The 56,977-nt window shown below is 47.6% G+C and carries 57 protein-coding genes, 3 tRNA genes, 1 other RNA gene and 1 pseudogene (2 of these 62 only partly in view); 24 read left to right on the forward strand and 38 right to left on the reverse strand.

Annotated features, from left to right (window positions below):
* Together EJL04_RS01415 and EJL04_RS01420 are read right to left on the reverse strand one after the other, a co-directional pair.
* On the reverse strand, positions 1-109 hold the start of the coding sequence (locus EJL04_RS01415; RefSeq protein ID WP_021854700.1) for a THUMP domain-containing class I SAM-dependent RNA methyltransferase. 1,388 nt of this gene lie to the left of the window's left edge; the window shows 109 of its 1,497 coding nt (coding positions 1-109); the start codon lies at positions 107-109; its stop codon lies off the left edge, out of view.
* A gap of 99 nt (positions 110-208) precedes the next feature.
* Positions 209-487 (reverse strand): annotated as a pseudogene (locus EJL04_RS01420) (serine acetyltransferase); the annotation flags it as partial.
* A gap of 362 nt (positions 488-849) precedes the next feature.
* Here EJL04_RS01420 and EJL04_RS01425 point away from each other — a divergent pair.
* Entirely contained in the window at positions 850-1,548 is a 699-nt protein-coding gene (locus tag EJL04_RS01425) for an aromatic aminobenezylarsenical efflux permease ArsG family transporter (RefSeq protein WP_125103898.1), read from the forward strand.
* Between the two features lie 28 nt (positions 1,549-1,576).
* Here the strand turns inward: EJL04_RS01425 and EJL04_RS01430 are convergent, their stop codons facing one another.
* On the reverse strand, positions 1,577-2,233 hold the full coding sequence (locus EJL04_RS01430; protein WP_021854705.1) for a DUF4230 domain-containing protein: 657 nt from the start codon (positions 2,231-2,233) through the stop codon (positions 1,577-1,579).
* Positions 2,217-2,897 carry a DUF4230 domain-containing protein gene (locus EJL04_RS01435; protein WP_021854706.1) on the reverse strand — a complete coding sequence of 227 codons (681 nt, stop codon included), beginning with the start codon at positions 2,895-2,897 and terminating at the stop codon, positions 2,217-2,219. Before EJL04_RS01435 ends, EJL04_RS01430 begins: the two co-directional genes overlap by 17 nt.
* 211 nt (positions 2,898-3,108) lie before the next feature.
* Here EJL04_RS01435 and EJL04_RS01440 point away from each other — a divergent pair, with 211 nt between their 5' ends.
* The gene (locus tag EJL04_RS01440; RefSeq protein WP_125103899.1) at positions 3,109-3,678 is read left to right on the forward strand and encodes a DUF4738 domain-containing protein; all 570 of its coding nucleotides are present in this window, start codon (positions 3,109-3,111) and stop codon (positions 3,676-3,678) included.
* Between the two features lie 149 nt (positions 3,679-3,827).
* Here EJL04_RS01440 and EJL04_RS01445 read toward each other — a convergent pair whose 3' ends face one another.
* Positions 3,828-4,739, reverse strand: coding sequence for an AraC family transcriptional regulator (locus tag EJL04_RS01445; protein ID WP_125103900.1), 912 nt, complete (start codon positions 4,737-4,739; stop codon positions 3,828-3,830).
* Positions 4,740-4,989: 250 nt separating this feature from the next.
* Here EJL04_RS01445 and EJL04_RS01450 point away from each other — a divergent pair, with 250 nt between their 5' ends.
* Genes EJL04_RS01450 through EJL04_RS01475 form a run of 6 tightly spaced genes read left to right on the forward strand, consistent with a single transcriptional unit; the run spans position 4,990 to position 11,073 of the window.
* A complete protein-coding gene (locus EJL04_RS01450; RefSeq protein ID WP_125103901.1) occupies positions 4,990-6,243 on the forward strand; it encodes a TolC family protein in 1,254 nt (417 codons plus the stop codon).
* 4 nt (positions 6,244-6,247) lie between these two features.
* On the forward strand, positions 6,248-7,138 hold the full coding sequence (locus EJL04_RS01455) for an HlyD family secretion protein (protein ID WP_125103902.1): 891 nt from the start codon (positions 6,248-6,250) through the stop codon (positions 7,136-7,138).
* Positions 7,119-8,060 (forward strand): ABC transporter ATP-binding protein, encoded by a 942-nt coding sequence (locus EJL04_RS01460; RefSeq protein WP_125103903.1) that lies wholly within the window; start codon positions 7,119-7,121, stop codon positions 8,058-8,060. The genes EJL04_RS01455 and EJL04_RS01460 overlap by 20 nt, the downstream gene beginning before the upstream one ends.
* The gene (locus EJL04_RS01465; RefSeq protein ID WP_125103904.1) at positions 8,057-8,797 is read left to right on the forward strand and encodes an ABC transporter ATP-binding protein; all 741 of its coding nucleotides are present in this window, start codon (positions 8,057-8,059) and stop codon (positions 8,795-8,797) included. The genes EJL04_RS01460 and EJL04_RS01465 overlap by 4 nt, the downstream gene beginning before the upstream one ends.
* Positions 8,798-8,846: 49 nt before the next feature.
* Positions 8,847-9,950 carry an ABC transporter permease gene (locus EJL04_RS01470; protein WP_125103905.1) on the forward strand — a complete coding sequence of 368 codons (1,104 nt, stop codon included), beginning with the start codon at positions 8,847-8,849 and terminating at the stop codon, positions 9,948-9,950.
* A gap of 10 nt (positions 9,951-9,960) precedes the next feature.
* Entirely contained in the window at positions 9,961-11,073 is a 1,113-nt protein-coding gene (locus EJL04_RS01475; RefSeq protein ID WP_125105277.1) for an ABC transporter permease, read from the forward strand.
* Between the two features lie 423 nt (positions 11,074-11,496).
* On the opposite strand, the gene EJL04_RS01480 is transcribed toward EJL04_RS01475, so the two are convergent.
* From EJL04_RS01480 to EJL04_RS01495, 5 genes are all read right to left on the reverse strand, one after another.
* Positions 11,497-12,471 (reverse strand): IS3 family transposase, encoded by a 975-nt coding sequence (locus EJL04_RS01480; RefSeq protein WP_241209926.1) that lies wholly within the window; start codon positions 12,469-12,471, stop codon positions 11,497-11,499.
* Between the two features lie 35 nt (positions 12,472-12,506).
* Positions 12,507-12,656: a hypothetical protein gene (locus tag EJL04_RS16275; protein WP_164511708.1), complete on the reverse strand. Its 150-nt coding sequence runs from the start codon at positions 12,654-12,656 to the stop codon at positions 12,507-12,509.
* 408 nt (positions 12,657-13,064) lie between these two features.
* Positions 13,065-13,817, reverse strand: a complete 753-nt coding sequence (locus EJL04_RS01485; RefSeq protein WP_193391575.1) for an exodeoxyribonuclease III — start codon at positions 13,815-13,817, stop codon at positions 13,065-13,067.
* 89 nt (positions 13,818-13,906) lie between these two features.
* Positions 13,907-14,383, reverse strand: a complete 477-nt coding sequence (ribH, locus tag EJL04_RS01490; protein ID WP_021854716.1) for a 6,7-dimethyl-8-ribityllumazine synthase — start codon at positions 14,381-14,383, stop codon at positions 13,907-13,909.
* Positions 14,383-15,078, reverse strand: a complete 696-nt coding sequence (locus tag EJL04_RS01495; protein WP_021854717.1) for a tetratricopeptide repeat protein — start codon at positions 15,076-15,078, stop codon at positions 14,383-14,385. The genes ribH and EJL04_RS01495 overlap by 1 nt, the downstream gene beginning before the upstream one ends.
* 211 nt (positions 15,079-15,289) lie before the next feature.
* On the opposite strand from EJL04_RS01495, the gene recF reads away from it, so the two are divergent.
* Together recF and EJL04_RS01505 are read left to right on the forward strand one after the other, a co-directional pair.
* Positions 15,290-16,405: a DNA replication/repair protein RecF gene (gene recF / locus EJL04_RS01500; RefSeq protein WP_125103906.1), complete on the forward strand. Its 1,116-nt coding sequence runs from the start codon at positions 15,290-15,292 to the stop codon at positions 16,403-16,405.
* A complete protein-coding gene (locus EJL04_RS01505) occupies positions 16,398-16,688 on the forward strand; it encodes a DciA family protein (RefSeq protein WP_125103907.1) in 291 nt (96 codons plus the stop codon). Before recF ends, EJL04_RS01505 begins: the two co-directional genes overlap by 8 nt.
* Positions 16,689-16,788: 100 nt before the next feature.
* On the opposite strand, the gene EJL04_RS01510 is transcribed toward EJL04_RS01505, so the two are convergent.
* From EJL04_RS01510 to EJL04_RS01540, 7 genes are all read right to left on the reverse strand, one after another.
* Entirely contained in the window at positions 16,789-17,805 is a 1,017-nt protein-coding gene (locus EJL04_RS01510) for a LacI family DNA-binding transcriptional regulator (protein ID WP_021854720.1), read from the reverse strand.
* Between the two features lie 427 nt (positions 17,806-18,232).
* Complete coding sequence (locus EJL04_RS01515; RefSeq protein ID WP_053398302.1) at positions 18,233-18,718, reverse strand: PaaI family thioesterase; 486 nt, start codon at positions 18,716-18,718, stop codon at positions 18,233-18,235.
* 49 nt (positions 18,719-18,767) lie between these two features.
* Positions 18,768-21,326: a DUF5686 family protein gene (locus tag EJL04_RS01520; RefSeq protein ID WP_125103908.1), complete on the reverse strand. Its 2,559-nt coding sequence runs from the start codon at positions 21,324-21,326 to the stop codon at positions 18,768-18,770.
* A 68-nt stretch (positions 21,327-21,394) separates the two neighbouring features.
* Positions 21,395-22,093: an HAD family hydrolase gene (locus EJL04_RS01525; RefSeq protein ID WP_021854724.1), complete on the reverse strand. Its 699-nt coding sequence runs from the start codon at positions 22,091-22,093 to the stop codon at positions 21,395-21,397.
* Entirely contained in the window at positions 22,090-23,025 is a 936-nt protein-coding gene (locus EJL04_RS01530) for a CDP-alcohol phosphatidyltransferase family protein (protein WP_125103909.1), read from the reverse strand. Before EJL04_RS01530 ends, EJL04_RS01525 begins: the two co-directional genes overlap by 4 nt.
* A gap of 25 nt (positions 23,026-23,050) precedes the next feature.
* A complete protein-coding gene (locus EJL04_RS01535; RefSeq protein ID WP_125103910.1) occupies positions 23,051-23,848 on the reverse strand; it encodes an ATP-grasp domain-containing protein in 798 nt (265 codons plus the stop codon).
* Positions 23,845-24,573: a sugar phosphate nucleotidyltransferase gene (locus tag EJL04_RS01540; RefSeq protein ID WP_125103911.1), complete on the reverse strand. Its 729-nt coding sequence runs from the start codon at positions 24,571-24,573 to the stop codon at positions 23,845-23,847. The genes EJL04_RS01535 and EJL04_RS01540 overlap by 4 nt, the downstream gene beginning before the upstream one ends.
* 1,110 nt (positions 24,574-25,683) lie before the next feature.
* Between EJL04_RS01540 and uraH the strand changes: the two genes are divergently transcribed.
* The gene (gene uraH, locus EJL04_RS01545) at positions 25,684-26,100 is read left to right on the forward strand and encodes a hydroxyisourate hydrolase (protein WP_053398307.1); all 417 of its coding nucleotides are present in this window, start codon (positions 25,684-25,686) and stop codon (positions 26,098-26,100) included.
* A 231-nt stretch (positions 26,101-26,331) separates the two neighbouring features.
* Here uraH and EJL04_RS01550 read toward each other — a convergent pair whose 3' ends face one another.
* The 4 genes from EJL04_RS01550 to EJL04_RS01565 all read right to left on the reverse strand — a co-directional run bounded on the left by EJL04_RS01550 (position 26,332) and on the right by EJL04_RS01565 (position 32,327).
* Complete coding sequence (locus EJL04_RS01550; RefSeq protein ID WP_164511709.1) at positions 26,332-27,075, reverse strand: head GIN domain-containing protein; 744 nt, start codon at positions 27,073-27,075, stop codon at positions 26,332-26,334.
* A 392-nt stretch (positions 27,076-27,467) separates the two neighbouring features.
* Entirely contained in the window at positions 27,468-29,714 is a 2,247-nt protein-coding gene (locus EJL04_RS01555; RefSeq protein WP_021854731.1) for an inorganic phosphate transporter, read from the reverse strand.
* Positions 29,715-30,046: 332 nt separating this feature from the next.
* Entirely contained in the window at positions 30,047-30,973 is a 927-nt protein-coding gene (locus EJL04_RS01560; RefSeq protein WP_125105278.1) for a hydrogen peroxide-inducible genes activator, read from the reverse strand.
* Positions 30,974-31,286: 313 nt separating this feature from the next.
* Positions 31,287-32,327 carry an IS630 family transposase gene (locus EJL04_RS01565; RefSeq protein WP_125103825.1) on the reverse strand — a complete coding sequence of 347 codons (1,041 nt, stop codon included), beginning with the start codon at positions 32,325-32,327 and terminating at the stop codon, positions 31,287-31,289.
* An 87-nt stretch (positions 32,328-32,414) separates the two neighbouring features.
* Between EJL04_RS01565 and ahpC the strand changes: the two genes are divergently transcribed.
* The 4 genes from ahpC (at position 32,415) to EJL04_RS01585 (ending at position 36,228) form a co-directional block, all read left to right on the forward strand.
* Entirely contained in the window at positions 32,415-32,981 is a 567-nt protein-coding gene (ahpC, locus tag EJL04_RS01570; protein ID WP_125103913.1) for an alkyl hydroperoxide reductase subunit C, read from the forward strand.
* 105 nt (positions 32,982-33,086) lie between these two features.
* On the forward strand, positions 33,087-34,649 hold the full coding sequence (gene ahpF / locus EJL04_RS01575) for an alkyl hydroperoxide reductase subunit F (protein WP_125103914.1): 1,563 nt from the start codon (positions 33,087-33,089) through the stop codon (positions 34,647-34,649).
* A gap of 194 nt (positions 34,650-34,843) precedes the next feature.
* Positions 34,844-35,218, forward strand: coding sequence for a transposase (locus tag EJL04_RS01580; RefSeq protein ID WP_125103787.1), 375 nt, complete (start codon positions 34,844-34,846; stop codon positions 35,216-35,218).
* Positions 35,219-35,253: 35 nt separating this feature from the next.
* Complete coding sequence (locus EJL04_RS01585; protein ID WP_241209919.1) at positions 35,254-36,228, forward strand: IS3 family transposase; 975 nt, start codon at positions 35,254-35,256, stop codon at positions 36,226-36,228.
* Positions 36,229-36,586: 358 nt separating this feature from the next.
* Here EJL04_RS01585 and EJL04_RS01590 read toward each other — a convergent pair whose 3' ends face one another.
* The 10 genes from EJL04_RS01590 to EJL04_RS01635 form a co-directional block, all read right to left on the reverse strand.
* Positions 36,587-37,117, reverse strand: coding sequence for a 5-formyltetrahydrofolate cyclo-ligase (locus EJL04_RS01590; protein ID WP_125103915.1), 531 nt, complete (start codon positions 37,115-37,117; stop codon positions 36,587-36,589).
* Positions 37,118-37,119: 2 nt separating this feature from the next.
* Positions 37,120-38,829: a S41 family peptidase gene (locus EJL04_RS01595; protein WP_053398674.1), complete on the reverse strand. Its 1,710-nt coding sequence runs from the start codon at positions 38,827-38,829 to the stop codon at positions 37,120-37,122.
* Positions 38,816-39,259, reverse strand: a complete 444-nt coding sequence (locus EJL04_RS01600; protein WP_021854738.1) for a dCMP deaminase family protein — start codon at positions 39,257-39,259, stop codon at positions 38,816-38,818. The genes EJL04_RS01595 and EJL04_RS01600 overlap by 14 nt, the downstream gene beginning before the upstream one ends.
* Positions 39,260-39,291: 32 nt before the next feature.
* A complete protein-coding gene (locus EJL04_RS01605; protein ID WP_053398673.1) occupies positions 39,292-41,382 on the reverse strand; it encodes a M3 family metallopeptidase in 2,091 nt (696 codons plus the stop codon).
* 141 nt (positions 41,383-41,523) lie between these two features.
* Positions 41,524-42,192 carry a Crp/Fnr family transcriptional regulator gene (locus EJL04_RS01610; protein WP_053398672.1) on the reverse strand — a complete coding sequence of 223 codons (669 nt, stop codon included), beginning with the start codon at positions 42,190-42,192 and terminating at the stop codon, positions 41,524-41,526.
* A 15-nt stretch (positions 42,193-42,207) separates the two neighbouring features.
* Positions 42,208-43,236 (reverse strand): FAD:protein FMN transferase, encoded by a 1,029-nt coding sequence (locus EJL04_RS01615; protein WP_125103916.1) that lies wholly within the window; start codon positions 43,234-43,236, stop codon positions 42,208-42,210.
* Positions 43,237-43,272: 36 nt separating this feature from the next.
* Complete coding sequence (locus EJL04_RS01620) at positions 43,273-43,902, reverse strand: DUF6048 family protein (RefSeq protein WP_239684907.1); 630 nt, start codon at positions 43,900-43,902, stop codon at positions 43,273-43,275.
* A gap of 4 nt (positions 43,903-43,906) precedes the next feature.
* Complete coding sequence (locus tag EJL04_RS01625) at positions 43,907-44,479, reverse strand: DUF6452 family protein (RefSeq protein ID WP_241209927.1); 573 nt, start codon at positions 44,477-44,479, stop codon at positions 43,907-43,909.
* Between the two features lie 51 nt (positions 44,480-44,530).
* The gene (locus tag EJL04_RS01630) at positions 44,531-45,502 is read right to left on the reverse strand and encodes a glycosyltransferase family 2 protein (RefSeq protein WP_021854744.1); all 972 of its coding nucleotides are present in this window, start codon (positions 45,500-45,502) and stop codon (positions 44,531-44,533) included.
* 12 nt (positions 45,503-45,514) lie between these two features.
* A complete protein-coding gene (locus EJL04_RS01635; protein WP_125103917.1) occupies positions 45,515-46,060 on the reverse strand; it encodes a DUF4199 domain-containing protein in 546 nt (181 codons plus the stop codon).
* 374 nt (positions 46,061-46,434) lie between these two features.
* Here EJL04_RS01635 and ffs point away from each other — a divergent pair.
* Positions 46,435-46,533: signal recognition particle sRNA small type (ffs, locus tag EJL04_RS01640), an RNA gene on the forward strand.
* A gap of 1 nt (position 46,534) precedes the next feature.
* Positions 46,535-46,608 (forward strand) — tRNA-Thr (locus EJL04_RS01645).
* A 235-nt stretch (positions 46,609-46,843) separates the two neighbouring features.
* Here the strand turns inward: EJL04_RS01645 and EJL04_RS16785 are convergent.
* Together EJL04_RS16785 and EJL04_RS01655 are read right to left on the reverse strand one after the other, a co-directional pair.
* Entirely contained in the window at positions 46,844-47,284 is a 441-nt protein-coding gene (locus EJL04_RS16785) for a DUF1648 domain-containing protein (RefSeq protein WP_021854747.1), read from the reverse strand.
* Positions 47,265-47,486 (reverse strand): hypothetical protein, encoded by a 222-nt coding sequence (locus EJL04_RS01655; RefSeq protein WP_125103918.1) that lies wholly within the window; start codon positions 47,484-47,486, stop codon positions 47,265-47,267. The genes EJL04_RS16785 and EJL04_RS01655 overlap by 20 nt, the downstream gene beginning before the upstream one ends.
* 578 nt (positions 47,487-48,064) lie before the next feature.
* Between EJL04_RS01655 and EJL04_RS16280 the strand changes: the two genes are divergently transcribed.
* The 6 genes from EJL04_RS16280 (at position 48,065) to EJL04_RS01680 (ending at position 52,146) form a co-directional block, all read left to right on the forward strand.
* A complete protein-coding gene (locus EJL04_RS16280) occupies positions 48,065-48,235 on the forward strand; it encodes a hypothetical protein (RefSeq protein ID WP_164511710.1) in 171 nt (56 codons plus the stop codon).
* 269 nt (positions 48,236-48,504) lie between these two features.
* Complete coding sequence (locus tag EJL04_RS01660; protein WP_125103919.1) at positions 48,505-49,143, forward strand: AlbA family DNA-binding domain-containing protein; 639 nt, start codon at positions 48,505-48,507, stop codon at positions 49,141-49,143.
* 5 nt (positions 49,144-49,148) lie between these two features.
* A complete protein-coding gene (locus EJL04_RS01665; RefSeq protein WP_125103920.1) occupies positions 49,149-50,549 on the forward strand; it encodes an alanine/glycine:cation symporter family protein in 1,401 nt (466 codons plus the stop codon).
* A gap of 156 nt (positions 50,550-50,705) precedes the next feature.
* A tRNA-Trp gene (locus EJL04_RS01670) sits at positions 50,706-50,778 on the forward strand.
* Positions 50,779-50,911: 133 nt separating this feature from the next.
* Entirely contained in the window at positions 50,912-51,280 is a 369-nt protein-coding gene (locus EJL04_RS01675) for an MmcQ/YjbR family DNA-binding protein (RefSeq protein WP_125103921.1), read from the forward strand.
* Positions 51,281-51,384: 104 nt separating this feature from the next.
* Positions 51,385-52,146 (forward strand): YaaA family protein, encoded by a 762-nt coding sequence (locus EJL04_RS01680; protein ID WP_125103922.1) that lies wholly within the window; start codon positions 51,385-51,387, stop codon positions 52,144-52,146.
* A 223-nt stretch (positions 52,147-52,369) separates the two neighbouring features.
* On the opposite strand, the gene EJL04_RS01685 is transcribed toward EJL04_RS01680, so the two are convergent.
* Positions 52,370-54,904 carry an endonuclease MutS2 gene (locus tag EJL04_RS01685; protein ID WP_125103923.1) on the reverse strand — a complete coding sequence of 845 codons (2,535 nt, stop codon included), beginning with the start codon at positions 54,902-54,904 and terminating at the stop codon, positions 52,370-52,372.
* 949 nt (positions 54,905-55,853) lie between these two features.
* Between EJL04_RS01685 and EJL04_RS01690 the strand changes: the two genes are divergently transcribed.
* A tRNA-Ser gene (locus EJL04_RS01690) sits at positions 55,854-55,938 on the forward strand.
* Positions 55,939-56,076: 138 nt separating this feature from the next.
* Here the strand turns inward: EJL04_RS01690 and EJL04_RS16285 are convergent.
* The 4 genes in view from EJL04_RS16285 to EJL04_RS01705 are tightly spaced (at most 29 nt apart) and all read right to left on the reverse strand, a layout consistent with a single transcriptional unit that may run on beyond the window.
* A complete protein-coding gene (locus EJL04_RS16285; RefSeq protein ID WP_164511711.1) occupies positions 56,077-56,223 on the reverse strand; it encodes a hypothetical protein in 147 nt (48 codons plus the stop codon).
* Between the two features lie 18 nt (positions 56,224-56,241).
* Positions 56,242-56,442, reverse strand: coding sequence for a 4-oxalocrotonate tautomerase DmpI (gene dmpI / locus EJL04_RS01695; protein ID WP_009124289.1), 201 nt, complete (start codon positions 56,440-56,442; stop codon positions 56,242-56,244).
* 29 nt (positions 56,443-56,471) lie between these two features.
* A complete protein-coding gene (locus tag EJL04_RS01700) occupies positions 56,472-56,825 on the reverse strand; it encodes a nuclear transport factor 2 family protein (RefSeq protein WP_009124288.1) in 354 nt (117 codons plus the stop codon).
* A gap of 14 nt (positions 56,826-56,839) precedes the next feature.
* Positions 56,840-56,977: the end of a GNAT family N-acetyltransferase gene (locus EJL04_RS01705; RefSeq protein WP_009124287.1), read on the reverse strand. The gene runs 720 nt beyond the window's last position; only the last 138 of its 858 coding nucleotides appear in the window; its start codon lies beyond the right edge, outside the window; its stop codon occupies positions 56,840-56,842.

Consider the following 56,977-nt stretch of genomic DNA (forward strand, 5'->3'; position numbering starts at 1 on the left):
TGCGTCGTCCTGTCTGCACATTGTTAGCTCCAAGCTCTGTCAGCTCCTGTGCCAAAACGGGCTCCAGACCCATGAACGTTTTGGCGATGAGTTCAAATTCTTGTTCCATTATAAAGGTTTTTCTTTGTTATTTTGCGAGTGGTTGTTTTATTGGGTTAATTTGATTTTTTATATTTCCTTTTTTGCAGTTCTATGTCTTTTGGGCTACAAAGCACAGGCCTGCTGCAATCTGGTCTGACAGCAACTTGTGCAGCCGCTCTATGTTTACTCCGATATGATATGTGATTGTTCTGATATTTACCGTCGGCTTCCCATAATATCCGGGACACAAGATAGAACGCGAAAGCTCTATGATTTCTTTAAGCGTCTTGCCTGAAGGAAGCCGATCCCCGTCACGATGCCGGTGAAATAATTCCTTATGAGATTCCGGCTTTGACAGTCGTTCTGTTGTCGTGGTGAGAATCTTCGTTAAATTATCAGTGCTCATGCAATTTTTATATCTATAATTTCTGCAAAATTAATTCATTTATAATTAAAAGCCAAATTTTTTTTACTTTTATTCCGTTTGACTTTTTCATATCCGTTATATGATGTTGCATGTGGCTTGTCCGTGCGGTTTCGCGGCATGTGGCGTCATGCTGTTTAGCTTTGGTTTTTATATGTTTTGACATTGGCAGGCATACAACTTGTCGGGCCGGCTTTGTCAAAAAACAGCCAAATTTGTTTTGTTCTGCTCTCAACTTGCATTATCTTTGCATGCCGAAAAGCGATGCCTATGCTTAATGTGGCATACTGCTGCATGGTTTTCAGGCTTGTTTTTGTTTTTTATTCTTATTATTTTCAGATGATATGGATTGGATACACGGCATAATAGAGCATACTCAGTTTCCTTTGTTGACGGCGTTTTTGCTTGGTCTTATAGTGGCACTTCACCCCTGTCCGCTTGCCACCAACATTGCAGCCATGGGATATATTGCGCGCGATGTGGCTAACCGTCGCCGAGTGTTTCTTAACGGACTTTTCTACACCTTCGGCCGGATGATTGCCTATTCGGTGCTTGGCATGGTGCTTATCGTTGTTTTGCGCAACGGTGCCGACATGCTGTCGCTGGGCCACTGGTTCAGCGAGTGGGGCGAGCGCCTGCTGGCTCCGGTGCTTATAGTCATCGGATTATATTTCATGCTCGGCCATCTGATCCACCGTCATGAGCATTGTCCCGATGTGCATTCACGCGGACATCGCTTCCATGGGGCCGGAGGCAGCATGGCTCTGGGGCTTCTTCTTGCCCTGTCGTTCTGTCCAGAGAGTGCCGTGGTTTATTTCGGCATGCTCATGCCTCTTTCTGTCGAGTCGCACGGCGGATTCATGCTGCCCGTAGTATTTTCTGTTGCCACAGCCATACCTACGGTGCTTATGGCCTGGGCTGTGGCTTACGGCCTTGCCGGCTTGTCGGCCATGAAGGAGCGCATGCATGTTCTTCAGCGCTGGGTCAGTGTCGGCGTGGGCGTCCTGTTTATCGGGGCAGGAGTGTTCTGCCTGTTCTTCTGATGCCTTCCGGCTGTCGGTCTTTCCGGTGTCAGCGTGCCTGATTTCCTTCAAAGCTTATGTTTACATGCTCAAAGCCCATTGCCTTCAGCATCTGCGTAAACTGCCTTTTGGCGTTGTCCTGTGCGTTTTCTATATTTTCTTTTGTAAGGCATCTTGCCTTCATTTTTGCATAGGCGCGCTTATACATGTCGGCCCTGTCCTTGTCGCTCCATGAGCCTGACTCGAAGAACGATTTTGTGCGGGCTTCGTCTATGAAGTTCTCGTCGAGCAACTTTATCTTCGGCAAGGTTATCACGAGCGTGTCTTTGTCGGCTTTTATCCAGTCGGCCTTGGCTTCGCTCATGTCGAATCCGAGGCGCAGTGTGCCGTAGTATATTCGTATCAGCTCGTCGTCTTTAAAGAAGCCTTTCCTCACGGTGTCTATCATTTCCTCGTTTTCAATAGACAGAAACTCCCATTCGCCTATCTCTTTCATCGCCAGCACCTGTGTCGGCGTTATGTCGATCTTGTCGTCTACGTATACCGTGGCCTCGTTGCCCCTGCACGACCTGACAAGATATGCCGACGCAATGATGGCTACAAGGATGACGATGAATATTATAGATAGCTTCAGGCGTCCTATCATCAGCCACATGCTGGCCCATTTGCTCCTTTTGCGGCGGTAGTTATTATTGAATTCTTCCATTTTCGATAGTGTTATTTTCAAGAATCATCGGCAGGTCGCTGTCGGTGAATTTCTTTCTGAACGTTATGGTTATGTTCTCCTCCTTGTATCCCATTTTGGTTATCATTGGTATCAGGGCATGCGCTGCGCTCTCCTTGGCCATGTCGAGTATGCCCAGCCGCGGTATGCTGCTGATTATCGCCGCCCGTCCCTGTTTCTCGTAGTTGGCCATTTCGGCGTCGCTGAAGTTCGACCTTATCAGCGACACGTGTTTCTTTATCTCGTTGTGGTCAATGCGGCTTCCGGTCAGCTCAACCTTCGGGTCGGGCAGTATTATCTCTATCTTGTCGCCGTTGCGCCTTACGTTCTTTTCAGAGAAGTTGCCGAAGTCGATATATGCCTTCAGCGTGGCGTCTATCGGTATGGCTATCTTTCTCGTCGTGAGCGGCACGGAGAAGTCGAACTTCTGCTGCAGGAACGAGCCTTTCAGCTTCACCTGGTCGTCGTGCGTTACAATCTTGTGCACCTGATATTCAGCCGTGTACAGCTTGGCGCATTTCTTTATCTGCATCACCATGACAGGTATGGTGTCTATCTTTTCGGCTTCTCTTTTCACGGGCTTTCTGTCTGTGCATGCCGTAAGCATCATTGCCGCGAGTGCCAGATATAATATTATTGTTTTCATACTTGATTACAAAGTTAATCAAAAAAGTTATAATTACGGCGTCATTCAACCGTTATTTTTTTGCGTCTTTTATATTATTTTGATGTTAAAGCCCGTTTGTTTTTCTCATTGTGTAACCGTCAAATCAAATTTAAGGCTCGTTTAATTATTTTTATTTTGTTCTTCGTGCTATTTGCATTATCTTTGCACGAGTAATTCTTAAAATACTGAAATGAAATTAACGCACACATTGATTTTTATGGCGCTGATGTCGGTCGCCGCCGTGTCTTGCAGCGAGAAGAAACAGCCGAGCAACATCATTGCCCATAAACCTGTAAAGAAGGCGCCCTCAGCTCCTGTGAAGATGCAGAATTCTGATTATGAGGATGCCGTGAGTTGGATAGGAAGTTCTTATAATGTCAAGATAAGCCGCAGGTCAGACACAGGTCTGCCGCTGATTGTAGACGACAGCGGCAACAAGTATTACGACAACGTGATAACGCTGAACGTCGTACGCCCCGACGGGTCAGAGTTTTTCAACCGCAAGTTCACCAAGTCTGATTTCTCGTCATATATCGGTGAAGAGTATGCAAAGAAGAGCGCCTTGCTCGGCATCGTGCTTGAAAAGGCAGACGGCGACAACCTGAAATTTGCGGCCAGTGTGGGCGCCCCCGACGTGCTCAGCGACGACTATGTGCCGCTCATCATCACTATTTCGCGTACAGGAGGAGTTAGCATTCAGAAAGACTCGCGCATCGACTCTAACAGCGATCAGCCCGACTATGAGGATGAAGGTGTATAGGCTATTGTAACATATTGATAATCAATAGATTGTAAAAGGCCGTCTTTTAGAAGCTAAAAGACGGCCTTTTACATGCCGAAAGCATACCTTTTGCAGTGTGAAAGGTATGCTTTTGTATTTTTGCAGAATATGTATGCCGGTCTGATTGGCTATTTCCGCTGTCTGAACTCATGCGGAGTTATGTCGGTTATGCGCTTGAAGAACTTACAGAAGAAGCTCGGGTTGGGGAAGTTTAGCTCCTCGGCTATCTGCGCTATCGGTGTGTTGCCGTATCTCAGCATTATCTTTGCGTTGGTTATCAGCGCGCGGTCTATCCATTCTTTTGCCGTTATTCCGCTGGTCTCCTTAATCACAACGCCGAGATAGCGCGGCGTTACGCACATCTTGTCGGCATAGAACGACAGCGCGTGCTCCTTCTTGTTGTAGGTGCTCACCAGCTGTATAAACCTGTCGAACATCTCCCTGTTGTGTGGCTTGTTGTGCTCGTCGGTGTCGTTGTGCTTGTTTTTCAGAAACTTATAGTAGTGGATCAGCGAATATATTATCCCGTCTATAGTTTCGTCAGGACAGTCTTTTTGGCGTGCCATTTCCCATGCCGACAGAAACATCCTGTCGGCAATGTTTATGTCGCTCTGTCCTGGTGTGGCCACAAAGTTATAGGCGTTGCGGTTGTATTCGCCCGGAATTTTTCCGCTGAACACCATGTTCATCTTCTCGTTGCTTATCATCATGCCGCACATCTCGAAGTCATCCGAAAAGTGGTTCACCTGTATTATGCTCCCTCTTCCTATGAATGCTATCGAGTTTTTTTCCAGTTTATAGTCTCTCAGGTTTATCGTTATGCTGGCTTCTCCCGCCTTGATAAATGCCAGGCGGCAGTCTTCTATAATATAAGGTGTGCCTGTCTGAAGCAGGCTACTGAACAGCTTGTGTCCTGTGCGCAGCATGCCGACGTCGCGGCCTATAATCTGTAGTGCGTTTTTCTGCTCGTCGATATTTCCTAGCATGGATTTTATCTCGGAGAATGAAAAACGTTCAGGATACATGTTGTTTGTCTTCATAAAACGTGTTTTTTGAGTGCAAAAATAATGAAAATGTGGAATAAAGGCAATAAAATACTCATATCTACACCTTTTTTACGATATTTTAAGTACAAAAGGGACATTTTATAGCTTTATAGGATAATACTTGTAGTGTTATTATTTGCTACCTTTGCACTGTGTTCTTTTAGTTGCCTGTATTGCATTAGTTGCTACATCTTGCAGCGGGCTTATTGGTGTGAAATATTAATTATATGTGAATAACAGTGATATGAAACGTTTAATTGTTTTTATTGCGTTGGCCTTGTCGTTCGTGTCGGCCTTCTCTCAGATAACGCTCGACGAGTGCAGGGAGCTCGCCCGGGCTAATTATCCGCTCATAAAGCGTTTTCGCCTGGTTGAGCAGAGTCGCTCTTTGTCGGTGAGCAATGCCTCCAAGGCATGGCTTCCGCAGGTTTCTCTCAATGCCCGCGCCTCTTATCAGAGCGAGGTTACGCGGCTTCCGGTAGACATACCGGGCGTAGAAATCAGCCCGCTTCCTAAAGACCAGTATGATGTCAGCGTTAATGTCAGTCAGCAGATTTACGACGGCGGCAGCGTCAGCTCATCGAAGAGACTTGAAGATGCGCGCAGCGACGTGGAGCGTGAGCAGGTCAACGTGGCCATTTATGATGTCTACGAGCGCATAGATCAGCTTTATTTCGGCATATTGCTGCTTGACGAACAGATAAGGCAGGTAAGGCTTCTGCAAGACGACCTGTCGCTGAGCTATCAGGCTATAAGCGGAATGGTGCGCGGGGGAGTGGCCAACCAGACCGACCTTGACGCAGTCAAGGTGGAGCAGGTGAAGGCCGCTCAGACAGAAACGGGTCTTGTTACGTCACGTGCCACTTATCTGAAGATGCTCTCAACATTCATCGGCAAGCCGCTATCCGGCAGCGTGAGCCTTGTCCGTCCGGCTGAGTCGGATGTTTCGGGTATGGTCAACAATCGTCCTGAACTCGCCCTTTACAGTGCGCAGAACCGTCTGCTCGACCAGCAGCTCAAGAGTCTCGACACGTATCTGCGCCCGCGTTTAGGTCTGTTCCTGCAGGGCGGCTATGGCAATCCGGCACTTAACATGCTTAAAAATGGCTTTGAGGCTTATTATAAAGTTGGCGCGACGCTTACGTGGAACTTTGGTAGTCTGTATACACGTGCCAACGATAAGCGCAAGATTGAGACCGAAAGACTCAACATACAGGCCGAGCGTGAGGCTTTTCTCTTCAATACCGGCCTGCGGAGCGAGCTGCAGCGCGGCAATATAGAGAGTCTGCGCCGCCAGATCAGTCAGGACGACGAGATAATAGCCCTGCGTGAAAACATACGCTCCAAGGCTGATGTCAAGGTGGCAAACGGCACCGAGACCGTCAACGAGATGCTGCGCGACATCAATGCCGTGAGCGAGGCAAGGCTCACAAAGGCCTTTCATGAGATACAGCTTTTACAGGAAATATATAAACTTAAAAACATAAACAACTTTTAGCCGTATGAAAAAGTTTGCATTTATATCCTTGTCCGTGGCCCTTGCCGCATGTTCTTCGGGCAGTTCCGACTATGACGCCACGGGCATGTTTGAGGCCACAGAGGTGATAGTTTCTGCTGAGCAGAACGGCCGCCTGCTCTCGTTCACCGTAGAAGAGGGCGACCGCCTTCAGGCCGGCAGTCAGGTCGGACTAATCGACACCGTTCAGCTCCAGTTGCGCGCCTTGCAGCTCGGTGCCACAAAGGATGTGTATGCCACGCAGCGTCCTGACATAGAGACACAGATAGCAGCCACGCGTCAGGAACTGGCCAAGGCCGAGGCTGAGCAGCGCCGCTATGAGGCTCTGGTGAAGGACAATGCCGCCAACTGCAAGATGCTAGACGATGCAGTGAGCAACGTGCGTGTGCTGCGCCGCCGTCTTGCCGCTCAACAGTCGTCGCTCGGCAAGAGCACAAGCAGTCTTAACAGTCAGATGACTGCCACAGAGATACAGCGCCGCGAGGTTATCGACCAGTTGCGCAAGTGTCATGTCGTGTCGCCCATCAGCGGCACGGTGCTCGAGAAGTACGCTGAGCAGGGCGAGTATGCCACAATGGGCAAGCCTCTGTTTAAGATAGCCGATGTTGTTGACATGAAACTCAGGGCTTATGTAACAGCCAGTCAGCTCAATTCGATACAGACAGGGCAGAAAGTCAGGGTGTATGCCGACGAGGGCGAGGACAAGCGCCGCGAGTATCAGGGCGTGATAACGTGGATATCAGACAAGGCGGAGTTTACTCCCAAGACTATACAGACCCGCGACGAACGTTCAAACCTCGTCTACGCGGTGAAGATTTCTGTAAGAAACACCGACGGTCTAATTAAAATAGGAATGTATGGCGACGTCAGGTTCTGATGCCGGGGGCATAGTATGGGCCGACGGTCTCTGCAAGAAATATGGCAAGACCGAGGCTCTCAGTCAGCTCTCATTCAGCGTTGACGAGGGTGAGATATATGGCATAATCGGTCCCGACGGCGCCGGCAAGACCACTCTTTTCCGCATACTAACCACGTTGCTGTTGCCTGATGAGGGCAAGGCAGGCGTAGACGGACTTGATGTCGTGGCCGACTATCGCGACATACGCCGCCGCATAGGCTACATGCCGGGGCGCTTCTCGCTTTATCAGGATCTTTCGGTCGAGGAAAATCTAAAGTTCTTTGCATCTGTGTTCAATACTACCGTTGAGGAAAATTATGCCCTTGTGGCTGGTATCTACCGTCAGATAGAGCCTTTCAAGGACCGCAGGGCGGGCAAGCTGTCGGGCGGAATGAAACAGAAACTTGCGCTCTGCTGCGCCCTTATCCATGCTCCGCGCGTGCTGTTCCTCGACGAACCTACAACGGGTGTCGACCCTGTGTCGCGCCGGGAGTTCTGGACCATGCTGAAAAAACTGCGAGATGAACACGGACTAACCGTGCTTGTGTCAACGCCATACATGGACGAGGCGTCGTGGTGCGACCGCATATCGCTGATGCAAGGCGGCCGCTTTATGCAGACCGACACACCTGTCGGCATTGTTGAGGCTTATGCCGACAGGCTGTTTGCTGTCATGGCTACCGACATGCACGGACTTATGACCGGACTGAAGGCATGTCCGCTCGTTGCCACTTCGTTCTCGTTCGGTGCAGCCTATCATGTTACGCTCGCGCCCGGTGCAACCCCTGACGCCCTGCGCTCGTGGCTCACAGCAAAGGGCTACGCCGAAGTGGGCATAACGGAGATAAGTCCTTCGGTTGAAGACTGCTTCATGGCATTAATGAAAACATCAGAAAAATGACAGACGAAAAAGTTATAATAGCAGAAAACCTTACAAAGCGCTTCGGCAGTTTTGTTGCCACCGACCATATATCTTTCAGCGTAAGACGCGGCGAGATATTCGGATTTCTCGGTGCCAACGGTGCCGGCAAGACCACGGCCATGCGCATGCTCTGCGGTCTGAGCCGCCCGTCGGAGGGCAGGGCAGTGGTGGCAGGCTTCGACGTTGCTTCGCAGGCAGAGCAGGTGAAGCGTCACATTGGCTATATGAGTCAGAAGTTTTCGCTCTACGACGACCTGACCGTGGCTGAGAACATGCGACTCTTCGGCGGCATATATGGCATGGGGCGCAGACAGATAGCCGAGCGTACAGCCGGCATGCTTGCCGACTTGGGGCTTGAGGGCGAGCGCAACTCTCTCGTAAAGTCATTGCCGCTCGGCTGGAAACAAAAGCTGGCTTTTGCGCTTGCCATATTCCATGAGCCGGAGATAGTGTTTCTTGATGAGCCTACGGGAGGCGTCGACCCTGTTACCCGGCGCCGCTTTTGGGAGCAGATATATCAGGCTTCCGACCGCGGAATAACTGTGTTTGTCACCACTCACTATATGGACGAGGCCGAATATTGCGACCGAATGTCGATAATGGTAGACGGCAAGATTGAGGCTCTCGACACTCCCGCTGCGCTCAAAAAGAGCTTCGGGGCCGACAGTCTGTATGATGTGTTTTTCAGTCTTGCCCGCAGGGCCAGGCGCACTTAGGGCTGGGCGGTGTCAGTATTGTTTTTCGTGTTAATGATAATTATATGATATGAGACGGTTTATTTCTTTTGTCCACAAGGAGTTTTGCCATATCCTGCGCGACTGGCGCACCATGCTTATCCTGCTGGTTTATCCCGTAGTGCTGATAGTGCTGTTCGGGTATGCCGTCACCACAGAGGTTAAGAATGTTCGCGTGGCAGTGCTCGACTTGTCTCACGACGCTGTTACGTCTAAGATTTGCGGGCATATTGCCGCCAGCCGTTATCTCGTCATGGCAGCCGCGCCTCACAGCCGTCCGGAGGTTGAAACCATGTTCAGGCGCGGCGACATAGATGTGGCGGTGATTTTCGAGAGCGGCTTTGCCGACAATCTTCGCCATGGCGGCGATGCCAGTGTGCAGATACTTGCCGACGGCAGTGAGCCTAACCAGGCTGCCGTGCGTGTTCAGTATGTCGAGCAGGTGCTTGCGGCTGCCAAGAGCGATGTCGTGGAAGATGCCGCAGGCCGTGACTTCACGATAGTTCCCGTTACGCGCATGCTCTACAATCCGCAGCAGAAGAGCGAATACAACTTTGTGCCGGGCGTTATAGGCATGATTCTGTTGCTTATCTGCGCCATGATGAGCAGCATAGCCATCGTGCGCGAGAAGGAGAGCGGCACCATGGAGGTGCTTCTGGCGTCGCCCCTGCCGCCGGCTTGCATCATCCTTGCCAAGCTCGTTCCTTACTTCGTGATATCCTGCATAAACCTTGCGGCAATACTGCTGCTGGCTTTCTATATGCTGCATGTGCCCATGGCGGGCAGCCTGATATGCTTTCTCGGCGTAACGCTGCTCTACATACTCGTGTCGCTCACGCTCGGACTGCTAATTTCTACGCTTGTCAGCACGCAGATTGCGGCCATGATACTGTCGCTGCTGCTCATCGTGCCCACCATCTACCTGTCAGGACTCGTGTTTCCGCTCGAGAGCATGCCGGCAGTTCTGCGCGACATCTCGGCCATTGTTCCGGCGCGGTGGTATATCGATGCGGCGCGCAAGCTGATGATTCAGGGGGCAGATGCCGTTTATGTGGCTGCCGACGCTGCCGTAATGGCTGTCATGGAGGCGGTTTTGCTTGGCGTATCTCTTAAATTGTTTAAAGTAAGATTATAACTGCGTTATGGTGATAAGATATTTGATAGAGAAGGAATTTTTGCAGATCAGGCGCAACGCCATTCTGCCCAGATTGTTCGTTATGCTGCCTCTTGTCCTGCTCATCGTGGTTCCGTTTGCCGCCAATCAAGAGATAAAGAACCTTAAGTTCTGTGTCGTCGACAACGACCACAGCTCTTTTTCGCAGCGCCTTGTGCAGAAGATAGACGCATCGGCATATTTCTCGCTGGCAGACTATTGCGGCAGTCATTCGGCAGCCATGCGCAGCATAGACGGCGGCAGTGCCGACGTGGCTGTTGAGATAGGGCACGACTTTGAGCAGAATCTTGTAAAGACGGGCGTGGCTGACATTAATGTAGAGGCTAACGCTGTCAACGGCATGAAGGGCATGCTGGCTCAGGCATACATGCTTCAGATAATAGCCGACTATGCAGCGCAGCTTGGCGAGGAACACGGCATTGATGCTTCGGGTGTGAGCCTTGCCGGGGCAGACGTCAGGCCGAGGTTTCTTTATAACGGACAGCTCGACTACAAGATGTTCATGATTCCGGCTGTTATGGCCATGCTGCTCACGCTGCTCATAGGCTTTCTGCCTGCGCTGAACATCGTCGGCGAGAAGGAGAGCGGCACGATAGAGCAGATAAACGTAACGCCGGTGGGACGGTTCAGTTTTATCTTTTCCAAGCTCATTCCTTACTGGCTCATAGGTCTGTTCATGCTTGCGTGGTCGGTATTTCTTGCGTGGCTCATCTACGGAATGCTCCCGGCAGGCAGCATCCTGTTGCTGTTTCTCCATGCCACCTTGTTTCTGCTCATCGTGTCGAGTCTTGGTCTGATAGTGTCCAACTATTCTTCCACCATGCAGCAGGCGGCCCTGCTTATGTTCTTTTTCCTCGTGATATTCATCCTTATGAGCGGCATGCTCACGCCGGTGTCTGCCATGCCCGAGTGGGCACAGCTCATCACCTATGTCAATCCGCTGCGTTATTTTATCGAGGTGTTGCGGGCGCTCTATCTTAAAGGCAGCGGCTTTGCCGACCTTCAGATGCAGTTTTTCGCCATGCTGGCTTATGCCGCTGTATCGTGGACATGGGCTATATGCAGCTATAAGAAGAGTGCGTAGCCTTTTCAGCGTGGCATGCGGTACCTGGCTTTATCTTTCAGCCGCCGTTCCGCCCTGCCGCTATCGTGTTTGCTGCATCCTTTTATTTAGGCCTTTGGATGTCTCGGCTCGATAGAACAATGGTTGATAAAATCTGTAGAGCAATAAGTATAATACTTTTTCCTAAAAACTCGTCACTCGTCACATTTGCTTTTAACATGTTGATTGTCAATATGTTGCAGTGTGACGAGTTGGCGTTTCAACTCGTCACACTGCAGTGAAAATCCCGGTCTGCCAAAGTCACTGTCCTTTCCTAAAATTGGTTGACTTCTAACAAGCCATTCCCTGATTAAAGTTGACTCTGGTTAAACTTATAACTGTTATTGGTTGACTCTACTTTTAATTACTGATTAAAGTTGACTTTTACCGGGACAGAATCCCTGTTCATGGTGTCCTTGGAGGGCGTAGCCCGGAAAGGACACCATGAACAGAAGGCAAAGATAGTCCATCTTCTCCAATATCGGAGCATTCCTGTCTGTTTTTTATGGCCTTTGTCCTAAAACTGCTCCAACGCTTAGATATCTCACCCTGACATGAAGCAGCCTGTGCCGGTGTCATCATGTTGATGCTCATGTGCGGCCTTTCGTTGTTGTAGAAGTCCACGGCCGTTGCCACGGCTTCCCTGACCTGGCCGATGTCGGTGAACCTCATACCCTTAAGGAGTTCGTTCTTTATGGTACCATTAATACGCTCTGCCTGTGCATTGTCCTTCGGATCCCCGGTCTCCGTCATACTGATACTTATACCATTTTTATTAAGCAGCCTGACATATTCGGAACTTGCGTATTGTACGCCGCGGTCTGAATGATGTATAAGGCTGATGCCGTCCATGCCCTTCAGCCTTCCCAAAGCCATGCACAGTGCTTCAATGGGATAAGACGTCTCAAGCGTCGGACCGACACAGTATCCTACAATCTCTTCTGTATATGCATCAAGTACAATTGAAAGGTAGCAGAAACGGTAGTGTATGTCGTCTGTCCAAATAATTATGTACGTTATGTCACTGACCCATAGCTGGTTAGGTCTGAGGGGCAACATTTCCTTTATAAGATTGGGATATGTCGGAAGACCGTGCCTTGAGTCAGTGGTACGTGGACGGCGCAACCTTTTACGGAGAATCATGCCGTTACATGACATTATTTCTATAAAACGGTCACGGCCGACAGGACTGTTGCCGCTGAAATCACGCCGGTACATGTGCCAGAGCTTCAATGCGCCTATTCCGGGGTCTATACGGCGCACCTTGCGGACATACTCAATCACAAAGGCATCACGGGCGGCCCTCATCATTGACTTTGACTCATCATACTTGTAATAGGCCTGCTTGCTTACGCCAAACAGCGCACAAAGATGTCTCACCCTGTATCGGACAGGGTTCTTCGTGTGCAGGAATGTTACTGTTTGGCGCCAGATTTTTTTCTTATGCTGATGCCTAACTCGGATTCGGCCACATTTATCATCTCGTCATAAGCCTCGGCCTTTATCTCGGCCTTGGTCAGTTCGGACTTAAGACGGTGTCCTTTCCTGATTTCGGTTGACTTCAAACCGTTTTTCCCTGATTAGGTTGATTCCTGTTAAACTTATAACTGTTATTGGTTGACAATATCATTGAAAATTTTGGTTTAATACCGTGTTGTGAATATCAGATTTTTATACCATTATCATCATTTACCCCACGTTCTTGTCATATTGTTATTTATCCAAACAACGCTCCTCATTTTTCCAATATGCCCCTTTTGCATCCTGATATGCCATGTTTCACATCGCAATATGCCGTCTTTCGCACGGCAAAAGGTGGCATATCGCATTACAATATTATTGTTTATGCGAGTAGTTTTATCAGCTTTATTTGTCGTTAATGCAGTTTTGGTTTCAGTGTTCTTTATAGAAAATAAAAAAACAGGCTAAATCTAAAGACAGATTTAGCCTGCTTTTCAATAACAATGAGTATTTTACAGCACAAGTTCAACCGGACAATGGTCGGAGCCGTATATCTCGGTGTGGATGCTTGCAGATTTTATTTTTTCTGTCAGGCGGTTTGACACGACGAAGTAGTCGATACGCCAGCCTGCATTCTTTTCACGCGACTTGAAGCGGTAAGACCACCATGAGTAAATGCCTTCCTTGTCGGGATAGAAGTAGCGGAAGGTGTCTGTAAAGCCGCTTGCAAGCAGTTGGCTGAACTTGTCGCGCTCCTCGTCGGTAAATCCGGCGTTCTTTCTGTTTGTCTTCGGATTCTTCAGGTCGATTTCCTTATGAGCCACGTTCATGTCGCCGCATACTATTACGGGCTTCACCTTGTCGAGGCGCATGAGATATTCGCGGAAGTCATCTTCCCATTTCATTCTGTAGTCAAGCCTCTTCAGTCCGTCCTGAGAGTTTGGCGTATATACGGTTATCATGTAGAAATCTTCCATCTCGAGAGTTATTACGCGTCCTTCGTGGTCGTGCTCCTCTATTCCGAGTCCGTAGCTTACGCTCAGCGGCTTATGTTTAGTGAATATGGCTGTGCCGGAGTAGCCTTTTTTCTCGGCATAGTTCCAGTAAGACTCATAGCCGTCAAACTTCAGGTCGAGCTGTCCTTCCTGCATCTTTGTTTCCTGAAGGCAGAAGAAGTCGGCGTCGAGCTGTTTGAATATGTCGCTGAAGCCTTTTCCCTCACAGGCCCGCAGTCCGTTTACATTCCATGAAATTAGCTTCATAATGGTGAATGGTTTTATATGGGTTAAAAAATAAAGGGCAGACTTTGTTAAATCTGCCCTCATTTATACTTTTAATCGGTTTCTATGTAGAATTAGAATTTTGCCATCTTTATGGCATCAATTGCACACTCGTCACCCTTGTTGCCCAACTTTCCTCCGCTGCGGTCTTTAGCCTGCTGCAGGTCGTTGGTGGTGAGCAGTCCGTAGATTACAGGAATCTCACTCTTGGCGTTAAGACGTGCAATGCCGTAGGTTACGCCCTGACAGATGTAGTCGAAGTGAGGAGTCTCGCCTCTGATAACGCTTCCGAGGATGATTATTGCGTCATATCCGCCGTTGAGCGTCATCTGGTGTGCGCCGTAGATAAGTTCGAAGCTTCCGGGAACTGTCTTTACGTGTATGTTTTCAGGCAGTGCTCCGTGTTTCTCGAGTGTCCTTACGGCACCTTCGAGCAGTGCTCCTGTTATTTCAGGATTCCATTCGGCAACGACGATGCCGAAACACATGTTGCTTGCGTCGGGTACTTTACCGTAGTCGTAGTCAGAAAGATTGTGCAGTGCGGTAGCCATTATTTTACAGAAACTCTTTCAATATATTTGTCAATATCCTGCGAAACGGCAGAGTTAAGATACTTTGTCTTTATATCCTGATAAATCTGCAGAGCTTCGCTCTTCTTGCCCTGGCTCTCGAGAATCTCGCCGGCCTGGAGCAGGAATATAGGCGAAATGCTGTTGTTTGTGTTGTCGGCAGCTTCGCTGTCGGCCATGCTTGCAGCCTTCTTGAGATATTCAACGGCCTTGTCGAGCTGCTTAACGTGTGCGTAAGCATTGCCAAGTGCAGCTACAGCAGAGGGGCTTATCATCTGATCATCGGCAGGAGAGAACTTGTCGAGATATGTTACTGCGTCGTTCCATTTGTCGAGGTTTGCATAGCAGAGTCCTGCATAGAGGTTTGCCAGGTTGCCTGCATCTGTGCTGCTGTAGTCAGATGCGATGTTTACGAATCCGACATATCCGGCTCCGTCTCCCTTCAGCGCCTTGTCGTATTGCTGATTAGAGAAATACTCCTGACCTTTAGCCAGTGCTGTGCTTGCTTCCTGCTCTTTTGGGCCTGAAACATAGGTCTCATAGCAGATGATACCTGCTACAACAAGGATAATCGCCACGATGGCGATTGAGATTGTTTTCTTATGTCTCAAGAAAACAGCCTCTTTCTGGTTGAGGGCGTCGTTCATTGTGCCCTTCTGTTCATTAAGATTTGCCATTTATATTTATTTTTATAATTAGCGGTTTATAAAGCGTGGCAAAATTACGTAAATTATCTGGTATTGTGAAATTTATTACATACTTTTTTTGTTTTTCATTGATAAATCAAGTAACTTTGCATGACAAAAGCAGCATTGGGCAATCGTAAATGTGTTATTGCCGGTATATGATTTTTATTGCTGTCCTCAAGTTGATAATTTGTCGGTAAATATGTTTTTAAAGAAGATATCCATAGTCAATTATAAGAACATCAGGGAGGCCACTCTCGACTTGTCGCCCAAGATGAACTGTTTCATAGGGCATAACGGCGAGGGAAAGACCAACATGCTTGATGCTGTATATTATATGTCGTTCTGCCGCAGCGCTTACACAACTAGCGACGCCAACGTGATACGCCACGGTGAGGATTTCTTCGTGTTAGATGCTGTTTATGTAAACGATTATGGCGATGAGGATTCTGTGTTTTGCGGCATGAAGCGCGGCTCAAAAAAGCATTTTAAGCGTAATAAGAAAGAATATAAGAAACTGTCGATGCATTTAGGCATGATACCTCTGATATTTGTCTCGCCGTCGGACACGGTGATGATTGAGGGTGGGAGCGAAGAGAGACGCCGGCTTATGGATGTGGTTATTTCGCAGTATGACAATTCTTATATTGATGCCCTTAACCGTTACAATAAGGCTCTGCAGCAGAGAAATACGCTGCTTAAGACAGAGGAAGGGCCGGACATTGAATTGTTGTCGCTGCTTGAGGAACAGATGGCTTTTTACGGAGAGACAATTTATAACAAGAGAAACGACTTTATAGCCGAGCTGACTCCTTTGTTTCAGACGTTTTACAGCCGGATCTCTCAGGATAAGGAAGAGGTTTCGTTGGGCTATGTGTCTCATTGTCAGCGAGGTCCGTTGCTTGATGTTATCCGTCGCGACCGCATGAAAGACCTTGCCGTGGGCTATTCTCTCCATGGTGTTCACCGCGATGACCTTGAAATGCTTATTGGCGGATATCCGATAAAGCGTGAGGGCAGCCAGGGACAGAACAAGACTTTTGTCATAGCCCTGAAGCTGGCTCAGTTTTACTTTCTTAAGCGCACTGGCTCAAAGACCACTCCGATACTGCTTCTTGACGATGTGTTCGACAAACTGGATGCGCAGAGAGTGGAGCAGATTGTGAAGATTGTTGCGGGAGACGAGTTCGGGCAGATTTTCCTGACAGACACCAACCGCGACCATCTCGACCGTATATTGAGCAGTTCGTCGCTTGATTACAGGCTCTTTTATGTTGATAACGGCGACATTATGCCAAAGGAGGTTGCCGATGTTTAAGCGTGATGTTCAGACTCTGGCGGATATCCTGCAGAAATGTTTGAGGCAGGACGGACTAGAAACGCCACTGCAGCAGAAGCGTCTCATCGACTCGTGGGATAAGGTTGTAGGTAAGATTATTGCCGGATATACGGCAGAAAAGTTTATCAAGAACCAGACGTTGTTCGTCAAGATTCTTAATCCAGCGCTGCGTGCCGATCTTACGATGATGAGAGACAGACTTGTGAAAAATCTGAACATGGAGGTGGGCGCCAATATCATTGTCGACATAAAGTTCTTCTGATGTTTTTTCGCATGCCGCATTTCGACATGTGTAGCGATGTGCTGATTGCTTTAAAAAAAACATAGCAGCAATCAGATTGCGTCATCATTTTGCAGCAAGCCTATTCTTGCTTGTTAGAACTTTCGCGTATTTTTAGAATCATCGGTACGATTTCTTTGTAAATCTTTTTGTCGCCGCGGATGTTTCTCAGAAGCAGGTCGCATGCTTTTTCGCCTGTAAGATGCGCCTGGTCCATTATAGCCGAAAGCTTTGGCGTTACAAAGGCAGACGACTCTGCTTCAGTAAAGCCGATGATGGCTACGTCCTTAGGTATGTGCAGTCCGAGGGTCTTTATTGCGTCAAAGGCAGCATAGGTTATGATGTCGTTGAAGGCAAGGATTGCGTCGGGCCTGTCTTCGCGTTTGAGCAATTTCAGAGTTTCGTTTCGCGCACTTTCGTAGTCGATATTGCCGTTGATGACAATAGAGCGGTCAATGGTGATGTTTCTTTCGCGCAGAGCCTCCAGGTAGCCGTGTTTGCGGCGCTTGACCATGTCGAGATGTGTTGGTCCGCCGATAAATGCGATGCGCTTGCTGCCGGTGTCGATAAGGTGGCGTGTAGCCTGAAGTGCGGCTTCATCTCCGTTTGACACGACAGATGAGAATATGTCAGGAAGGCAAGTGCGGGCAAAGAATACCAGCGGTATACCCATCTTGTTGATTTCTGTGAAGTGAGAATAGTCTACAGTATCCTGCGCCAGACATGCTATAATGCCTTCAACGTACATGCTGACAAAGTTGTCAATGGCTTTTTCTTCTCTAATATGGTCTTCATGGCTGTTGGCTGCCACAACGGCATATCCGGCTTTCGTGGCAAAATCTTCTATTCCGTCGAGTACGGCCGCATAATAATGTGTTACCAGATTCGGCACAACTACGCCTATTACTTTGGGCTTCTGTTGCCTCAGGCTTTGTGCGAATGGGTTAGGGCGGTAGTTGAGCTTCTTGGCAAGCTCTTGTACGCGAGTTCTCATTTCCTCACCTACTTCGTGGCTGTTTCTTAATGCGCGCGACACTGTCGCAATGCTGACTCCCAACTGTTCAGCCATTTCTTTTAAAGACGTTCTGCGTGCTGCCATTGCTACCTGTGTTTGTCGAATTGTTGAAGGAATAGTTAAATGATTATTGCAAATGTAATCAAAAAAAATAAAATACGCAAACGTTTACGTAACTTTAATAAAAATCGCTCAAATAGCAATGGTTCATTGCCGGATTTATGGCATACTGAAGGTTATGCGTAGATGTAATGATGTTGCTGACAGCGGTGAAATATTGTTTTCAGGAGCACTATTGAAGCGTGTAGACTGATACCGGGATTTGCGCCTGCGGCACCGGTTGTGGGTATGACAGTTTCCTGATGTCCGGTCAGATGGTGAGTATATTGTTTCTCCCATTTGGGGCAGAATGTGTGAAAAAGCACAAACCCTTAAGCCGTTCTGTAGTTAGCTTAAGGGTTCGTGCTATGTCGAGACAATTTAATTTATACTTTTGTTGCAGATAAGGAGATTACATGGGCAGAAGCTCTTCGCCCTCAAGTTCACATGAAGTGAATCCCATTTCTTTTGCTTTTTCTTTGTTGAATGCAAAGTATGTGGCTTTACCTTCCGTGCATATCTCGCCTTTTGAGTTTTCGAGCGTAACCTCAATAGTTACCAGGTTGCGTCTTTGTTCGGCTATGTGCGCCCTCAGCGTGATCTGCGGTTCTGTTGTCATTACCGGCTTCTTGTATCTTATTTCGAGATGAGTGGTCATTCCGCTTGTCTGCAGTTTTCTGAAAATCACCCATCCGGCTATTTCGTCAATGAGCGTGCACAATATGCCTCCGTGCATGGTGTCTATCCATCCCTGATAGTGGGTCTGCGGTTTCCAGAAGCTTATTATGTCGTCGCCGTCTTCAAAAAACTCCATATGTACACCTATCGGATTGTCGGGGCTGCATCCAAAACAGTTGTATCCTTCCTTATCCATCCATGGATTTTTAATCTTTCTCATAGGCAATAAATTATTTATGGTTGTTATCTGATTTCAGTGTCACCATGTCTTAGAACGTAAGTCGCATCATAAGCCTTACGCCGTTCTTGGTTGCCGTAGGCAGATGGTTGTAGTTCAGACGGTGTACATACTGAATATGTATAATCTTGAATATATTGTGGATTCCGGCAATTAGCTCAATATACGGACGCTTGCTGTCCATTATGTATGAACCTTCCGGGAATTCCATTAACATACCGTCGCCTGCGTTTGCTGCCAGGGTAGGGTTGTTCTTGTCGGTAAGTGTGCCCCAAAGGCATTTTATGCCAAGCCACTCGCGCCACTTTAGTTTCTTGAGGAGCGGTATGCGGTTGAATATCTTTCCGTTCAAGTCCCACGATATGTCAAGGCTTGCGTATCTGTCGTTAAGGAACTCCATGTTGTTTATCAGGTTGAAAGTTTCGTCACTGATGATATACGACAGGTTGGCGGCCGGCATTATGAGCAGCGGGAACGGCACCTTGTTCCATTGTATGCCGCCCTTTGCCAGGATGTCTATCTTTCCCCAGCTGTTCAGCCACAGGCGCTTGTATATGCTTGCTTCGGTGAAGTTGTAGTCGTAGTCGCCTCCGAGGAAACCTTTTATACCTGTGGTGTGCGACAGTGTGAATACTGGTGCGTCGAGGTTTACGGGCAGACGGCGCTGCTTCGTATTTATGAATGTCTCACCCGGAGCATATCTCAGTTCAATGCGTGCTTCGGTTGTCCTGAATTTTCCCTGTCCGATCATGGCGTCTTCCATGCCGACCATAGACAAAGGCTTGAAGAAAAGGTCGCCGCAGGCTTCGTTCTCTTCTGTCTTCAGGCTTATGGTCGTTCTGAATCCCCATTCCTCTTCACGTTCGAACGAGAGCTGCTGGCGGTTGTAGAACATCATTTTTTCAACCTTAGTCCATTTCAGAGCCGTGAACACGTTATCCTTGTCGGTGTGCATGAATTTGTCTGAAGGTGAACATACGTCATAAGTAGAAGTGAATGTCAGCGTGCGTTTCGGGAACTCTCGCGGAAGATATTCCTTCTTGTTAAACGAGTATGTCAGCTCGCCCTTGTAATAGTTCTTGCGGCTGTCCCATCCGCGTGCATAATATCCAGACAGGAACCAGTGCGGGTTAAGGTTAGCCGTTGTCTGTGCGCTGATACGAGTGCGCACTCCGTCGATGAAGTTAGAACTTATCATCGTGTTGATAGGTCCTATGTCAACCTTACTCGGATGATTCTGACTTCCTGTCTCAACAAAGTTCTCTATGAATGCCCTTACACCAAAGATGATATACTTGAAGGCTTTCTGCTGACTCAGGTTGTTGATGAATGCATCCATCGAACTTTCACTTTTTGTCAGCTCCACGCTTCGGTATTTGTCCCAGAAAGCTTCGTCGCGCATCATGGCATTAGACTCATGCAGTACTTTCGTCTTGCCTTTAAACAGTTTGTCGGGCAGTTCGTCAAAGGCATAGTCGCTCATTCGTGTTGTTCGTATGACTATGGCTTTGGTTAGGAACTTGGCTATCGACATTTCAACGAACATGTCGTCGGTTGTCAAAGCCCAGTCACCTTCGGGCAGGCGGGTGTATTCCTGTATAATCTGAAGATTGTCGACAAAGTTGACGTCGCTTTTCTTTGGAAGCGTCAGGTTGCATCGTTTTACGTGCAGCGTTGAGTCGGCCAGAATCCATATTTCGCCCCTGAATCCGAAGTCCTGCTGGTTGTTGGGCAGGAACTGCAGATGGAAACACTTGTCTCTGTCAACGTATACGGTGTCGACAATGTAGAAACGGTAAAATGATATGGCGTCCTTGCCGATAGGGCTTGTAAACGGATATTGCAGCAGACGGATCTGGTCGTCATACAGGTCTACGTCTGTGAATACGTCTTTTAGCACGTTGTTCAGGATGTCTCCTGTTTCAATCAGGTCGTTGACACCCGATGAACTTTGTCCCATTATTATCGACTTCTCGGTCTTAGGGTCTTTCCTGTATATGTTTCTTGTAACAGTCTCGTCGACAGACAACGGCAGAATGAGCTTGTTGTTGTACGGACAAGTCTCAATCTGGTTAATCAGCCATTTTTTCTTTTTCAGTTTTTCGTTCTCAAGCTCGGTAGGCTTAATGTCGTTTATGGCGAACGTTATTTTCTGATATTTGTTAAACTGATAATAGTCGTGGTTGGCAAGGTCGGTGCGTTTCTTAGCCGCAATGACACGCTTCATCAGCTCTACGGCCGGATTATTCTTGCGGCTGTATTTGCTTCGCTTCGTCTTCACCGTTACGCCTTTCAGCTGCTTGGTGTCAGTCTTGAGCGTGATTTTCATTTCTGAAGGCGTGTTCGGGCCTATCAGAATGGTGAGTTCCTGATATCCAACGGCGCTGAACGTAAGCTTCTCACCGTTAAGACGCTTTATAGAGAAGCGTCCGTAGGCATTTCCCGACGTTGCAATCTTCTCTTTTTTATATTGCACGCTGGGAAACGGAATGGTGTCGCCGGTGGATTCTTCAACAACAACACCTGTTATTGTCTGTGCGCCTGCTGCCTGTACCAGTATTAAAAGAAGTAATATCAGAATATTTTTCATTATATGATTTTCTGTTTATTTTGAACCGTTGTTGTTTTTAGCGTATGAAGGGTCCGGTGTCCTTTGCATTAAAGAATCTGACTCAGGTCGGTTATGATCTTGTCAGGTATGGTCTCATCATATTTTTCGTCGGTCCAGCCTTCGCCTTTGAACCATATAGTCTTGCATCCGGCTTTCTTGGCAGGTGTGATGTCCTTGTAGAAGCTGTCGCCTACTACGGTTGTGTCGGCGGGATTTAGTTTCAATGCCTCTACGCCGAGAGTGAATATGCGCGGGTCTGGTTTGCGTATGCCAACGACGGCCGACTCTATAATATTAAGAAACAGATTGTCGAGTCCGAACTCCTTAAGCACCACGCTGATGTTGCCGTAGAAGTTGCTCACGAGCACCATCGGATGATTCTCGTTTATGCGGGTCAGCACCTCGCGGCTGTGACTCGTCTCTCTCTTCACCTCTTCATAAAGGTCTTCGAGTATGGTCTTATGGCTTTTTACATATTCATCCTCTGACACGTTCCAGTAGCCTTCTGCCATGAGATATTCCATCTCTATGCGCAGTTTTGTGTCGAGCGTTTTGTGGAAAGTGTATTCAGGCTGAATTATGGGGTGTGAGCCTAACGTGCGTTCAGCATGAACGTATGCCTCGCGAAACTGTTCTTCAGTTACAGGTATGTTGTGGCGGCTGTAGGCATGCCATAGCACCTTGCCCCAGTGGCGGCCGGCTGTGTCGAGCGTGCCGCCGTAGTCGAAGATATATCCTTTTGTCATTGAATCTTTTTTGTTATTTTCTTGCACAGTGATTCATGCTTCTTGTGCATATAGATATATAGAATGTTCATCAGCGTTATCTCTATGAGCATGTACACCCACGGGCAGCCGAGCAGGCATGTAACGTAGATGCATATCGCACGTGTATTGAAAGTCAGGATGTTGGTGTACTTCATCAGCGGACGGCTTCCCTCAAGAAACTCCTCTCTGATGTCGGCCGGCACCTGCGATGCGCTGCCGTATTTTTCTTTCATCACCTTTATCATCTTCTGAAAAGCAGGCGAACGTTTCTCCTGACTCTTGCAGTAGTTGGCGTAGTTGTAGTAGAACAGATGCTCGAACAAGGCTCCGCGCCTGGGCAGCGACTTGTATATCTTTATCTGACTTTCGTAAGTGTCGAGTTCGCTGCCTTCCTTGCCTTTAAGGAAGAACAGGTGTATCTGACGGTAATAGTCGGAAAGCGAGCTTTGAGGCGAATGGCACATCACTCCGGCTATGAAGGCAATGACCCATATCCACAGGCCCCATTGTATGTCAAGTCCGGGGATGGCCTGTCCCATCATGCGGTATGAAAGGGCTGCATATATCGCAAAGAACCACACGTCTCCAGAGAAGCCGTCGAGCACTCGGCCAAGAAGCGTCTTCTGTCCTGTAAGGCGTGCAAGCTGTCCGTCGGTTGAGTCGCAGAAGTTGGCAAACATAAGCAGCACGATGCCTGCAATGTTGTGCATTATGTCGGTGTATGAGAACATCCATCCTGCGCCGACGCCCAAGAATATTGACAGTATTGTTATCGTGTTAGGGTGGACGCCTAGCTTCTTCCACATCAGGGCGAACATCAGTCCGATGGGGCGCGTGAAGTGAACGTCGAGCCACTCTTCCGTATCTTGTGATTTCAGTGATGCGTTAAGCATCTCTTTAAAATTACTCATAAGTTTCTTTCTGTTTTTTATAACGTTACATCTTTTTGCAGATTATCTCTGCCATGGCCTCAGCAGCCTCTTCGCGGCATCTTGAAAAGCTGGGCCAGTCGTTAAAGTCTATTATTGCATACGAGCCGTCCTCGCGCACAATGCAGTCGCCTCCGTATATGTCGATGTTTATCAGCGATGCAGCCTTCTCGGCGTCGGCCTTAAGGTGTGTGGTGTCAAACTCATAGTGGGCAGGCTTGCCGTTGACACGCTCGTCGCCGAATTTCGACACGCCGTCGTCGCCGGGATAATATGTCCTGAAAAAGTCGGTGCCTCTGACGCCGTAGAACTTCACAAGGTCGCCCATGACGTGTGCGGTTACCACAATCTGCGTTATGCCTCTTGCCGCAAAAACGGCTATTTTGTTGTCTCTTTCAGTCTCGTCTGCTGCGAACACCACGTCGTCTTTGCTCTGTGCTGCTTCGTCGCCGCGCTTAATCCAGTAGCCACTGTTGCCGGTGAGCGGTGCCACGGGTATGCCGTTGCTGCGCATCACGCTGTCTATGTTGGCCCTTGCGCATGCCCTTACGCCTTCGGGCGAGTTAATCACCGTTGTGCCTAGACGCAGCTGTTCCTCCAGAAAGTTTAGCGTTGAGCTGAGGCGTCCCATGGTAAGAATCATGTCAGCGTGTCCGCATTCACCCAGTTGCTCTTCCTTTACGGCTGTTGTTTCGTGCCCTTTTGCCTGAAGTCTTGAGCATACGGCGTCCATTATGGCCTTGTCTTTTTCAACGGAGTTAGGTGAGAACTTTTCGGCACGGTATATAGCTATCACCTTCTTCATGACTCTCCGTTCAAAAACTTTTCAGCCTTGGCTATGTCGCCGGCATGGTCAATGTCGAGCACCTTGCTGAAGAGCCTTGCCTTCAGGCGGCATCCTGCTGCAACGAGCGCGCGCTGAAAGTTGCGCATGCGGCTGTCTCCGCGTTCTATACACTGCCGCAGGATGGTTATTGTTCCGGGGGTAAGTCCGTAGATTCCGCCGGAAATAAGCTTGCAGCCGTTCTGATCGTCGAAGAATCCCGTTATATTCATGTCGCTGTCTGCTCCTACATACAGCGGCTTTTCGTCGTCGATAAAGTCGGTTACGCCCATCATTCCGTCGGCTGTTCCGTTCTCAACACATTTGTTGAACTCTTTGATGTATTGTGCAAATTCTTTTTCGTGGAATATAGTGTCTACCGTGGTCAGGCAGAACGGGCCGTCTTCAAGATATTTGCTTATTTCGTAGAAGCTGTGCATCGAGCTCGGCGTGCTCTTCACTATATATTCAAGCGGCACGGCTGTTCCGTTAAGACCTTTCTCCTTCAGCTCTGCCAGATGCTGGCTGACGGCAGTCATGTTGCTGTTGCATATTACGATTATTTGTTCCGCGTGGTTATCCATGAACACGCTAATCAGCCGGTCAATCAGGCAAACGCCGTTGACTTTGACCAGAGGTTTGGGGGCATTTACGCCCTCTTTTGCCAACCGTGAACCTTCGCCGGCGGCAATAATGGCATATTTCATAAAGATATCTTTTTACTCAATGAGTGCGCAAAGTTAGCCATTATTGGTGAAAGTAGAAAACTTTTTAGTGTATTTTTGTTTTTGTATAAAGGTTATAATTACAATATCTTAGCCGCATTTCCGCTCTGAATGTGCCTAAAATTAATGTGTTTGAATATCCTTGTTATTTTATCTGCATATCAGTGTCATTAATAAAATTTAATATGTCGGCAGGTCTGTTATTGTGGTTTGTGCCGTTCTGTAATGTCGTCAAGCGGCGGCAATGCCGTTCGTTTATATATATTTATATAGGTGTGGCAGCACAGGTCGCAGCTGTATCAGCCTGTATTTCAGATAGTATATTCATCATTTGTGTCATGCACGGCATGGAGTGTGTGGTGACCTTATAGTATAAAGGATGGTTATGGATTGATGAGGCGCTTGTGCTCGCCGTACATCATATTGCAATATGTCTGCCGGATAATCATAGCAAAGTGTCAGACGGATTATGTCTGAGTTTTTGTGTGAAATAGAAATGCTTTGCCGTTCATATCAGTGCTTTTGGTAAAGCATGTTTACAAAATGCGGCAAATGTTACGTTTCTTTTTGTAAAAGCATGCCTTTTACCGTTCCAAAAGCCACGTTTCTGACTTCAAAAGCAGTGAGTTTGCAGTGCATTTTGCTGCCTTTTATATGGATTTTATGTGATGATTTGTTGCACAGATTGCCAGAATTTGAACTAACACGCTGATTTAATATGCTTTACGTCTGCACACTATTTCTGCGCTATTTTCGGATAAATGATTTTAATTTTCAAATATCCTCGTTGTGGAACGTCGACAAAAATCATAATGAAAGCATATGGCGGCAGATGCTTTCATTATGGTTTGGGTTAAAAGTAATGTAGTTGAAAAAATATTAGGTCATGATGCCTGTATATAAAATATTTCGCTATCTTTGCCGTCGGCGGTAGTGCCCGTTTCTCTTTCTGTTATGTCATACGCCGATTGTAGGCACGTGTCTATTGGCAGACAGAGATGTGGTGCAAGCTAAAAACCTTTCGGTGTTTCGGCTCATTGCGAGTAAACATTGTTTGTTTTATTTGATATTAACCTCTAAAATTTTAAGGTAATGAGAAAAAATGTTATTCTTACGGTCATTGCGCTCATGATGTCTTTATCTTCGGTCATGGCTCAAGACAAGGTTTATCAGTTGTCGAGTCATATACTTGACATTAACACCGGTCGCCCTGCGCAGGGCGTAAAGATTGTGTTGTCTAAGCTGTCAGGTGAAAATAACTGGAGCGTCATGGAGGAAAGGACTACCGACGGGAACGGACGCGTTAAGGATTTTCTTGAGAAAAGGACAGGTGCAGACAACCGTGGCGTGTATAAACTTACATATTACGTTGCCCCGTATTTCGAGTCGCAGGCACAAGACACTTTCTATCCATTTATCGACGTGGTGTTCGAGATAAAGGACGATAGTCATTACCACGTGCCGATAACACTTTCGCCTTACGGATATTCTACTTATCGGGGCAGCTGAACCCGGCGCAATCTGCGTCTTCATGCAGGTCTGTCTGCTGCTTGTCTTATGGCATTATGTGCAGATCTGATTGCCGCATATTGCTGATTAATGTTTTCTGCCGGTGTGTGTCTGTTGTCCGGGTCTTGTTTCAGGCAAGATGTTCCGGCGATTAAGGGAGTAACACATCCGGCAGAAAACATTTTGGTAAATAATAATTCTTCAGTATTTATGCACACATCCGGTCGGTGCTTATCTCACATTTACGCTCCCTGATCCGGTTACGCTCTCATCATGTTTATTCACCTTGCCTTGAATGTCGATAGAGCCCGAACCTGTTATTTTGCTTTTTGCATAGCCGATGTTGGCATTGTTAAGCTCTATTGAGCCCGATCCGGTTATGCTGCCGGTAACGTTTTTAATTGTTGCGTTGCTGATGCTTATCGAGCCTGAGCCCGGAATGCCCATGTCGCTTTGTGCCGTAGTGAGACTGTTTATTTCAATGCTTCCGCTGCCCACGACGCCTATTGACGATTCGTTGCATATTATGCTGTTGATAGAAATGTCTCCGCTTCCGGTTATCTTCAGCTTCAGCCTGTCGGTGTCGATGCTTTCTTTTGCGCTGAAGTTACCTGAGCCGAGAACAGACACGCCTCTTATGTTGGGCGAGGTTACATATACGTTGACATCCTTGCGCGGATTTCTTAGCAGTGACATCAGTGATATGCTTTTCGACTCTTCCTTGATGTGCAGCGTGTTGTCCTTGCTGTATATCTTCATCCGTTTTATGTCTTCCTCATTTCCTGATACTTTTACGGAAGTTTTGTTCCCCTGTATGAAGTAGACGTTGTTGCTTCCTTCAATGCTGATGTCGGTAAAGTCGTTTACGTTTATGTTTCTTTCTACATAATTTTCACTGTTTTTTACGGCATTTTCCGTCTTGCATGCCTGTAGCGCAATGGCCATCAACGGCAATAAAAGTAGTCTGATATTCATATTCTTCATATTTTTATTTTGTTCTTTATATCATTAAGACGTAACAGAAGCTGAAAAAGTTGCACGCCATCAGACTTTTTTTCAGGATTAATAAATAATCAGGCAAGTCAGACTATGAATCCCGTCGGACGTCGGTCTGTATGTTGTTCAGCTCACTCTGCATATTGATGCTGTTGTCAGTCTTTTAATTTCCTTGGTTGTCTTGCGGTCTGCTTTTATCTGCATAGGCAGTAGTGCCGGTAAAGAAAGCAGGTGCTTGCCTGCTTGATGCAGCGTAAAGATACGGCAGGATGACAACGGCTGGTCAGGATAAAAAACGAAAAAAGGTTGGCTCAGGCCTTACGGCCGTTGCCAACCCCAGTTTAAACAGTTTTGATTATCTGAGAATATTATTATTGTCTTTCCTCAAGAAACTTTCTTGCGGCGCGCAGCTGATGGCGCATGATGCTGACAAACTCCTGGCTCTCCTGCAGAATGTTAAGATAGAGCAGCGACACTTTCAGGTTTGTGCTGTTGTCCTGATACATGTGGTCTATCACATTCTTGCGCATTGCTGACAGCTCTTCTTTAAGTTCCTCTGCTATGGCGAGAGTCTCCTGATACAGGTCGTATCTGTTGGTCGAAATCATCTGCTCTGTGTGGTTCATCAGTTCGCTTATCTTGCGGCGCACGCTTTCAAGCTCGTTGAGATAAACCTTAGGCAGCGGGTTGAAGTTGTTGTCAACGTGCTCCTTTATCGGGTCGAGCATACGTTTCAGACAGTAGATAAACTGCTGGTTGCTGTTGGCTCCCAGATGGAACCATGTGTTGCGCTCGATAGCTATGTCTCCCGGTATGCGTCTCATTGCAAGAAGTTCCTTGCGGCGGAATTTCTTCAGCTGCGACTGCTCCTCTTTCAGTGCATTTCCGCAGTGGCGCAGTTCGCGCAGGCTCTCGTTGCTGATGCCTTCAACTATGCGGTTGTACTGCTCAAGTGCAAATCTTGTTACGAAGCTCTGTGTGCGGGCAACATGCTTTGACAGCAGATCCCATACAATCTCTTTGTCCTTTGTGCGCATCATCAGCTGGAACACGTCGTCTTTCTTCTCCTCCTTCACCTTCTTTGCATAGTTGCGGTTGCTTCTCCAGAGCAGGTAGATGTCGAGGCACATGAAGGCAATCATTACGATGAATCCGCCGAAGTGCATCAGGGCACATACTATTGCGCAGACAGCAAAGGCAACGCCGGCTGTTACGAACCATCCGCCGATTACTGATATTACACCTGTTACGCGGAACACGGCGCTCTCGCGGCTCCATGCGCGGTCGGCAAGTGAGCTACCCATGGCAACCATGAATGTAACGTATGTTGTTGAAAGAGGCAATTTATAGTTTGTACCAACTACGATGAGCAATGCCGCAAGCACCAGGTTGACAGCTGCACGCACCTCGTCGAATGCTGCGCCCTGAGCAAGTATCACTTCTTCTTTGTTGAATCTGCTGTCAATCCATTTGATGGCTTTGGCAGGTATTATCTTTGATACGGTTTCGCCGATGTCTTGTGTGGCTCTTACCATACTGCGTGCCACGCGTGATGATCCGAACATCTCGTCGCCTTCATCCTGACGGCTCAGGTCAACGCTGGTCTTAACCACGTTCTGTGCCTTCTTTGATGTGGCCATTGCTATGATCATTATGATTCCGGCAATAAGCAGATAGAGCAGGGGACTCTTGGCTGATGTCATGAGTGAGTCCATCATGAATGAGTCGTAGTTGCCGTGACCGTTGGCAAGGAAGTCGTTAAGAGAGTCGAGACCGGCAAGAGGCACACCGATGAAGTTTACAAGGTCGTTGCCTGCGAAAGCCATGGCAAGGGCGAATGTGCCGAGAAGCACAATCAGCTTGAACACGTTGATGCGCAGAAGATGGATTATCTCCATGAGTATTGTTGAGGCTATCAGTGTGATAATCATCAGCATTGATGTGTTCTCCTCAATCCATGTACGCGCTGTCTCAGCGATATACGGCGACTTGCCGATACCCTTGATAAGGATGAAGTATGTAAGTGTGGTGAACGCTATACCGCCGAATATGGCTATTGTGTAGCGCAGGTGTTTCTTGTAGTTGAATGTAAAGATCAGTCGTGAAATCCATTGCACGATAATTCCGAAGAAAAAGGCGATGGCCACCGACACGAATATGGCAATGATTACGCTCAGCGCCTTGTCGCTGTTAAGCAGGTCGTAGATGGTGAGTGACGGATCGGCATGCATCTTCAGCATAGCCAGGATGAATGTACCTCCGAGAAGCTCGAACACAAGCGATACTGTGGTTGACGTAGGCATACCGAGAGTGTTGAACACGTCGAGTATGATGACGTCAGTAACCATTACGGCCAGGAATATCGTCATTACTTCCTGAAAGGTGTAGTTCTCCGGCCTCATTATGCCATGGCGTGCCACGTCCATCATTCCGGCGCTCATCACGGCTCCGATAAGTACACCGACGGAGGCAACTATCAGCACCGTACGGTATTTGGCTACCTTGGCGCCAATGGCCGAGTTTAAAAAGTTAACCGCGTCGTTGCTGACGCCAACAAACAGGTCGAAGACTGCAAGCAAAAGCAGAAATGCGACAATTAAAAAATAAATTTCTGTCATAAACTGTAATTTGTTATGAGTGATTCCGTTTTATTTCACGCTGCAAAAGTAGAAAATACGTGTTACAGCGGTTTTAAACAGATGTTTCATTTGTGTTACAATTATGACATTGCGCACTTTTTTTGTCGTATTATATAATAAGGTGTACCTTTGTGTTTTGTGTCGGCAGCGTTGTGTTATATTGACTTTTTGCAGGTTAAGGTGATAAAAGTCCCGAATAGCACTGTGCCTGTGATAACGGCATAAGGGCCGGCATGGCTGAGTCTTTTTGCATTATGAGTCAGACTGCTTGACCATGCCGGCCCTTATGCGCCGATGTTGCAGACGTAGCATTACACCCTCTGCTCGGTGTTGTTAAGTTTCAGCATGTTTTCGGGCACGCTGCTTTTTATTGTATCTATGAGCATGTTGAGCACGGCATGCCTTACGAAGCTTTTTGTCGTCATCATGATAATCTCTCTTGTCGGTATGGGGATGGCGAAGGGGCGTATCAGTTCTCGCTGCCTGTCGGAAAGCTGCGGCAGGGCAAGTTCGGGTATGAAGGTTATGCCCTTGCCGTTCTCAACCATGCGCATGAATGTCTCTATGCTCCCCAGGCTATATGTTGTCTTGCTTGTGCGTGCCTCCTTAAGGTCGCAGAATTTTACCAGCTGGTCGCGGAAGCAGTGCCCCTCGTCGAGCAGCCATATAAATTCGTTGTTAAGGTCGGCCGTGCGTATGCTCTTTTTCTCAAACAGCCTGTCCTCGCGCGACACGTATGCAATGAACTGCTCGTAGAAAAGTGTGGTAGATGCAAAATGCTCCATGTTGTCCAGCCTTACCAATATGGCCGCATCTATTTCGGCCCTTGCGAGGGCTCTCTTTATTTCTTCGGTCTTCATCTCTATGACCTTTAGCTCCATTTCAGGGTGCTGCGATGTAAGCTGAGGAAAGAAGCGCGGCAGCAGATAAGGCGCTATGGTGGGCAGTATGCCTATCCTGAATGTTCCGCCAAGAGCCTGCTTGGCCTCTGCAACAATGTCTTTTATCTTTCTTGCGCGTATCAGCACCTTCCACGACTGCTCTATCACTCTCTGTCCTATGTCGGTAGGAGTAACGGGCTGTGCCGTGCGGTCGAATATCTTTATGCCCAGCTCGTCTTCAAGCTTTTGTATCATGGAGCTAAGTGTGGGTTGCGTTACCTTGCAGTATTCGGCTGCCTTGGCAAAGTGGCGCAGTCTGTAGACGGCCACGATATATTCCATTTGTTGTAGTGTCATGTTGCTGTTGCTTTTTGTCTTCAGGCCGCAAACATACACATAAATTCTGAAAAGATAAATTTTTGAGCCGAATATTTTTGTGCTGTCATCATTTGTGGGTATGCCGTTTTGTATGTTCCGCTGCCGCATGCGGCTTAGTCCCTGCAGCAGCGTGTTTTGCCCTGTTTCAGGTAGGTGTAGCTCCATGTCTGTATGTGCTTTACGGGGCCGTTATAGGTTTTGTCTATCATGCAATAGAAAAAATCTGTTTGCTTTGTTTTGTGTCGCAAACTATCTTTGCATTGTCAAAACGACATAGAGCTGAAATTTATAGTTAAAAAGAAATGGTTTGCGAATTACACAAACGAAATTTGAGAGTTAGAAGTGACTCCAACTCTTCTTTATAGTTTCCGATATTGTCGAAGAAATCCTTGATGGCCTGTCTGAATTTCTCTTTTGTCCTGTAGAATCCGGTGTTAATGACCTTCTTCCTGAGGAACTTCCAAAGCCTTTCAATCAAATTGAGGTTCGGCGAGTAAGGCGGCAGGAATATCTGTTTGATTTTCGTCCCGTTTACCCATTCCTTGAGCTTTTTGTTGTGATAATAGCGGGCATTGTCGGAGATGATATAGATGACGGAAGCTTCGGGATGCCTTTCCAAGGCTGACTGATAAACATCCCGGGTGGATTCGGCATTGACGCTCTCACAGTCATGCGCTATCACATCTGTCACGTCATATGCATTAAGCAACCCGTTGATGTTCACCCTGTCACGACCGCTGACGGTCGGCTGTTCAAGTCTCTCGCCTTTCTCTATCCACGCATAAGTGGAACGGCTGTTGTGGGTCGGATGGACACCGTCCGCATAATAAACCACCGCATCTTCCGGCATACCGGAAAGAATTTCTGAAAGTTTCCCGGCAAAGGCCGCCTGCCTTGAGGCATCAGCCTCACAAGGGACTTCCGATGTCTTCTTATAGGTAAATCCGATGCGGTTCAGCAAGTCTGCAACCCCCTGGGGAGTGTATTCAACGCCGAATGCGGACTTTATCCAGGCCGCCACACCTTTGGCATCCGTATATATGTGCTCGCGTAGTTCCTTGCACAAGGCTGCCAGCTGACGGCTGTCAAGAAGCCCCCAATAACCCTTGTAACGGTTTTCCAGAAGTTCATCAGCACCACCATGTAAATAAGCGGAACGATAACGGTATACAGTGGAAACGTCTATTCCAAGACATGAGGACACGAAAGAGGGCGTATTACCCATGCCCAACATCAGAATGCAAGTCACACGGGCATAGTCGGAACTTCCGGCTAAATTCCGTTGAAGTTTACGCAAAACTTCCATTTCTGATGTCGACAACTGAATTTCCATAGTGCAAAGATACTATTTTTTGAATGATTTTTCGCATTTCACTTACTTTTGACTATAATAATAACAATTTAAAAAACTTATAGAAATATGGAACCGATTATCAACGCACAGATGCCTGAGTTTAAGGTGCAGGCTTTTCAGAATGGAAGTTTCAAGACAGTGAGCAACGAGGATTTGAAAGGCAAATGGGCCTTGTTCTTCTTCTATCCTGCCGACTTCACTTTTGTTTGTCCCACTGAGCTGGTTGACCTTGCAGGCAAGTATGAGCAGCTGAAGCAGATGGGCGTGGAGGTGTTCTCTGTCAGCACTGATACACATTTTGTCCACAAGGCATGGCACGATGCGTCAGACAGCATAAAGAAGATTGAATATACAATGCTTGCCGACCCGACGGGCGTGCTCAGCCGTGGCTTCGGAGTGATGAAAGAAGATGAAGGCGTGGCTTATCGCGGCACGTTCCTTGTTAATCCGGAGGGACTTATCAAGATAGCCGAGATACAGGACAACAGCATAGGCCGCAATGCAGACGAGCTGCTGCGCAAGGTTGAGGCTGCCCAGTTTGTGGCTACTCACGACGGCGAGGTTTGTCCGGCTAAATGGAAGGCTGGCAGCGAAACACTGAAACCCAGCATAGACTTGGTTGGTAAGATTTAGTCTTTATTGTTCGGCCGGATTTTCTGATATGACATGTCAACGAATCCGGCCTTTCTTGACTTTTACGGACAGCATTTTTTAATTTATAGAAAAAACAGAACGGGTATGTTGGATAAAGGTATATTAGATCAGGTTAAATCGCTTTTGGGCGGACTGAAGTCTGAAATAGGAATTAAGGCCGTTTGTGGCGCTGCGCATACAAAGGCAGAGGAGTTTGGCGACTTCTTGAAGGATTTCTGTTCATGTTCAGACAAGCTGAAGCTTGAACTGACCGTAGAGGATAGTCTCAGACTTGAGTTTACATTATATAAAGACGGCGCCGACACAGGCATCGTGTTCCGTGGCATCCCCGGCGGCCATGAGTTCTCATCGCTGCTGCTTGCAGTTCTCAATGCCGACGGACAGGGAAAGAACATGCCCGACGATATTGTTGCGCGCCGCATCAGAGCCATCGGTGGTGATATAAAGCTGCGCACTTATGTCTCGCTTACATGTACCAACTGTCCTGACGTGGTTCAGGCGCTGAATGTTGTGGCACTGCTCAATCCGTCGGTGAGTCATGAAGTTGTCGACGGGGCACTGTGGCAGGACGAGGTTGAGCGTCTCGGCATACAGGGCGTACCGTCTGTTTATGCCGGCGACGAGCTTATCCATGTAGGCCGCGGCGACTTGTCGGCATTGCTGTCTAAACTTGAAGAAAAATTCGGCACTGCTCAGACTGTCGACAGCTTCGAGCCTGTTGAGAGAAGCTATGACGTTGTAGTTGTTGGCGGAGGACCAGCCGGTGCGTCTGCCGCAATCTATTCGGCTCGCAAGGGACTCCGTGTAGCCGTTGTAGGCGAGCGTGTCGGCGGTCAGGTTAAAGACACCGTCGGGATAGAGAACCTTATCTCGGTGCCTCACACCACGGGCGACAAGCTGGCATCCGACCTGATGAGCCATCTCGGACATTATGCCATTGACGTGTTTGAAAACAGAACGGTGGTGAAAGCCGAACTGGGCGGTAAGCAGAAGTATATCCATGCGGCAGGAGGCGAGAGCTTTGTTTCGCCGGCAGTGATAATAGCAACAGGTGCAAGCTGGCGCAGACTGGGCGTAGAAGGTGAGGCCGACTATATTGGCCGCGGAGTGGCTTTCTGTCCTCATTGCGACGGTCCGTTCTATAAAGGCCGGCATGTGGCAGTCATCGGCGGAGGCAATTCGGGCATAGAGGCAGCCATAGACCTTGCCGGAATATGTTCAAAGGTAACCGTACTTGAGTTTGCAGATGAGTTGCGTGCCGACACTGTGCTTCAGGATAAGGCCAGAAGTCTTGACAATGTAGAGATATTCACGTCGATGCAGACAATGAGAGTGATTGGCGACGGCAAGAAGGTGACGGCCATTGAGGTGAAAGACCGTAAGACTGAAGAGGTGAAGACCGTGGAGCTCGACGGCATATTTGTGCAGATAGGTCTGGCTGCAAACAGCAAGTCGTTTGAAGGTCAGCTGGAGCTTACACCGCGGAAGGAGATAAAGACAGATGCTTATTGCAGAACCTCGATAGTAGGCGTGTATGCTGCCGGCGACGTTACCGACGTGCCTTACAAGCAGATTATAATTGCGATGGGCGAGGGTGCCAAGGCTGCCCTTTCTGCTTTCGACGACAGGGTGAGAGGACTGATATGATGCCTGAGTGCGGTTTAGTTCAATAGGTAATAATCACATATTTTCATTTTATAAGGTTTATAGATTTTTATAACATTATTTTTATTCTTCATGTTAGCATTAGCATGCCTTTTGATTTGCGAAAGGCATGCTTTTGTGTTGTAATATGTGTCCTGTCTTACCCTGAAAAAAGTTGACTCATAAATAAAATAATTATGAGGAAAAATAAATCACAAAAGGGTCAATATCTTCAAAAAGTGATAGATCTTCGCTCTTCAGGTGTAAGTTTTTTGGGAATATCAAAAATAATTCCCGTATCAGAGGCTACAGTTCGCCGCTGGTGTGCTAAATTTGCACCTGAATTGTATTATGTCGATTTTATGACAAAGAAAAAGACACTAAGAGAGAAGCATGTTCGTGACTCAGTCAGCCTCCCGTCAGACATAGAGGCCCTTCAGGCCGAGATACTCCGTCTTAAGTCCGAACTGACCAAGGCCGAGATAAAGGCCGAGGCTTATGACGAGATGATAAATGTGGCCGAATCCGAGTTAGGCATCAGCATAAGAAAAAAATCTGGCGCCAAACAGTAACATTCCTGCACACGAAGAACCCTGTCCGATACAGGGTGAGACATCTTTGTGCGCTGTTTGGCGTAAGCAAGCAGGCCTATTACAAGTATGATGAGTCAAAGTCAATGATGAGGGCCGCCCGTGATGCCTTTGTGATTGAGTATGTCCGCAAGGTGCGCCGTATAGACCCCGGAATAGGCGCATTGAAGCTCTGGCACATGTACCGGCGTGATTTCAGCGGCAACAGTCCCGTCGGCCGTGACCGTTTTATAGAAATAATGTCATGTAACGGCATGATTCTCCGTAAAAGGTTGCGCCGTCCACGTACCACTGACTCAAGGCACGGTCTTCCGACATATCCCAATCTTATAAAGGAAATGTTGCCCCTCAGACCTAACCAGCTATGGGTCAGTGACATAACGTACATAATTATTTGGACAGACGACATACACTACCGTTTCTGCTACCTTTCAATTGTACTTGATGCATATACAGAAGAGATTGTAGGATACTGTGTCGGTCCGACGCTTGAGACGGCTTATCCCATTGAAGCACTGTGCATGGCTTTGGGAAGGCTGAAGGGCATGGACGGCATCAGCCTTATACATCATTCAGACCGCGGCGTACAATACGCAAGTTCCGAATATGTCAGGCTGCTTAATAAAAATGGTATAAGTATCAGTATGACGGAGACCGGGGATCCGAAGGACAATGCACAGGCAGAGCGTATTAATGGTACCATAAAGAACGAACTCCTTAAGGGTATGAGGTTCACCGACATCGGCCAGGTCAGGGAAGCCGTGGCAACGGCCGTGGACTTCTACAACAACGAAAGGCCGCACATGAGCATCAACATGATGACACCGGCACAGGCTGCTTCATGTCAGGGTGAGATATCTAAGCGTTGGAGCAGTTTTAGGACAAAGGCCATAAAAAACAGACAGGAATGCTCCGATATTGGAGAAGATGGACTATCTTTGCCTTCTGTTCATGGTGTCCTTTCCGGGCTACGCCCTCCAAGGACACCATGAACAGGGATTCTGTCCCGGTAAAAGTCAACTTTAATCAGTAATTAAAAGTAGAGTCAACCAATAACAGTTATAAGTTTAACCAGAGTCAACTTTAATCAGGGAATGGCTTGTTAGAAGTCAACCAATTTTAGGAAAGGACACCGACTCGTCACGGATAATCATGTGTGACGTTTCAAAATCGCAACTCGTCACACTTTAAATCATTGATTGTCAGTTTGTTATGCATGGATGTGACGAGTGACGAGTTTCTGCAAAAAAAAACTTTTTCTGTTTTGTCCGCAGCGCTTTGTGTTATGGGCAGCAATATGCTTTTATGCATTTTCTGCGTTGCTATATAAAAAGAAAGACACCGTTATTCTCAGATAACGGTGTCCATCTTTATGTCGTTTTCCTCATGAGGAATTTCTTTCTCTTTCTGAAAGTCGAAGCATACGCCTATTTTGTAGGCCTGTGGAATATTCTTCAGGAACCTGTCGTAATACCCCTTTCCGCGTCCTAGCCGGTTGTTGTTTGAGTCGAAGCTCATGCCGGGCACGACAGCCGTAGTAATCTTGGCGTAGTCGGTGAAGAGTTTTCCGTTGGGCTCCATTATGCCGTAGCTGCCCTCGGCTAGGTCTTCCTTGCTTTCATACACCCTTATTTCCATGTTCTCGCCGTCAATTACCTTTGGCAGCAGCACTGTCTTGCCTTGCCGGGCCAGCAGTTCCACTGTGTCGTGAGTGAACACTTCGTCAGGCAGCGAGTAGTACATTAATATAGTGTCGGCATTGGCCACCTCGCTCATGCCGAGCAGCCTGTTCATGATCGGAAGCGACAATTCTTCCATTTGCTTTCCGGTGAATTGCCGTTTCCTCTCGCGTATGAGTTTTCGCAGTTCCTTTTTTTCCATGGTTATGCTTTTAGATTCATCTTCATGTCAACGTATGGCACTGTCGTTCCCGTCATGGCCGTCTTGCCGTCCTTTTTCTTGTCTTTTGGCTCCGGCTTTTTGGGGAATGCCGCATTGTTCTTAAACACATTCAGCGCAGCCTTTATCACGTTGTCGTCAAGATTGAGATATTCAATCCAGTCTTCCTCGTCCATGATGTTGTATATAATTCGGCTGTTGATGTATCTTTCGAGCAGGTTGTGCGATTTCTTTATCATCAGGTTGCGGCGCTGCAGTCCGTGCTTGTCGGCATAGGTGGCAAACTTGTCTACGGTGTTCTGCTTTACAAGATAGTCGGCAAGCTCCATCATTTCGGTGAAGTTGTTGAGCTTAAGGCGGTTGTCGTCGGTATAGACGAATGCAAACTGCAGTATTAGTCCGCTCATGCTTGCCTCCTTGAAGTATGAAGTTATGCCTAAGGTGTCTTCCGGCACGAAGATGTCAGGCGTTATGCCTCCTCCGCCGTACACTGTGCGGCCAATGCTTGTGTGATAAGCCGGTCCGGTGTGCTTGATGCTGTCCTGTGAGAAGAACTCACCATGCTGATATCTTACCAGCAGGTCTTCCTCGTAGTCTTTGTCGTCGCCCATCACGTATGGCTTCTGTATGCATCGTCCTGACGGTGTGTAATAGCGTGCCACGGTCAAGCGTATCATTGAGCCGTCGGGGAAACCGATCTGCTGCTGTACGAGACCCTTTCCGAACGAGCGGCGGCCTATGATTGTGGCCCTGTCGTTGTCCTGCATGGCTCCGGCAAAAATTTCTGAAGCCGATGCCGATGTCTCGTTTATCAGCACTACCAGCGGAATGTTCTGATAGCTTCCGCGCCCGTCGCTCTTGTAGTCTTGTCTTGGCGACTTGCGGCCCTCTGTATATACAATGAGGCGGTTCTTGGGCAGGAACTCGTTGGCCATCTGAACAGCCGACTTCAGGTATCCGCCTGTGTTGTCGCGCAGGTCGATTATCAGGTTGCTGAAGCCTTCCTGAGAGAGCTGCGCCAGGGCGATGAGAAGTTCGGGATAAGTGTTCTCGCCGAAGTTCTTTATCTTAATGTAGCCCGTGTTGTCGTCGAGCATGTATGTTGCGCTGACGCTCTTCTGCGGAATGTCGCCTCGGGTTATAGTGTAATATTTTATGCTCTTTTGTCCGTAGCGCTGCACGCCTATTTTCACCTTGGTGTCTTTAGGTCCTTTGAGGCGTCGCATGGCTTCCTCGTTAGTTACGACCTTGCCTACGAAAGGCTTTCCGTCCACGCTCACGATCTTGTCGCCGGCAAGGATGCCTGCCTGTTCAGCCGGGCCGTTCTTTATTACGCCCTGCACGTGTATGGTGTCATTTCTTATGACAAACTCAATGCCCACGCCCGAGAACGAGCCTTTCAGGTCGTCGGTGGCCTGCTGCACGTCCTTCGCACTGATGTAGACAGAGTGGGGGTCGAGGTCAGACAGAATCTGAGGTATGGCCTTGTCGACGAGCGAGTCGATGTTAACCGCGTCAACATACTGGTCGTCTATGATGTGCAGCAGATTGTTCAGGCGGTTGCTGCCCGAGTTTATTATGTTCAGGCGGTTGCCTGAAAAGTGGTTAGCGTAGAACGTACCTATTATGATGCCGATAATCACACAAAGAGCCATCAGCAACGGCATCATGCGGTTTGATTTATTCGGATTCATGTTCGTCTGGATTTAGATATATAACTTCAATGTCAGCTCTTTTAAGAAGATTTATGCCGTCTTCAAGTCTGTATCTTTCGCCATATACTACACGCTTAATGCCGGCCTGAATTATCAGTTTTGAGCATTCTATGCATGGAGCAGCTGTTACGTATAGCGTTGATCCGTCGCTGTTGTTGGAGCTTCGCGCCAGTTTTGTTATGGCGTTTGCTTCGGCGTGCAGCACGTAGGGCTTTGTAACGTTGTTGTCGTCTTCGCAGACATTCTCAAAGCCGCTCGGCGTGCCGTTATAGCCGTCGCTGATAATCATTTTGTCCTTAACCACCAGGGCTCCTACCTTGCGGCGCTGGCAGTAGCTGTTTTCTGCCCAGATGCGTGCCATGCGCAGGTATCTCAGGTCAAGCAGACGCTGTTTTTCTTCTTTGTTCATTGTGTTTATATGTGAAGAATAGGTTATTTCTCTTACTTTTTCTTGTTCGAAGGCTTTTTTATGCCGTTGCGCTTCAGCAGGGCGTCTATTGTGGGTTCGCTGCCCTTAAAGCGCTTGTAGAGAGTCATCGGGTGTTCGGTGCCGCCCTTTGAAAGAATGTTGTCGCGGAAGCTTTGCGCTGTCTCCTGATTGAAGATTCCGTGCTTCTTGAACACGCTGAAGGCGTCTGCGTCGAGCACTTCGGCCCATTTGTAGCTGTAGTAGCCGGCAGCGTATCCGCCAGCCATGATGTGGCTGAACTGCACTGTCATGCAGGTGTCGGGCAGCTGTTCGGTAACCATGGCTTTCTTCCATGCTTTCTTTTCAAACGGTATGATGTCTTCGTCGAATGTCTCTTTCTTTGTATAGTAGGCCATGTCGAGAAGTCCGAAACTTACCTGGCGCAGACATGCGTATGCTGCCATGAAGTTGCGGCTCTTCACAATGCGGTCGATCAGCTCGTCGGGCAGGGGCTCGCCTGTCTGATAGTGGAAGGCGAACGTGCGCAGAAATTCTTTCTCAACAGAGAAGTTTTCCATAAACTGTGACGGCAACTCTACGAAGTCCCACCATACATTGGTGCCTGAAAGACTCTCGAATCTTGTGTTTGCGAACATGCCGTGGAGCGAGTGGCCGAACTCATGCAGGAAGGTCTCAACTTCGCCCAGTGTCAGCAGTGCCGGCTTCTCGTCGGTAGGCTTCGTCAGGTTCATCACCACGCTTACATGAGGCCTTACATTTTCGCCCTTGCGGTCAATCCATTGTCCCTGATATTCTGTCATCCATGCACCGCCCTGTTTGCCCTTGCGCGGATGGAAGTCGGCGTAGAACACGGCAAGATAAGAGCCGTCCTTGTCGAACACCTCGTAGGCTTTCACGTCGGGATGGTAAACCTGTATGTCTTTGTTCTCCTTGAATGTTATGCCGTAGAGCCTGTTGGCAAGTCCGAACACGCCCTGAATGACCTTTGACAGTTCGAAATACGGGCGAAGCATCTCAGAGTCTATGTTGAACTTCTTGAGCTGCAGCTTGTGAGAATAATAGCTGAAGTCCCACGGCATAACCTTGAAGTCTTTGCCTTCAGTCTTCTTTGCCAGTTTCTCGATGTCGCTCACTTCCTTTACGGCTGTAGGCTTGTAAGCGTCTATGAGGTCGTCGAGCAGCTTATACACGTTGCGTGCGTTTCCTGCCATGCGGTTCTTAAGCACGTATTCGGCGTATGTCTTGAAGCCGAGCAGTTGTGCTATCTCGCGTCTCAGATTAACCAGACGCTTGCATATTTCAAGATTGTTTTCTGTATTCTCGTGTGTACACACCGTGTTGCGTGCCATATACATCTGCTTGCGCAGTTCGCGGCATGTAGAATATGTCATGAACGGACTGTAGCTTGGAAAGTCGAGCGTAAACACCCAGCCTTCAAGATTGCGCTCCTTTGCAGCAACGGCAGCAGCCTCGCGTGCCGTGTCGGGCAGTCCGTCGAGCTGTTGTTCGTCAGTTATGTGCAGCGTATATGCCTTGTTCTCTTTGAGCAGATTCTGAGAGAACTGCAGCGACAGCATGCTTGCCTCCTCGGTAAGCTTGCGCAGCTTCTCCTTGCCCTCGTCGTCGAGCAGTGCTCCGCTGCGTACAAATCCGTCGTAGCAGTTGTCGAGCAGTCTCTTTTCTTCAGGCGTGAGCTTGCGGTGGTGCATGTGCACGGCCTTTATGCGCTCAAACAGGCGTTTGTTGAGCCTTACGTCGTTGGCATGCTTTGTCAGTATGGGCTGCAGCTTCTGCGCCAGCGCGTCCATCTCGTCGTTGGTCTCAGCACTGAGAAGATTGAAAAACACGGTTGACACGCGCGACAGCAAGTCGTAATATCCGTCCTTGTCTTCGTCCACGTTGATTATCGTGTTGTCAAAAGTAGGCTTGTCAGGATTGTTTATAGTCTTCTCAATCTGTTCGTCGTCACGGCGTATGCCCTCCATGAAGGCCTCCTCAAAGTCTTCAAGGCGTATTTTCTCGAATGGCACAGTGTCGTGCGGCGTGTTATATTGTTCAAAAAAAGGATTTTTGCGTTGCTCTTCTATTCTCTCTTCATTCATACTCACGTTTCCCTAATTTTTGTTTACAAAGGTAGTAATTTTCTTTCTTCTGAATAATAATACGGAAGAAAAATTTAGCTAATATTTGTTATATGTCGGCTTTTGTCTGCCGCTTGTATATCAAATTGGCTGATAAGCTTCCTACATGAGCATTCTTTCGAAAGCATGAACGCAGAATTCACCCCTTCTGAGCGATATTATCCCTTCGTCGTTCATGGCTTTCAGGGCTTTCGATACGTTGAGACGGCTCTCGCTGATCTCTTCAGCGAGCCGCTCCATCTTTATGTTTACAATCTTCTCTCCGGCAGGTCTCAGGCTTCTTTCTTCGATGAATCGGGCTATCTTTTGCCTTATGCCTTTCGGACGTAGTTTCCACATCTGTCTGTCTGAGCGTTGCGACAGTGTGCAGATGATGTTAAGCAGGTTTAGTCTGAATATTTCGTAATTGTCAGACATGAGCATCACTTCTTTCTTTCCCAGGCATATCAGGTCGCAGTTTGTCTTTGCCGCAAACGTTCTTGTATAGCGCTGCATCAGTCCGAAAATCCTTTCGGGCTGAAGTATGTTGGGGGCTGCGAGTGTTTCGGTTATCGAGTAGCTCTTGTCGTCCGAATGGCATGTGGTTGTTATCTGACCTTTAACCAGAAAAAAGAGTTTGTTGCAGGTTTCGCCTTCATGCACAATTACTTTTCCTCTTGCGAACGACAGTTGCCTGAATTTCGTTTCCGAGAGTATCTGCTCCAGGTCGTTCCGGCTCATGCCCTGAAAGAGCGGAAGTTCAAGCAGGTGTTCTTGTAGCTCCGTGTGCATGTGTATGCGCTGTTGTTATTCTGCAATCTTGTTTTTTAGCGACGGCGAATACCATACGGCGTTTTTGCCGTTTTTGTCTGAATAGATAAAATATACCATCAGTTCGGGATGCCTGTCAAGAATGGCTTTTGCCTTTTCAAGTCCCATCACCATGAAGGCTGTGGCATAGGCGTCGGCCGTGGCGCAGTTGTCGGCCAAAACAGTTGCCGACAATATGTTGTGCTGTACAGGATAGCCTGTTATGGGGTCGATGGTGTGGGCATATTTCTTGCCGTCTTTGTAGTAGAAGTTGCGGTAGTTTCCGCTTGTAGCCATTGCTTTGTTGGTTACGTTCAGTATGGTCTGTATTTCCTGATTTGTGTTTAGCGAGTCGTCAACGGGTTTGGTGACGCCGATTTTCCAGGGCAGTCTTTTCTCGTTGATGCCGCGTGTAACAATCTCTCCGCCTATTTCTACCATAAAGTTTTCTATGCCTTTGCTCCTCAGCAGTCGGGCCACGGCGTCGCTTCCGTAGCCTTTGGCAATGGCGCTGCAGTCGAGCATTATGCGCTTGTCGTTCTTTACTATTTGTTTCCCGTCAAGCCTTACTTTCTTGTAGCCTATAATCTGTTTCAGACTGTCTATTGCCGCTGGCGTGGGCTTCGTGTCGTTCTTGAATCCGAAGCCCCATGCGTTTACCAGTGGAGCCACTGTTATGTCGAAGGCTCCGCCTGTTTCTTCTGATATTTTTTGTGCAAGGTTAAACACGTCTGTGAACATGCTGTTCACTTCAACCTTCTCGTTGCGGTTTACTTTTGATATTATTGAACTTTTTTTGAACGGAGACAGCGATGCGTCAACCTTCTGCAGCTCTGCCTCAATTTCTTTCTGCAGGTTCTTGTCGCTTTGGTATGTGATGTTGTACACCGTACCGAATATGAATCCTGTGTTGTGCTGATAAGGCATTGTGCGCTGCTGCCGCACAATGATTATTGTCCCTATGATTAGAAATATGAGAAAAGCCAGCTGCAGGGCCAGTTTCTTCTTGCTTTTTTCTCTGTTCATCGCTGTTCTTGTTTTAGTCTATTGTCTTTCAGAAGTTTATATGTCTATCGATACGTTGAATGTGCCTCCGATGTTAGATCCTCCGGTCTTTCCGAATCCGGGCACATACCATGAGTTGCCCAGTTCGCCGTCATCGTAGGCTATTCTGCTCTTGTACCTTACGCTCCATCCAAGATGCAGAGGTCCCCATATCTTTGCGTCTACTCCTATTACTGCTTCAATCCAGTGGTAATTGCATTTCACGCCTTTCGCTGAATATACGGCAGTGCTTCCCCATACGGGGTCGGTGATATCAGGATGCGACAGGTCGTATTTAAACGAAGTGAAAGCGTATCTTGCGCCGGCATAAAGCCTGTATATGTCGTGCTTGTTCTTTAGCAGGTTGAAGTCAATACCGATTTTTGCGTATGGTGCGCTCGTCTTGTATGATATTTTGGTGACGTCGTTGTCGTGGTCTGCCTTGCCGAGGCCAAGCTCAAACACAGGGAAGTATTTGTCGCGCAGGTTTATTCGCAGCGCGGCTTCATACTGTCCGTAGTCGCCAAGAAACATCTGTGCCGGTCCGACCAGGTCTACTGATACGGCAAAGCCCCTTAACAGGGGCACGCTGTCTTTCTTCTCCACGTTCTTTTCCTGCGCGTTGGCCGTTGAGGCCAGTAGGAGCATCAGGCTAATTGCTATGCTTGAAATATATGAAAAAATGTTTCTTCGATGTGTCATAGTTCACGTCCTGATTGTTTATTGTTATCGAGTCGATGGCGTTGTGCGTGCAGCTTACGGATGTTATCTTGTGGAAGAATGCCGGTGCGCAGTCAACCGACTCGAAGTGGGGCTTGTTCTCTTTCTCTACGGTCACTGTGTCAAGTTTTGTAGTCTTGTATAAAGTGTCCTTCGTTTCGATGAAAAACACGTCCTGGTTCTGCGCATAGCTTATCGGCAGCGAGAATTCGGTGGTCTTTACGCTGCGGTTTATCAGCACAGAGTCGTTGCCGTCAACACGGTTTGTGAATATCGTTAGCGTGTCTGCCAGTGTGTCAACCTTGCCGTCGGGCGTCATCAGCTGATATTGTGTGTAGACAAGACTGTTGAGCGGGCAGTCGATAGACGAACACGCTGCGGTGGTTATCAGCAGCGTTATGAAGTATAGCGGCAGTGCGGCCAGTGAGGGACGCAATAGTCTGCGTGCCTTGCGGCTTGCCTTTGTCGTGACCGACTTTATCGTTTTTATCTTAATTCCTGTCATGGCGTGCTTGTTCTTGTAGCAGCTTTATGTGGCGTTGTTGTTTCCTATGTGTTATTTTCTGTTTTCGCCACATCTTATTTCTTCAGATATCTGATAGTCGTTCCTGTCTGAAGAGTTGCGGCTGATGAGGTCGCCGAGGAATCCGGCAAGAAACAGTTGTGTGCCTATAATCATCATTGTCAGCGATATATAGAAGTAAGGCGTATCGGTTACGAGGCGCATCTGCTGACCGTTTGACACTGCCACCAGCTTGTCTATGCCGATAATGGCTGCAGCAATGAAGCCTATGAAGAACATTATTGTGCCGAGGAAGCCGAACACGTGCATCGGCTTGCGTCCGAAGCTGCTCAGGAACCACAATGTTATAAGGTCGAGATAGCCGTTGAAGAAGCGGTTGAGGCCGAATTTCGACTTGCCGTATTTGCGCGACTGGTGATGAACCACTTTTTCGCCGATCCTGTCGAATCCGGCATTCTTTGCCAGATACGGGATATAGCGGTGCATCTCGCCGTACACCTCGATGTTCTTTACCACGTCCTTGCGGTATGCTTTAAGGCCGCAGTTGAAGTCGTGCAGGTTCTTTATTCCGCTTATTTTGCGTGCCGTTGCGTTAAACAGCTTTGTGGGAATTGTCTTCGACAGCGGGTCGTAGCGCTTCTGCTTATATCCCGAAACAAGGTCGTAGCCGTCTTCGGTTATCATTCTGTAAAGTTCCGGTATCTCGTCGGGAGAGTCCTGCAGGTCGGCGTCCATTGTTATCACCACGTCGCCCTGAGCCTCCTTGAATCCGCAGAACAGGGCAGGACTTTTTCCGTAGTTGCGGCGGAACTTTATGCCCTTCACGCATTCGTGCTCCTCGCTCAGCCGGCTTATCACCTTCCATGAACCGTCTGTAGAGCCGTCGTTGATGAATATTACTTCATAAGAGAAATTGTTTTCCTTCATCACACGCTCAATCCATGCGTAGAGTTCGGGCAGTGATTCTTCCTCGTTGTATAATGGTATTACGACTGATATGTCCATCTTATCTGTGTTTTAGAATTTACGTTTATATTTTGATTTCAGCAGCGCAGCTATCGGCCAGCTTATCACAATTCCCAGTAACAGGTTGGTTGTAAGAAACTGCAGCGCTATGTCGATAGGGCGGAGCGTTGCTATTGTGTCCATTGTCATCTTCATTTCATCGGCCTTTATCCCGTAAAGCGTCATGAGCGACTTAAACTCGGGGCTTGATGTCATGGCCGTGTACTGGGCGAGCATGAAGCCGTGGTCGATAAACTGAAAGTAGATATATTGCGCAGCAGCCATCAGCAGCGATGCGTAAAAGTATGTCAGCAGGCTGTAGCCGTATGCTTTCCAGTAAGATATCACTCCGTCAAGAATATTGTCGCGGAAGTTCTTTAAGCGTATCGCCGATACTACAATGGCTGATATGCCAAGAACCATCGATGCCATGTTCAGCACGGGCTCATAAAACTGTCCGATGAAGCAGGCAAAGCTCAATATCCACATTCCGCCCATTATGGCGCCGTCGATGCGCGCGTAAGCTTTTATTTGTTCGTATTCCTCGCGTGTAGTCATTATTGGGGATTAATTGATTTTTTTCGTTTGTCTGTCTGAAGCGTGGTGTTTTATGGGGTGTCGCATCAGCTTTGACACCCGGCGCCATACGCCTCACGAGAACATAATCGGGTGCAAAATTACTTATTTTTCACCATATAATTATTAGCTGTATGAGTTTTTTTGTTTTTTTTATGTGAAAGATGTGCCGTCGGCGTGCGTTATGCCGTCGGCCTCGTGCCGCCTTTATATATGGCCATTGTGCATGTCGCCTGTGCCGATTCCGCATGCTGCAAGATATCGCTGATTTCAAAAAATAAGTTAAAATACCGCGAAAGACGATGCAAAAATGCTTTGTTGTTAAACTTTATTATTACCTTTGCAGCCGCAAAGACGGGTAAGTCTTGTACGGCCAGCTCCCTTCGAATCCTCCAGGACGGGAACGTAGCAAAGGTAGTTGGTTGTAGCGGCGCGATACAAGTAGCTTGCCCACCCGCCTCTTTAGCTCAGTTGGCCAGAGCACGTGATTTGTAATCTCGGGGTCGTTGGTTCGAATCCGACAAGAGGCTCAAAAGAATTTGAACGATTAAAGGCAGATACCTGTTAGGGTGTTTGCCTTTTTTATGTCTGGCCTTATGCAGTGTGGCCTTGGCGGCTGCCACCACTTCCTGCACGAACGGGAACAAATGCTTCTCCGACAAGCCCATATCCACTGAACCGGTAAGCCTCATGCTGACATTGGTGTCTCCACACTTGGCCATAAGTTACTCAAGAATGCCTATAACCAAGTCCCATGCATTGGCATCATACCCGACGCAACTTGATGGCATATACAATGATGACAATAAATGAGGTAATCAGAATTAAAAGGGCTATTAAATAGTTAAAACTGCCACCGCAATAAACTTCATAAGTCACAAAAGCAAGAAACATCATGATCAACAATTTCAACCACGCTACCAGTTTTGCTATCAAACTGTAGCCTTTTTGCCTATCTTTAAATTTCTGTGGCAAGTTGCAATAATGTGGATGCTTCTCGAAAAATGTCATAAAAAAATAAATTAAAACACTTATAAGCGGTAGTATCAAAGTGTAAAAAGGGCTTCCATATTCATCTGCAACTCCGTGTATGTTCCAGTGCGTAGGCACGTATTGCCGTGTCATTATGACCACAACACAAAGTCCAATTTGCACAACAACCAACAAGATCGTTAGCAAATTTGTATTATTTTTCAATTTCGGCATTTTGTAAATTTATCAAAATAGCATTACGTAAAACATCTTCATTATATTTTGAGTATTCCTCAGGAAAATTCTTTTTAATATATTGCATAAGTGAATTTACTGTTTCATTTGTAAATTCATCTGCTACAATATAAGCCATTTCTTTATTTTGTGATTTGATATTCCATACCTCTATTGTATTAGAGGTCATAAGATTTTCCACAAGTGCTCCATTTTTTCTCCTCTTATTTCCGCTTGTTGTCGCTGCGACTTTCCATGCTAAAGCCGTTACGGCTCCAACAGCATTAGCTACTCCAAAATGTTCTACAACAACAGCCCAAACTACTGCTACGGCACCTACTATTACTGTTACGGCAAAAGCGACCGCACAGGCTTGTGTTTCAAAATTTTTTACAAATATGCAACTTCTTTTCCAAATATAATATCAGAAAATGTAAAATAATGTTATTTGCCTCGTAATTTGTATGATTCATTCAGTATTTTGTCTATTTCACTTGAAATTAATTCAAACTATCAGTATTCATCGAAGTACACAATGAAAACTTTAACATAATCAATGTAAATCCAACTAAACAACTATTAAGTTGTGGTTATCATAAAAGATACCCAACTTCATATTATTTTGTCAAGCAAATATAGGCTGCCGCTTCCGCATGTTGTTTGTAAAGCCATGACGCAGATTTTGTATCTTTATGATAGTTGGTCTGTGTCATTGTTTTTGGATAAAATAGAAAATCAGAATCACTAAAATCCGCTTTACAGATAAAGAATGTTTACGTTATGAAGCAAAAGTTGTGCTTTCATGCTGTAAAAGCAATGCTTTTGCATAGTCGTTTCAGGCATATTGCAGCTAAAAATAAGGCTGTTTTGCTGTCAAAAACAGTGGTTTCAGCTTGTTTTTACGCTGAAATAACTGCACAAAATCTGTGCGGCGTGCGTAACAGCTTGTGATATAACCGCTTACGTTTGCACACGATTTCGCGCTGTTTTCACGGCCGGATGATTTTTATTTCAGAATATCGCGGCTACAGGACGTTATCTGAAATCAGAAAGAAAGCATTTTGCGTAATACGCTTTCAGTATGCCGGCAGCCATTGCGCCCTTTGTCGTCCGGCTTTATTTCGTGTCTGCTCGTGTATTGCGGCGGGGCCGATGGCCATAATTTACCATGCCGTATGTTTGTGAAGTATGCTTATTTTCAGTATCTTTGCATCTGGAATATGAAAATGAACAGAAACCATATCTTGCAGCTTGTTACCGAAGGCGAGCATGTGCATCAGGACTTTAAGTTTGCCATAACAGACGCATGCAAGATAGCACGCAGTCTTTCTGCCTTTTCAAACACCGAGGGAGGGCGGCTGCTTGTGGGCGTTAAGGATAACGGCAAGATTGCCGGCATACGTTCGGCCGAGGAGATATACATGATTGAGGTTGCCGCAACGCGATACTGTCGGCCTTCGGTTACTCTCGACAGCCATATATATAAGGTCGACGGCAAGGATGTGCTTGAAGTCAGCGTGGCCGAGAGTCAGCATAAGCCCGTATATGCCGTTGACGAGGACAAGAAACCTAAGGCATACATTCGCATTAAGGACGAAACGATACTTGCCAGTCCGGTGCATCTCGATATTTGGCGGCATGACCATAAGGATGTGATGATAAGATGTAACGAACGGGAGCAGTGCATCTTGCGCCTTTTGGAGAAGTATGGCGAGATTACGCTTAACCGGTGTGTCAGACTGTCGCATATTCCCCGCCGTCAGGTAATCAGCCTTTTGGCCGATTTTATCCGTTTCGACCTGGTGGAGACTGTTTTCAGAGAGCATATATTTTATTTTAAACTTAAACAAAACCAATAAGCGTCATGGAACTATTCACACAGATAATCAACGAGACCAACGACATTCTCTGGACTTACATACTTGTAGTAATGCTGCTGGGTTGTGCCGTATGGTTCAGCATCAAGACTAAATTTGTGCAGTTTCGCATGATAGGAGAGATGATACGCCTGCTGGGCGACTCTACGGCAAAGATAAACGGACACGAGAAGCACATATCTTCTTTTCAGGCTTTCACCGTGTCGCTGGCAAGCCGCGTCGGCACGGGTAATCTTGCCGGAGTGGCTACTGCCATAACCGTGGGCGGTCCGGGCGCAGTGTTCTGGATGTGGATTATAGCTTTGCTTGGTTCAAGCAGCGCATTTGTCGAGTCGTCATTGGCGCAGTTGTTCAAGATAAAGGGCAAGCACTCGTATATAGGCGGACCGGCTTACTATATGGAGAAAGGACTTAAAAAGCGCTGGATGGGCATCCTTTTTGCGGTGCTTATCACAATAACGTTCGGCTTTGCGTTTAATTCGGTGCAGAGCAACACCATGAGCGCTGCTCTGCAGAGCGCGTTTGCCGTTGACTCTGTGCTGTCGGGCGCAGTAATATCGGTGCTTACGCTGTTTATCATCTTCGGAGGCATCCATCGCATCGCGGCGTTCAGCAGCGTCATAGTGCCCATAATGGCCGTTGGCTACATCCTGTTGGCACTGTTTGTCGTGCTGACCAACATTGGCCGCATACCCGATGTCATATCTCTCATTGTAGGCAACGCCTTCGGCTGGCATCAGGCTTTGGGCGGCGGAATGGGCGCGGCACTTATGCAGGGCATAAAGCGCGGACTGTTCAGCAACGAGGCGGGCATGGGCTCGGCTCCCAATGCTGCCGCCACAGCCCACGTAACCCATCCCGCCAAGCAGGGCTTCATACAGGCGTTGGGCGTGTTTACCGACACATTGCTTATCTGTTCGTGCACGGCTTTCATCATTCTGTTCAGCAAAGACAGCGTAGACAGCAGTCTCGACGGCATACAGCTCACTCAGGCTGCGCTCACCAACGAGGTTGGCAGCATTGGCACTATCTATGTTGCCATAGCCACTTTGTTCTTCGCCTACAGCAGCATTCTCGGCAACTATTATTACGGCGAGGCCAACATACGTTTCTTCACGTCGCGCCAGTGGCCCGTGTTTGTCTATCGTCTTCTGGTTGTCGGCATGGTCATGTTCGGCTCTTTGGCAAGTCTTAACCTTGTGTGGAGCCTTGCCGACGTAACTATGGCCCTGATGGCTCTCTGCAATCTCGTGGCAATATTGCTTTTGGGCAAATATGCTTTCAGACTGCTCGACGACTATCTTGTTCAGAAGAGAAGGGGCATAAAGAGTCCTGTCTTCCGTAAGGAAAGCATGAAGGACATCGAGCAGGACCTTGAATGCTGGTAAGCTGAAAAGCATTAATATTGCATTTCTGTGGCTGAAAAATGCCGCTTTGCAGGCGTCTGCAGCACAAAATGGCATAAATTATGCGCTTTTGCATGAAATAAATTTATCAAAGATTTGCAGAATTAAAAAACAGACATTACCTTTGCAGCCGCAAACACGGGGATAGCTCAGTTGGTAGAGCATCGGTCTCCAAAACCGAGTGTCGGGAGTTCGAGCCTCTCTTCCCGTGCAACAACATAGAGCCGCAGCCAATAAGGTTGCGGCTTTTGTTTTCTTGATAGTTGTTATTGCGCCATGCCAGGTTTGGATTAAACCGGCAAAATCGTTATATTTGCATCGCCATAAACATTATCTCTGAAGATATGAACATAGAACAGTTTCGCGATTTTTGCCTTACAGTGAAGGGTGTTGAAGAATGTTTCCCTTTCGGCAGCGACGTGCTTGTGTATAAAATTATGGGAAAGATGTTCACATATTGCGGTCTGGAGCCCAAAGACGGCTGCTTTATCGCCAACATGAAGTGCAGCACGGAGCGGTCGGCTGAACTCATGGAGCGATATGACGGCATATTCTTCGGTCGCCACTCTGACAGAAAATATTGGATAACGGTGGCTCTTGATAGCGATGTGCCCGACAGTCTTATCTGCGAACTTATACTTCATTCGGTTGAAGAGGTGGTGAAGAAGATGCCTAAAAAGATGCAGCGCGAATATGAGGCACTGACAGAATAATGGCTTTATTGGGCACTTGTGGCGTGAGTGTGCGGTGGACGGTGTTTATCGTCTGACTCTCGCCGGATAAATTATTTTATGTCGAATTAAATAAAATATCAAATATGCAGATTCTTATTGGATGCGCGAAGGATATGCGCGGAAGTGATGACGGCAATTATGGCATTATGACCGAGCCGCGTTTTGCCGGCGAGGCTATGCACAACGCATTGCAGATGGCGGGATATGATGAGGCCGAACTGGCTGACATGCTTCACTGCAACGCAGACATTGCGCGGCAGAACCGGCTGAGGTATATGCACTTTGCGGGCGAAGGACCGAGGCTTCAGGCTGTTTTGGCATATACGGGCGTGGTTTATAAGTATCTTGATGCGCCGGGCTTTACGCCCGAAGTTCAGACTTATGCACAGGAGCATCTGTGGATAACTTCGTTCTTGTATGGCCTTTTGCGCCCCGCCGACATGATAAAGCCTTACAGACTTGAAGGCAACGTGGTGCTGCCGGATAACGGTGTGAGTATGTTCGACTATTGGAAACCGCTGCTCACCGATGTGCTTATCGATTCGGTTAAGGCTTCCGGCGGACTGCTTGTCGACCTTGCGAGCAGCGAGATGAGGCGACTGTTCAACTGGCGCAAGGTGGCGCGCGAGGTTGATGTTGTTCGCCCGGAATTCTATGTCAGCAAGGGCGGACGGCTTAAGACTATTGTCATTTACGCCAAGATGTGCCGCGGAGCCATGACGCGCTATCTGCTTCAAAACCGCATTGACAATGCCGACAAGCTGAAGTCGTTCGATTTTGAGGGCTTCTCTTACAGCGAGGTAGACAGCAAAGCTGGTTCCCCTGTGTTTGTCGCAAACCTATAAAGCGGCTGAAGGCATAGGTATAACGCCATAATAACCCACGATGCGGCTTGTTGACCCATTGTGATTGTGCTTTTTGTAGTTGAGTATCCGTGCCGGAATTGTGATATTGTTTATCTCTGTTTTTATATTTTCGGTAAGCGATAATAAACAAAAATGACTGCTGGGCAATGTTATAATTTGCTCAGCAGTCATTTTTATATTGTGAAGATTATTGTCTGTCTGTTTATTCAAGGTCAACCACCGTTATTCCGGCACCGCCAAACTGCACGTGTTCATCGCGGTAAGAAACAACGTTTGGCACGGTCGACAGATACTGACGGATAAGCTGGCGCAGTATGCCCGAACCTGTGCCGTGCAGAATGCGCACGCGGCTCATGCCCACAAGTATGGCATCGTCGATAAAATATGTAACGGCGTTTATGGCTTCGTCGCCCCTCATTCCGCGCACGTCTATGTCCTGCTTGAAGTTCAGCTTGCGGTTGTCTATCGTCTCGCGCGTCTGTCGTCCCACTGACGCGTAGGTCTTCGGCTCCTCCTTTTTTGGCATTTCGGCACGCTCCAGGCGGTCGGCGCGCATCTTGGTGCGCATGTCGCCGAATATCACTGTTGCCATCTTGCCGTCGGTGCTTTCTATTCGTCCCACAGATGTAAGGCCCTTTATGCGCACTGTCTCGCCGGCTTCCAGCGGTGCGTCTTTCTCTTTCTTCTTCAGCGTGGCCTCTTTCAGTGCGGCAGCTGCGTCTTTGTTCTTCTCGGCCTTCTCCTTCTTGCGCTTCTCCTTTCTCTCCTTGCGCTCCTGTATCTGTTTTATCTTTCGGGCTATCATCTCGTCGTTGGCAGTAGTGTCAACCTCGTTGATTTCCTGCTTAAACGCATTCAGTTCTTCCCTTATGCGCTTGGTCTCCGCCTTTTCGGCCTGACTTTCGCGTATCTCCCTTATGGCGTTCTCAATCTTCTTGTTGCTCTCGCGCAGCAGTTCTTCGGCCTGTTCCTTCGCCTTGCGTATCACGTCCTTTCGGCTCTGCTCCAGTTCCTTCACCTCGCTTTCATATTTTGCAATGGTCTGCTCCATTGTCTTTTCGCGCTGATGAATGTTCTGTCGCTTGTTTTCCCAGTAGCGTTTGTCGCGCACAATGTCCTGCAGATATTTGTCGCTCTGTATATAGTCGCTTCCAACTATGTCGCTCGCGTCTTTTATCACCTCTTCGGGCAGTCCTATCTTGCGAGCTATCTCTATTGCAAACGAGCTTCCGGGGTTGCCTATCGAGAGCTGGAACAGCGCTTTCATCTGCTGGCGGTCGTATAGCATGGCTCCGTTTACCACTCCTTCGTGGTCTTCGGCAAAGTGCTTTAGGTTCTGATAGTGGGTGGTTATTATTCCGTAAGCCTGTTTGTTGCAGAACTGCTTCAGCACGGCTTCGGCTATTGCACCGCCAATCTGAGGCTCCGTGCCCGTACCAAACTCGTCGATGAGCAGCAGCGTGCTGTTGTTGGCAAACTTCATCATGTACTTCATGTTCATGAGGTGGCTCGAGTATGTACTCAGGTCGTTCTCTATGCTCTGCTCGTCGCCTATGTCGATAAGTATGTTCTTGAATATTCCTGTGTGCGAGCGGTCGCCTACGGGGATTGACAGTCCGCACTGAAGCATGTATTGCAGCAGTCCGGCCGTCTTCAGGCAAACCGACTTTCCGCCGGCGTTAGGTCCCGATATTATCAGTATGCGCTTGTCTTTGGTCAGCATTATGTCGAGGGGCACAACCTTCTTGTCCTGCTTTTCTAACGACAGCTGCAGCAGCGGGTGGCGTGCCTGAATCCAGTCTATGTGGGGCTTCTTCCCGACTTCCGGCTCAATGCCTTTTATCAGCCGTGCCAGTTCGGCCTTGGCGCGTATCATGTCTATCGTTGCCAGAAACCTGTACGACTCCAGTATGGGCTTTACGTGCGGACGTACAAGTTTTGAGAAATCTGTCAGTATGCGTATTATCTCGCGTCGCTCCTCGGCTTCAAGCTCTCTCACCTTGTTGTTGGCCTCTACCACTTCGGTAGGCTCAATAAACACGGTCTTGCCCGATGCCGACTCATCGTGTACTATACCTCTTATTTTGCGCTTCAGTCCCTGCGTTACGGGTATCACCAGTCGGCCGTCGCGTATGGCAGGCGTAACGTCCTTGTCAACCAGTCCTTCGCTCTGTGCCGAGCGCAGTATGCTGTATAGTGTGCGCGATATGCTGCCTTCGGTGCGCGACAGCTCGCGCCTTATGTTCTGCAGCTCGACCGATGCGCTGTCTTTCACCTTTCCAAACTTGTCGAGTATCTGGTCGATGCGCTGTATCAGTTGCGGAAATGTTATAATGTCTGCCGTCAGGCGGTGTAGCGCGGGGTAGGGGTATGTCCTTTCTTCCTCGTCGTCGTTGCCGTCCGTGCGGTTAAGATAGTTGACGATGTTGCATATCGTCTCGAGCGAGCGCCTGAGATCAAACAGTTCGCCTTCGTCGAGATGAGTGCCTTCAAGTCGCAGGCGTGCCACCGACTCGCGCACGTCGAAGAAATATTGCATCGGAAAGTCGTCGGCTTCTTCTTGCAGCCGTCTGAACTCTTTCACCTGTTGCAGCCATTCGTTTATCACTTCTGCGTCGCTCGAGAATGTCATGTTGTCTATTCTCTCCTTGCCGAGTGTACTGAGGCAGCGCTCGCGCAGAAGCGTGCGGATTTCATCGAATCCTATCTTAGTTTCAAACGTCTTTGGGTAAATCATGCTGCAAAGGTAGTGCAACCCTGCTGAAATGCCAAATAAAATCATCACATCTTTATATCGTGCGCATGTATGGCGCATTGATTTTCGCCGTGTCGCAGCATAAGAGTTGCCAAACTTCAGGCTTTAATCATGTCTGTTTTACGTTTTAAAATATGTCTTTTCGCAGCATGATATGTGCCCTTTTGTATCTTAAAAGACATCCTTTTGCCTTCTGAAAGGTGCCCTTTTGCCGTATGAAATGTATCCTTTTGTATGTTGAAAGATGCTCTTTTGGCAGCACGCAGGTGTCTTTTTAATATTTCTTGGTTGTTGTCTTTTGTTTACAGTGCATATCCGTTCATATTGCCTTTTTCATGTTTTTCTGTATGTAAAGCATATAAATTCATTGCCGTTGACGCCTTTTCCTGATTTCGATAGATATGTTTTTTGCTTATTCCTGTCGGAAGTCAACTTCTGGTAATCCTTTTACTGATATTGGTTGACTCTAATACTAAAAAAGTTTTGTTAAAAACTCGTCACTCGTCACAATGCGGTTTAACTCGTTGAATGTCAGCTTGATAAGGCGTGACGAGTTGGTTTCTCAACTCATCACATCCTGCCATTTCCGCCCTTTTTTGCCCGAAAATCTTCACGTTTCGGCTGGTTGTGATGAGTAGTGTGACGAGTTGAAAATGCAACTCGTCACACTGTAACGTTTTGATTGTCAGTGGGTTAAACTCTAATGTGACGAGTGACGAGTTTTTAACAAAAACTTTTTCTCGTTTCTCGCCGTGTCGCCATGTCCGGCATCAACGCATGCTTTTAAGCCATCCAAAAGCGTATGAAATCACCATGAAAACAAGAAAAATACACTTTTTTTGAAAAAAGTTGCGGAAAAATTTGGAGATTACATAAAAACTCCTTACCTTTGCACTCGCTTTTGAGACACAAAGCTTGTCGATCCGACAAAGGAGAGATGGTAGAGTGGTCGATTACAACGGTCTTGAAAACCGTCGTGCTGAGAGGCACCGGGGGTTCGAATCCCTCTCTCTCCGCAATAAATGTTGGAAATCAGCAAATTACAAAACAAACACCCAATTTTACACCCAATAATGTAAAATTGGGTGTTTTTGTATTATTTAAGAAAACTGCCGAGCGACTATGCATTGATCAGTGATTCTTTCCATTTACAATTACCTTATGAAGTCATGAAACAAAATCATACACAACACCATGCCGCTACACTCCGATGCGAGCTGAGCCTCAACGAAAGGTAGCATGAACATGACGATAATTGTGGCGCATAGCCAATAGATATAGTTCTTATTTTCGAATTTCATTATCCATCTATTTGCAAATCAAGATTTATAATTTCGCTTGATTTCGTCAATCGACTTGCCGCCGATACCAAAGTTCTCATCCGGCAATTCCTTAATGGTTACGGTGAAGAACTGCGCCGGAATATGGATTATTTCGGCGGCTGTCGCTGTCAGCCGCTCAATAAGTTCTTTCTTTTGTTCGGCGGTCAATGCTCCGCTTTCAACTGATATGTATGGCATTGTAAAAGTGTTTTGGCATTACAAAACGTCTATTCGATTGGAAGATTGTGTTGCTTCAAGAAACTAAGTTTGTCCCAGTAGCCCCTCTGATATACAATAAGATTGTTTTTGATATGGAAGAAGCCGCAACCACGCAACCCCAATGGGTCTTTCCATTCCAATATAGCCCATTCTCCATCTTCAAAAATATTTTCAACAATACAAACCATTTTAGCCGTTGCGAACTCCCCGGCAAACATCCGGCGTATGGCTTCTTTTCCAGCCACGGGAGCGTTCGCCACCTGATGGTTTACGGCATCGTCCGCATATAGCGCGGCGATTCCCTCCACGTCGGACGCGTTGAAACAATCAATCCATTTCTCCAGTACTTCTTTCGGTGTCATTTGATGTTACATTTTTATAATGTCAAAACCATCTCAAATTGTTTACCGGCGAGGCAAACACCTTTGGACGCGAGAAATGCGTCCAAAGAAGGAGTTGGAGATTCGACATTGATTACTTTTACTATTTCAGATTCAGTCATCTCAATCATTTG

It is taken from the genome of Prevotella marseillensis (assembly GCF_900625065.1).
Taxonomy (GTDB): domain Bacteria; phylum Bacteroidota; class Bacteroidia; order Bacteroidales; family Bacteroidaceae; genus Prevotella; species Prevotella rara.

Coding starts and splice junctions, on each gene's coding strand:
- EJL04_RS01595 (WP_053398674.1), bottom strand. CDS start 38,829: ATGAATCCGAATAAATCAAACCGCATGATGCCGTTGCTGATGGCTCTT.
- EJL04_RS01700 (WP_009124288.1), bottom strand. CDS start 56,825: ATGACACCGAAAGAAGTACTGGAGAAATGGATTGATTGTTTCAACGCG.
- ahpC (WP_125103913.1), top strand. CDS start 32,415: ATGGAACCGATTATCAACGCACAGATGCCTGAGTTTAAGGTGCAGGCT.
- EJL04_RS01505 (WP_125103907.1), top strand. CDS start 16,398: ATGTTTAAGCGTGATGTTCAGACTCTGGCGGATATCCTGCAGAAATGT.
- EJL04_RS16285 (WP_164511711.1), bottom strand. CDS start 56,223: ATGAAATTCGAAAATAAGAACTATATCTATTGGCTATGCGCCACAATT.
- EJL04_RS16280 (WP_164511710.1), top strand. CDS start 48,065: ATGAAGCAAAAGTTGTGCTTTCATGCTGTAAAAGCAATGCTTTTGCAT.
- EJL04_RS01620 (WP_239684907.1), bottom strand. CDS start 43,902: ATGCTCCTACTGGCCTCAACGGCCAACGCGCAGGAAAAGAACGTGGAG.
- EJL04_RS01425 (WP_125103898.1), top strand. CDS start 850: ATGGATTGGATACACGGCATAATAGAGCATACTCAGTTTCCTTTGTTG.
- EJL04_RS16785 (WP_021854747.1), bottom strand. CDS start 47,284: ATGCCGAAATTGAAAAATAATACAAATTTGCTAACGATCTTGTTGGTT.
- ribH (WP_021854716.1), bottom strand. CDS start 14,383: ATGGCTACCGCACTGCACAATCTTTCTGACTACGACTACGGTAAAGTA.
- EJL04_RS01680 (WP_125103922.1), top strand. CDS start 51,385: ATGCAGATTCTTATTGGATGCGCGAAGGATATGCGCGGAAGTGATGAC.
- EJL04_RS01515 (WP_053398302.1), bottom strand. CDS start 18,718: ATGAGAAAGATTAAAAATCCATGGATGGATAAGGAAGGATACAACTGT.
- ahpF (WP_125103914.1), top strand. CDS start 33,087: ATGTTGGATAAAGGTATATTAGATCAGGTTAAATCGCTTTTGGGCGGA.
- EJL04_RS01435 (WP_021854706.1), bottom strand. CDS start 2,897: ATGAAAACAATAATATTATATCTGGCACTCGCGGCAATGATGCTTACG.
- EJL04_RS01625 (WP_241209927.1), bottom strand. CDS start 44,479: ATGACAGGAATTAAGATAAAAACGATAAAGTCGGTCACGACAAAGGCA.
- EJL04_RS01555 (WP_021854731.1), bottom strand. CDS start 29,714: ATGACAGAAATTTATTTTTTAATTGTCGCATTTCTGCTTTTGCTTGCA.
- dmpI (WP_009124289.1), bottom strand. CDS start 56,442: ATGCCATACATATCAGTTGAAAGCGGAGCATTGACCGCCGAACAAAAG.
- EJL04_RS01470 (WP_125103905.1), top strand. CDS start 8,847: ATGAGACGGTTTATTTCTTTTGTCCACAAGGAGTTTTGCCATATCCTG.
- EJL04_RS01440 (WP_125103899.1), top strand. CDS start 3,109: ATGAAATTAACGCACACATTGATTTTTATGGCGCTGATGTCGGTCGCC.
- EJL04_RS01560 (WP_125105278.1), bottom strand. CDS start 30,973: ATGACACTACAACAAATGGAATATATCGTGGCCGTCTACAGACTGCGC.
- EJL04_RS01675 (WP_125103921.1), top strand. CDS start 50,912: ATGAACATAGAACAGTTTCGCGATTTTTGCCTTACAGTGAAGGGTGTT.
- EJL04_RS01610 (WP_053398672.1), bottom strand. CDS start 42,192: ATGCACACGGAGCTACAAGAACACCTGCTTGAACTTCCGCTCTTTCAG.
- EJL04_RS01540 (WP_125103911.1), bottom strand. CDS start 24,573: ATGAAATATGCCATTATTGCCGCCGGCGAAGGTTCACGGTTGGCAAAA.
- EJL04_RS01495 (WP_021854717.1), bottom strand. CDS start 15,078: ATGGCAAATCTTAATGAACAGAAGGGCACAATGAACGACGCCCTCAAC.
- EJL04_RS01615 (WP_125103916.1), bottom strand. CDS start 43,236: ATGAACAGAGAAAAAAGCAAGAAGAAACTGGCCCTGCAGCTGGCTTTT.
- EJL04_RS01445 (WP_125103900.1), bottom strand. CDS start 4,739: ATGAAGACAAACAACATGTATCCTGAACGTTTTTCATTCTCCGAGATA.
- EJL04_RS01630 (WP_021854744.1), bottom strand. CDS start 45,502: ATGGACATATCAGTCGTAATACCATTATACAACGAGGAAGAATCACTG.
- EJL04_RS01590 (WP_125103915.1), bottom strand. CDS start 37,117: ATGGAAAAAAAGGAACTGCGAAAACTCATACGCGAGAGGAAACGGCAA.
- EJL04_RS01525 (WP_021854724.1), bottom strand. CDS start 22,093: ATGACAAAAGGATATATCTTCGACTACGGCGGCACGCTCGACACAGCC.
- EJL04_RS01550 (WP_164511709.1), bottom strand. CDS start 27,075: ATGAATATCAGACTACTTTTATTGCCGTTGATGGCCATTGCGCTACAG.
- EJL04_RS01430 (WP_021854705.1), bottom strand. CDS start 2,233: ATGGAAGAATTCAATAATAACTACCGCCGCAAAAGGAGCAAATGGGCC.
- EJL04_RS01510 (WP_021854720.1), bottom strand. CDS start 17,805: ATGGCAGCACGCAGAACGTCTTTAAAAGAAATGGCTGAACAGTTGGGA.
- EJL04_RS01450 (WP_125103901.1), top strand. CDS start 4,990: ATGAAACGTTTAATTGTTTTTATTGCGTTGGCCTTGTCGTTCGTGTCG.
- EJL04_RS01600 (WP_021854738.1), bottom strand. CDS start 39,259: ATGAACAAAGAAGAAAAACAGCGTCTGCTTGACCTGAGATACCTGCGC.
- EJL04_RS01455 (WP_125103902.1), top strand. CDS start 6,248: ATGAAAAAGTTTGCATTTATATCCTTGTCCGTGGCCCTTGCCGCATGT.
- EJL04_RS01535 (WP_125103910.1), bottom strand. CDS start 23,848: ATGAAGAAGGTGATAGCTATATACCGTGCCGAAAAGTTCTCACCTAAC.
- EJL04_RS01635 (WP_125103917.1), bottom strand. CDS start 46,060: ATGACTACACGCGAGGAATACGAACAAATAAAAGCTTACGCGCGCATC.
- EJL04_RS01605 (WP_053398673.1), bottom strand. CDS start 41,382: ATGAATGAAGAGAGAATAGAAGAGCAACGCAAAAATCCTTTTTTTGAA.
- uraH (WP_053398307.1), top strand. CDS start 25,684: ATGAGAAAAAATGTTATTCTTACGGTCATTGCGCTCATGATGTCTTTA.
- EJL04_RS01565 (WP_125103825.1), bottom strand. CDS start 32,327: ATGGAAATTCAGTTGTCGACATCAGAAATGGAAGTTTTGCGTAAACTT.
- EJL04_RS01460 (WP_125103903.1), top strand. CDS start 7,119: ATGGCGACGTCAGGTTCTGATGCCGGGGGCATAGTATGGGCCGACGGT.
- EJL04_RS01530 (WP_125103909.1), bottom strand. CDS start 23,025: ATGAGTAATTTTAAAGAGATGCTTAACGCATCACTGAAATCACAAGAT.
- EJL04_RS01685 (WP_125103923.1), bottom strand. CDS start 54,904: ATGATTTACCCAAAGACGTTTGAAACTAAGATAGGATTCGATGAAATC.
- EJL04_RS01520 (WP_125103908.1), bottom strand. CDS start 21,326: ATGAAAAATATTCTGATATTACTTCTTTTAATACTGGTACAGGCAGCA.
- EJL04_RS01580 (WP_125103787.1), top strand. CDS start 34,844: ATGAGGAAAAATAAATCACAAAAGGGTCAATATCTTCAAAAAGTGATA.
- EJL04_RS01465 (WP_125103904.1), top strand. CDS start 8,057: ATGACAGACGAAAAAGTTATAATAGCAGAAAACCTTACAAAGCGCTTC.
- EJL04_RS01665 (WP_125103920.1), top strand. CDS start 49,149: ATGGAACTATTCACACAGATAATCAACGAGACCAACGACATTCTCTGG.
- recF (WP_125103906.1), top strand. CDS start 15,290: ATGTTTTTAAAGAAGATATCCATAGTCAATTATAAGAACATCAGGGAG.
- EJL04_RS01660 (WP_125103919.1), top strand. CDS start 48,505: ATGAAAATGAACAGAAACCATATCTTGCAGCTTGTTACCGAAGGCGAG.